The organism is Pseudomonas sp. BNK-30 (assembly GCF_047456185.1).
Lineage (GTDB): Bacteria > Pseudomonadota > Gammaproteobacteria > Pseudomonadales > Pseudomonadaceae > Aquipseudomonas > Aquipseudomonas putida_E.
This window is the reverse complement of sequence record NZ_CP179904.1, coordinates 4,144,145-4,199,567: the sequence shown is the minus strand read 5'-3', so window position 1 is coordinate 4,199,567 and position 55,423 is coordinate 4,144,145. Positions and strand designations below refer to the sequence as shown.

Annotated in this window: 56 protein-coding genes (1 of these 56 only partly in view); 29 read left to right on the top strand and 27 right to left on the bottom strand. The window is 62.7% G+C overall.

All coding sequences use genetic code 11. The features are described 5' to 3' along the window. The first annotated feature begins 123 nt into the window (after positions 1–123). From ACMGGN_RS19480 to ACMGGN_RS19470, 3 genes are all read left to right on the top strand, one after another. Positions 124–363, top strand: a complete 240-nt coding sequence (locus tag ACMGGN_RS19480; RefSeq protein ID WP_115273481.1) for a hypothetical protein — start codon at positions 124–126, stop codon at positions 361–363. A 589-nt stretch (positions 364–952) separates the two neighbouring features. Then, on the top strand, positions 953–1,195 hold the full coding sequence (locus tag ACMGGN_RS19475; protein ID WP_115273483.1) for a hypothetical protein: 243 nt from the start codon (positions 953–955) through the stop codon (positions 1,193–1,195). 122 nt (positions 1,196–1,317) lie between these two features. Beyond that, positions 1,318–1,581: a DUF3077 domain-containing protein gene (locus ACMGGN_RS19470; RefSeq protein WP_046785111.1), complete on the top strand. Its 264-nt coding sequence runs from the start codon at positions 1,318–1,320 to the stop codon at positions 1,579–1,581. 238 nt (positions 1,582–1,819) lie between these two features. Here ACMGGN_RS19470 and ACMGGN_RS19465 read toward each other — a convergent pair whose 3' ends face one another. The 9 genes from ACMGGN_RS19465 to ACMGGN_RS19425 all read right to left on the bottom strand — a co-directional run bounded on the left by ACMGGN_RS19465 (position 1,820) and on the right by ACMGGN_RS19425 (position 10,950). Continuing rightward, positions 1,820–2,521, bottom strand: coding sequence for a LexA family transcriptional regulator (locus tag ACMGGN_RS19465; RefSeq protein ID WP_414156227.1), 702 nt, complete (start codon positions 2,519–2,521; stop codon positions 1,820–1,822). Between the two features lie 171 nt (positions 2,522–2,692). Next, complete coding sequence (gene ppa / locus ACMGGN_RS19460) at positions 2,693–3,220, bottom strand: inorganic diphosphatase (protein WP_414156226.1); 528 nt, start codon at positions 3,218–3,220, stop codon at positions 2,693–2,695. Between the two features lie 93 nt (positions 3,221–3,313). Then, positions 3,314–4,129 (bottom strand): zinc-dependent peptidase, encoded by an 816-nt coding sequence (locus ACMGGN_RS19455; RefSeq protein WP_414156225.1) that lies wholly within the window; start codon positions 4,127–4,129, stop codon positions 3,314–3,316. Positions 4,130–4,137: 8 nt separating this feature from the next. Further along, the gene (locus tag ACMGGN_RS19450; protein WP_012312530.1) at positions 4,138–4,785 is read right to left on the bottom strand and encodes a DedA family protein; all 648 of its coding nucleotides are present in this window, start codon (positions 4,783–4,785) and stop codon (positions 4,138–4,140) included. Between the two features lie 191 nt (positions 4,786–4,976). After that, positions 4,977–5,435 (bottom strand): GNAT family N-acetyltransferase, encoded by a 459-nt coding sequence (locus ACMGGN_RS19445; RefSeq protein WP_012312531.1) that lies wholly within the window; start codon positions 5,433–5,435, stop codon positions 4,977–4,979. Between the two features lie 107 nt (positions 5,436–5,542). Further along, complete coding sequence (gene eutC / locus ACMGGN_RS19440; protein WP_414156224.1) at positions 5,543–6,361, bottom strand: ethanolamine ammonia-lyase subunit EutC; 819 nt, start codon at positions 6,359–6,361, stop codon at positions 5,543–5,545. A gap of 8 nt (positions 6,362–6,369) precedes the next feature. Beyond that, the gene (locus ACMGGN_RS19435) at positions 6,370–7,764 is read right to left on the bottom strand and encodes an ethanolamine ammonia-lyase subunit EutB (RefSeq protein ID WP_174140984.1); all 1,395 of its coding nucleotides are present in this window, start codon (positions 7,762–7,764) and stop codon (positions 6,370–6,372) included. Between the two features lie 48 nt (positions 7,765–7,812). Continuing rightward, positions 7,813–9,261, bottom strand: coding sequence for an ethanolamine permease (gene eat, locus ACMGGN_RS19430; protein WP_039604782.1), 1,449 nt, complete (start codon positions 9,259–9,261; stop codon positions 7,813–7,815). Between the two features lie 168 nt (positions 9,262–9,429). Further along, complete coding sequence (locus tag ACMGGN_RS19425) at positions 9,430–10,950, bottom strand: aldehyde dehydrogenase family protein (RefSeq protein WP_414156223.1); 1,521 nt, start codon at positions 10,948–10,950, stop codon at positions 9,430–9,432. A 256-nt stretch (positions 10,951–11,206) separates the two neighbouring features. Here ACMGGN_RS19425 and ACMGGN_RS19420 point away from each other — a divergent pair, with 256 nt between their 5' ends. The 4 genes from ACMGGN_RS19420 to ACMGGN_RS19405 all read left to right on the top strand — a co-directional run bounded on the left by ACMGGN_RS19420 (position 11,207) and on the right by ACMGGN_RS19405 (position 15,518). Continuing rightward, complete coding sequence (locus ACMGGN_RS19420; RefSeq protein WP_414156222.1) at positions 11,207–13,192, top strand: sigma-54-dependent Fis family transcriptional regulator; 1,986 nt, start codon at positions 11,207–11,209, stop codon at positions 13,190–13,192. 66 nt (positions 13,193–13,258) lie between these two features. After that, positions 13,259–14,608: a UDP-N-acetylmuramate:L-alanyl-gamma-D-glutamyl-meso-diaminopimelate ligase gene (gene mpl, locus ACMGGN_RS19415; protein ID WP_119688203.1), complete on the top strand. Its 1,350-nt coding sequence runs from the start codon at positions 13,259–13,261 to the stop codon at positions 14,606–14,608. Next, positions 14,605–15,234, top strand: a complete 630-nt coding sequence (ubiX, locus tag ACMGGN_RS19410) for a flavin prenyltransferase UbiX (protein WP_012312538.1) — start codon at positions 14,605–14,607, stop codon at positions 15,232–15,234. Before mpl ends, ubiX begins: the two co-directional genes overlap by 4 nt. 17 nt (positions 15,235–15,251) lie before the next feature. Next, the gene (locus ACMGGN_RS19405) at positions 15,252–15,518 is read left to right on the top strand and encodes a YceK/YidQ family lipoprotein (RefSeq protein ID WP_012312539.1); all 267 of its coding nucleotides are present in this window, start codon (positions 15,252–15,254) and stop codon (positions 15,516–15,518) included. A gap of 46 nt (positions 15,519–15,564) precedes the next feature. Here the strand turns inward: ACMGGN_RS19405 and ACMGGN_RS19400 are convergent, their stop codons facing one another. From ACMGGN_RS19400 to ACMGGN_RS19390, 3 genes are all read right to left on the bottom strand, one after another. Continuing rightward, the gene (locus ACMGGN_RS19400) at positions 15,565–16,209 is read right to left on the bottom strand and encodes an oxidoreductase (RefSeq protein WP_012312540.1); all 645 of its coding nucleotides are present in this window, start codon (positions 16,207–16,209) and stop codon (positions 15,565–15,567) included. 27 nt (positions 16,210–16,236) lie between these two features. Then, entirely contained in the window at positions 16,237–17,970 is a 1,734-nt protein-coding gene (locus ACMGGN_RS19395; RefSeq protein WP_115273489.1) for a C13 family peptidase, read from the bottom strand. A gap of 95 nt (positions 17,971–18,065) precedes the next feature. Then, positions 18,066–18,521, bottom strand: a complete 456-nt coding sequence (locus tag ACMGGN_RS19390; protein WP_046785122.1) for a MaoC family dehydratase — start codon at positions 18,519–18,521, stop codon at positions 18,066–18,068. Positions 18,522–18,666: 145 nt separating this feature from the next. On the opposite strand from ACMGGN_RS19390, the gene ACMGGN_RS19385 reads away from it, so the two are divergent. The 3 genes from ACMGGN_RS19385 to ACMGGN_RS19375 are packed head-to-tail and all read left to right on the top strand — an operon-like array spanning position 18,667 to position 20,342. Further along, positions 18,667–19,029, top strand: coding sequence for a CidA/LrgA family protein (locus ACMGGN_RS19385; protein ID WP_046785123.1), 363 nt, complete (start codon positions 18,667–18,669; stop codon positions 19,027–19,029). Further along, complete coding sequence (locus ACMGGN_RS19380; protein ID WP_046785124.1) at positions 19,026–19,742, top strand: LrgB family protein; 717 nt, start codon at positions 19,026–19,028, stop codon at positions 19,740–19,742. The genes ACMGGN_RS19385 and ACMGGN_RS19380 overlap by 4 nt, the downstream gene beginning before the upstream one ends. Before the next feature lie 9 nt (positions 19,743–19,751). Then, the gene (locus ACMGGN_RS19375) at positions 19,752–20,342 is read left to right on the top strand and encodes an LON peptidase substrate-binding domain-containing protein (protein ID WP_115273490.1); all 591 of its coding nucleotides are present in this window, start codon (positions 19,752–19,754) and stop codon (positions 20,340–20,342) included. Between the two features lie 64 nt (positions 20,343–20,406). On the opposite strand, the gene ACMGGN_RS19370 is transcribed toward ACMGGN_RS19375, so the two are convergent. Beyond that, positions 20,407–21,723, bottom strand: a complete 1,317-nt coding sequence (locus ACMGGN_RS19370) for a bifunctional DedA family/phosphatase PAP2 family protein (protein WP_115273491.1) — start codon at positions 21,721–21,723, stop codon at positions 20,407–20,409. 3 nt (positions 21,724–21,726) lie between these two features. Then, complete coding sequence (locus ACMGGN_RS19365) at positions 21,727–22,419, bottom strand: DNA-3-methyladenine glycosylase (RefSeq protein WP_046785127.1); 693 nt, start codon at positions 22,417–22,419, stop codon at positions 21,727–21,729. Positions 22,420–22,622: 203 nt separating this feature from the next. Here ACMGGN_RS19365 and ACMGGN_RS19360 point away from each other — a divergent pair, with 203 nt between their 5' ends. The 13 genes from ACMGGN_RS19360 to ACMGGN_RS19300 all read left to right on the top strand — a co-directional run bounded on the left by ACMGGN_RS19360 (position 22,623) and on the right by ACMGGN_RS19300 (position 35,035). Then, the gene (locus tag ACMGGN_RS19360) at positions 22,623–23,894 is read left to right on the top strand and encodes a glutamate-5-semialdehyde dehydrogenase (RefSeq protein WP_046785128.1); all 1,272 of its coding nucleotides are present in this window, start codon (positions 22,623–22,625) and stop codon (positions 23,892–23,894) included. Then, on the top strand, positions 23,863–24,555 hold the full coding sequence (nadD, locus tag ACMGGN_RS19355) for a nicotinate-nucleotide adenylyltransferase (protein WP_046785129.1): 693 nt from the start codon (positions 23,863–23,865) through the stop codon (positions 24,553–24,555). Before ACMGGN_RS19360 ends, nadD begins: the two co-directional genes overlap by 32 nt. Positions 24,556–24,600: 45 nt before the next feature. Next, entirely contained in the window at positions 24,601–25,023 is a 423-nt protein-coding gene (rsfS, locus tag ACMGGN_RS19350) for a ribosome silencing factor (RefSeq protein WP_012312550.1), read from the top strand. A 9-nt stretch (positions 25,024–25,032) separates the two neighbouring features. Then, positions 25,033–25,500, top strand: coding sequence for a 23S rRNA (pseudouridine(1915)-N(3))-methyltransferase RlmH (rlmH, locus tag ACMGGN_RS19345; RefSeq protein WP_008090421.1), 468 nt, complete (start codon positions 25,033–25,035; stop codon positions 25,498–25,500). A gap of 16 nt (positions 25,501–25,516) precedes the next feature. Next, on the top strand, positions 25,517–27,406 hold the full coding sequence (gene mrdA / locus ACMGGN_RS19340; protein WP_125923511.1) for a penicillin-binding protein 2: 1,890 nt from the start codon (positions 25,517–25,519) through the stop codon (positions 27,404–27,406). Between the two features lie 38 nt (positions 27,407–27,444). Beyond that, the gene (rodA, locus tag ACMGGN_RS19335) at positions 27,445–28,548 is read left to right on the top strand and encodes a rod shape-determining protein RodA (protein ID WP_042111868.1); all 1,104 of its coding nucleotides are present in this window, start codon (positions 27,445–27,447) and stop codon (positions 28,546–28,548) included. A gap of 17 nt (positions 28,549–28,565) precedes the next feature. Continuing rightward, entirely contained in the window at positions 28,566–29,576 is a 1,011-nt protein-coding gene (mltB, locus tag ACMGGN_RS19330) for a lytic murein transglycosylase B (protein ID WP_161871564.1), read from the top strand. Further along, positions 29,576–30,574: a septal ring lytic transglycosylase RlpA family protein gene (locus ACMGGN_RS19325; RefSeq protein ID WP_237859206.1), complete on the top strand. Its 999-nt coding sequence runs from the start codon at positions 29,576–29,578 to the stop codon at positions 30,572–30,574. The genes mltB and ACMGGN_RS19325 overlap by 1 nt, the downstream gene beginning before the upstream one ends. A 261-nt stretch (positions 30,575–30,835) precedes the next feature. Continuing rightward, complete coding sequence (locus ACMGGN_RS19320; protein ID WP_046785132.1) at positions 30,836–31,996, top strand: D-alanyl-D-alanine carboxypeptidase family protein; 1,161 nt, start codon at positions 30,836–30,838, stop codon at positions 31,994–31,996. A 72-nt stretch (positions 31,997–32,068) separates the two neighbouring features. Then, a complete protein-coding gene (locus tag ACMGGN_RS19315; RefSeq protein ID WP_012312556.1) occupies positions 32,069–32,344 on the top strand; it encodes a DUF493 domain-containing protein in 276 nt (91 codons plus the stop codon). Further along, positions 32,344–32,991: a lipoyl(octanoyl) transferase LipB gene (lipB, locus tag ACMGGN_RS19310; RefSeq protein WP_012312557.1), complete on the top strand. Its 648-nt coding sequence runs from the start codon at positions 32,344–32,346 to the stop codon at positions 32,989–32,991. The genes ACMGGN_RS19315 and lipB overlap by 1 nt, the downstream gene beginning before the upstream one ends. Before the next feature lie 2 nt (positions 32,992–32,993). Continuing rightward, entirely contained in the window at positions 32,994–34,010 is a 1,017-nt protein-coding gene (gene lipA / locus ACMGGN_RS19305; RefSeq protein ID WP_012312558.1) for a lipoyl synthase, read from the top strand. 86 nt (positions 34,011–34,096) lie between these two features. Next, a complete protein-coding gene (locus tag ACMGGN_RS19300) occupies positions 34,097–35,035 on the top strand; it encodes a S66 peptidase family protein (RefSeq protein WP_414156221.1) in 939 nt (312 codons plus the stop codon). A gap of 105 nt (positions 35,036–35,140) precedes the next feature. Here ACMGGN_RS19300 and ACMGGN_RS19295 read toward each other — a convergent pair whose 3' ends face one another. The 5 genes from ACMGGN_RS19295 to leuS all read right to left on the bottom strand — a co-directional run bounded on the left by ACMGGN_RS19295 (position 35,141) and on the right by leuS (position 41,153). Then, entirely contained in the window at positions 35,141–36,457 is a 1,317-nt protein-coding gene (locus ACMGGN_RS19295) for a lytic murein transglycosylase (protein WP_414156220.1), read from the bottom strand. A gap of 60 nt (positions 36,458–36,517) precedes the next feature. Then, positions 36,518–36,682, bottom strand: a complete 165-nt coding sequence (arfA, locus tag ACMGGN_RS19290) for an alternative ribosome rescue factor ArfA (RefSeq protein ID WP_016489355.1) — start codon at positions 36,680–36,682, stop codon at positions 36,518–36,520. A gap of 122 nt (positions 36,683–36,804) precedes the next feature. Next, complete coding sequence (holA, locus tag ACMGGN_RS19285) at positions 36,805–37,842, bottom strand: DNA polymerase III subunit delta (protein WP_115275467.1); 1,038 nt, start codon at positions 37,840–37,842, stop codon at positions 36,805–36,807. A gap of 37 nt (positions 37,843–37,879) precedes the next feature. Next, the gene (gene lptE / locus ACMGGN_RS19280; RefSeq protein ID WP_012312563.1) at positions 37,880–38,485 is read right to left on the bottom strand and encodes an LPS assembly lipoprotein LptE; all 606 of its coding nucleotides are present in this window, start codon (positions 38,483–38,485) and stop codon (positions 37,880–37,882) included. A gap of 61 nt (positions 38,486–38,546) precedes the next feature. Then, positions 38,547–41,153, bottom strand: a complete 2,607-nt coding sequence (gene leuS, locus ACMGGN_RS19275) for a leucine--tRNA ligase (protein WP_046785135.1) — start codon at positions 41,151–41,153, stop codon at positions 38,547–38,549. 227 nt (positions 41,154–41,380) lie between these two features. Between leuS and ACMGGN_RS19270 the strand changes: the two genes are divergently transcribed. Then, positions 41,381–41,695, top strand: a complete 315-nt coding sequence (locus ACMGGN_RS19270; RefSeq protein WP_012312565.1) for a hypothetical protein — start codon at positions 41,381–41,383, stop codon at positions 41,693–41,695. Between the two features lie 134 nt (positions 41,696–41,829). Beyond that, positions 41,830–42,591, top strand: coding sequence for a YdcF family protein (locus ACMGGN_RS19265; RefSeq protein WP_414156219.1), 762 nt, complete (start codon positions 41,830–41,832; stop codon positions 42,589–42,591). A 143-nt stretch (positions 42,592–42,734) separates the two neighbouring features. Here the strand turns inward: ACMGGN_RS19265 and lnt are convergent, their stop codons facing one another. The 4 genes from lnt to ACMGGN_RS19245 are packed head-to-tail and all read right to left on the bottom strand — an operon-like array spanning position 42,735 to position 46,590. Next, complete coding sequence (lnt, locus tag ACMGGN_RS19260) at positions 42,735–44,252, bottom strand: apolipoprotein N-acyltransferase (protein WP_204919515.1); 1,518 nt, start codon at positions 44,250–44,252, stop codon at positions 42,735–42,737. 8 nt (positions 44,253–44,260) lie between these two features. Beyond that, a complete protein-coding gene (locus ACMGGN_RS19255) occupies positions 44,261–45,100 on the bottom strand; it encodes an HlyC/CorC family transporter (protein ID WP_046785138.1) in 840 nt (279 codons plus the stop codon). Between the two features lie 25 nt (positions 45,101–45,125). Beyond that, positions 45,126–45,599 (bottom strand): rRNA maturation RNase YbeY, encoded by a 474-nt coding sequence (gene ybeY / locus ACMGGN_RS19250; RefSeq protein ID WP_012312569.1) that lies wholly within the window; start codon positions 45,597–45,599, stop codon positions 45,126–45,128. Next, positions 45,592–46,590 (bottom strand): PhoH family protein, encoded by a 999-nt coding sequence (locus ACMGGN_RS19245; RefSeq protein ID WP_039601873.1) that lies wholly within the window; start codon positions 46,588–46,590, stop codon positions 45,592–45,594. The genes ybeY and ACMGGN_RS19245 overlap by 8 nt, the downstream gene beginning before the upstream one ends. A 163-nt stretch (positions 46,591–46,753) precedes the next feature. Here ACMGGN_RS19245 and ACMGGN_RS19240 point away from each other — a divergent pair, with 163 nt between their 5' ends. Then, a complete protein-coding gene (locus ACMGGN_RS19240; protein WP_039601874.1) occupies positions 46,754–47,080 on the top strand; it encodes a DUF1820 family protein in 327 nt (108 codons plus the stop codon). 6 nt (positions 47,081–47,086) lie between these two features. On the opposite strand, the gene ACMGGN_RS19235 is transcribed toward ACMGGN_RS19240, so the two are convergent. The 4 genes from ACMGGN_RS19235 to ACMGGN_RS19220 all read right to left on the bottom strand — a co-directional run bounded on the left by ACMGGN_RS19235 (position 47,087) and on the right by ACMGGN_RS19220 (position 50,555). Further along, complete coding sequence (locus ACMGGN_RS19235) at positions 47,087–47,632, bottom strand: tetratricopeptide repeat protein (protein WP_119688210.1); 546 nt, start codon at positions 47,630–47,632, stop codon at positions 47,087–47,089. A gap of 186 nt (positions 47,633–47,818) precedes the next feature. After that, complete coding sequence (gene hemL / locus ACMGGN_RS19230; protein ID WP_115273497.1) at positions 47,819–49,102, bottom strand: glutamate-1-semialdehyde 2,1-aminomutase; 1,284 nt, start codon at positions 49,100–49,102, stop codon at positions 47,819–47,821. 17 nt (positions 49,103–49,119) lie between these two features. Further along, positions 49,120–49,743 carry a thiamine phosphate synthase gene (thiE, locus tag ACMGGN_RS19225; protein WP_115273498.1) on the bottom strand — a complete coding sequence of 208 codons (624 nt, stop codon included), beginning with the start codon at positions 49,741–49,743 and terminating at the stop codon, positions 49,120–49,122. Between the two features lie 14 nt (positions 49,744–49,757). Further along, on the bottom strand, positions 49,758–50,555 hold the full coding sequence (locus ACMGGN_RS19220; protein WP_115273499.1) for a hydroxymethylpyrimidine/phosphomethylpyrimidine kinase: 798 nt from the start codon (positions 50,553–50,555) through the stop codon (positions 49,758–49,760). Between the two features lie 265 nt (positions 50,556–50,820). On the opposite strand from ACMGGN_RS19220, the gene ACMGGN_RS19215 reads away from it, so the two are divergent. From ACMGGN_RS19215 to amn, 3 genes are all read left to right on the top strand, one after another. Continuing rightward, the gene (locus ACMGGN_RS19215; protein WP_119688211.1) at positions 50,821–52,812 is read left to right on the top strand and encodes a hybrid sensor histidine kinase/response regulator; all 1,992 of its coding nucleotides are present in this window, start codon (positions 50,821–50,823) and stop codon (positions 52,810–52,812) included. A gap of 125 nt (positions 52,813–52,937) precedes the next feature. Continuing rightward, positions 52,938–54,590: an acyl-CoA dehydrogenase family protein gene (locus tag ACMGGN_RS19210; protein WP_115273501.1), complete on the top strand. Its 1,653-nt coding sequence runs from the start codon at positions 52,938–52,940 to the stop codon at positions 54,588–54,590. Positions 54,591–54,658: 68 nt separating this feature from the next. Further along, positions 54,659–55,423, top strand: the 5' portion of a protein-coding gene (amn, locus tag ACMGGN_RS19205; RefSeq protein WP_046785144.1) for an AMP nucleosidase. The gene runs 699 nt beyond the window's last position; the window shows 765 of its 1,464 coding nt (coding positions 1–765); it begins with the start codon at positions 54,659–54,661; the stop codon falls past the right edge of the window.

Genomic DNA, 55,423 nt, shown 5'->3' with positions numbered 1-55,423 from the left:
CGGGAGGTTTTCGAACCTGCCGGTTTTCGTTCTCTGTCCGGTCTTGCAGACCCGTACGTGGCCGCCACCCATCACACTGCAAGTCATGAGTGCGGCTCTAGTGAATCCACAGAGGGCTACGCCATGCTTAAAATTGTCCCCGACCCACCCCATGATAATCGTTCCCTTGAAGACACCCTGATCCAGGCCGCGGACTATGCGCTGTGCGCCACGACTGTGGTGCACCAGGCGCTGCTGCACCCCAAATCCCCGGTATCGATCTTGATGATGACCTCGCTGGATGAAATGGAGGCGCTACGGGTTTTGCTCGAATCGGCGCTGATCCAGGTGCAGATGCCCACAGGCCCTCGGACCTTGCATTAAGGCTTAAATGATCTGCCGCCTGAGCCGGCCCACAGGGCTCAGCAGCGCTGCGGGCATTGTAGGAGCCGGCTTGCCGGCGATGAGGCCAGGCCGGGCAGCGGAAATTTCAAGGAGACCTCGACGCTGACGGCCACCTTCAACGTGAACAACCTGTTCGACCGCGATTACCTGTCGCGGGTGGGGTGGATTTCGACGTTCAACTTCTATGGGCCTTCGCGCAGCATGATGGTTGGTGCACGTTACGATTTCTGACGTATTTCCCAGGAAATATTCAGATTTTTACCGTTGCTTGTAGTCCATTTCTGAAATAGCTTGCTACCGCCTTTTCGGCATTGTGCTGCTTTTCTCTGCGGCCTAGTCTGGCCCCGTCGTTGCCAAATCAGCGACCGGGCCTGCAAGCCCGCAGACGAATCCCAGCGCTATCCGAGGTGCCTAGTGTCGGCAGCTTCGGCCAATGGTGGCTGCGTGCTGGAGATCTTCGGATCTGCCGGTTCTCGTCTGTCCGGTCTTGCAGACCTGCACGTAGCCGCCACCCATCAAATGCAAGTGATGTCGTGGTGGTCCATCAGGACGCAGACGAGATTACATCATGCTTAAAATTGTCCCCGACCCACCCCATGATAATCATTCCCTTGAAGACACCCTGATCCAGGCCGCGGACTATGCGCTGTGCGCCACGACCGTGGTGCACCAGGCACTGCTGCTGCACCCCAAGTCCCCGGTATCGATCTTGATGATGACCTCGCTGCATGAAATGGAGGCGCTACGGGTTTTGCTCGAATCGGCGCTGATCCAGGTGCAGATGCCCACAGGCCCTCGGACCTTGCATTAAGGCTTAAATGATCTGCCGCCTGAGCCGGCCCACAGGGTTCAGCAGCGCTGCGGGCATTGTAGGAGCCGGCTTGCCGGCGATGAGGCCAGGCCGGGCAGCGGAAATTTCAAGGAGTTTGAGCAATGACCACTCACACGACCAAATTCACTGTCGGCAAGACCACCTTCTTCCAGGGTGAAGACCACAGCCACCCACTGTTCCGCATCGAAGCCGGCATTCCATGCCAGGATGCCCGCGAACAAGCGTCGGAGTTGATGGGTTATGTGCGGGAGCTGACCATAATTGGCCTGATGGATGAGAAACCCATGATGATCTGGGCTTCGCATTACCTCAGTGCCATGGCCAAGGCGCTGATGGATGATGCCGAGTTGGGCATGATGCATTAACAGCAGGCATTAAAAAGCCGGCTTGTGGCCGGCTTCTCGGGGACGCTTCCGGCTAATTTATGGTAAGCCGCAACCGCCTTAACTGTGTGGCCATCAAGGGCCTGAAAGAGATGGCGAACGTTCGTGTGAAACGTTGCCGAGCCCTCTGGACTGCGGCTTGCGCCGGTCGGGGCTGAATGTGGCGCGTAGCATACAAGGGCCTGCCCAGGATGCCCAGCAAAAAATGGCACAGGGTGTTTCATTCGGGGCGTTGCTGAGAAAAATGCGACCAGTGGAAAACCCAGCCGAGTATCTTCAAGTGCTGTGCCTGGCGCTGGGCAGGGGTGAAGCGTTCCACGGTGTAGTTGCGCCGGTCATGGCTGTGCAGGCACAGGGTGCCCTTGTGGCCGAGGCTGAGGCTGTTCACCCTGAGTGCGCCATTGTGCAGCAGGGCATAGGTTTCACCGTCCTTGACCCGGGTCTGGCTGACGTCAATGGCCAGTATCGCGTCGCGTGGCACCCACGGCGCCATGTTTTGGCTTGGCATGGCCAGGCAGACGACATTTTCTGTTGCCACGCCTAAGGCCTGCAGCGCTTCAACCGGGAGTTGCAGGTATTTGCCGTCGAGAGTTACCAGCTTGCCGTCGTGCACTTGCTGAAACGGCACTTGCAAGAGCCGGGTGGCCCGGGTCGATAGCGAGGTGGGCGAATTGTCCGAGGCGGGCGGCAGGGTGCAGGTGCGCAGGATCGAGCTGGGGTGTTTGGGGCCTTCGCCACAGCGTAGCCAGCGGCGGTGAACGCAGAACAGGTCGGCCAGTTCGTCCAGGCGAGCCAGGGGAACGCCGCGTTTGAACCAGTTGTTGACGTGCTGGGGCGTCACACCGCGCTGGGCGGCGAAGTCGGAAGAGGTCAGGCCACACTCGTGGAGGAGGGCCTTGAGGCGGTCACCGGAGGTTTTCATGCAGCCGAGTGTAGCGGCGCGGTGCCAGTAGGGATATGAACCGGGTGTTGACGTGATGTGTACGAAAAACGCCTAACGGTAGGACGCTGGATTAGGACTGCGTAGGATTTTTTACCATTGCAGCGCGCACACAAAAAAGCCCCGCCGAAGCGGGGCTTGGTGCAACCGGTATCAGCCCTTGTAGGCAGCGACCGATTTGATGATCGCGGCGCGGGCGGCGTCGGCGCCTTCCCAGCCTTCGATCTTGACCCACTTGCCCTTCTCGAGATCTTTGTAGTTCGCGAAGAAGTGTTCGATCTGCTGGATCAGCAGTGCTGGCAGGTCAGTGTATTCCTTCACGTCAACGTACAGCTGCGACAGCTTGTCGTGCGGAACAGCGATGACCTTGGCGTCGCCGCCGCCGTCGTCGGTCATGTTCAGAACGCCGACCGGGCGGGCGCGGATGACCGAACCTGGGGCGACCGGGTAAGGCGTAACCACCAGCACGTCCAGCGGATCACCGTCGTCGGCCAGGGTGTTCGGGATGAAGCCGTAGTTGGCCGGGTAGAACATCGGGGTAGCCATGAAGCGGTCGACGAACAGGGTATCGCTGTCCTTGTCGATTTCGTACTTGATCGGCGCGTGGTTGGCCGGGATCTCGATGGCGACGTAGATGTCGTTCGGCAGGTCTTTGCCAGCCGGAATCTTGCTGTAGCTCATTGGGCAGTGCCCCCGTGTTTGATCAAAAAAGTGGCGGCGATTATAGGCACATTCGGCCTGGGCATGCCACGCCCGACCTGATGCGCGGGCGCATCAGACGTGGCTTTCGCGGTAGTCAGGGTGTTCGGCCTGCAACCGCGTCAGGCGCGCCAGAGGGTCCTGGCGGTAGAACAGTGACAGTTGCCGGTACACCTGTGGATAAGCCTGCTGCAAGAGGTCGGGCGCGCTGAAGAAGTACTCGCTGGTGACGGCAAAGAATTCTGCCGGGTTTTCGGCCGCATAAGGGTCGATGGCCGTTTGCGTTTCAGGGTCGGCGTCCAGCTGGCGGTTGAGGTCGTCATACGCCTGCTGCATGGCCGTGGCCCAGTCTTCAACCTGCATGTCGCTGTGCAGCGGTGGCAGGCCATTGGCATCGCCATTGAGCATGTCGAGCTTGTGCGCCAGCTCGTGGATCACCAGGTTGTAGGCTTCCCAGCCGCCGCTGGCCAGCACCCCGGCCCAGGCCATGATCACCGGGCCCTGCTGCCAGGCCTCACCGCTGTGTTCACCATCCCAGACATGCTCCACGCCACTGGCGTCGCGATGGCGCTGCGGGCTCTTGAAGTCGTCCGGGTAGAGGATGATCTCGTGAAAACCCTGGTACCAGTTGAGTTCCCCCAGGTGCAACAGCGGTAGCTGGGCCTGGGCGGCGAGGAACAGGCGTTGCTGGTCATCCAGCTCGACGCCGGGCAGGGTGGTCAGGTGCTTGTCGAGCAGGAACAGGATGCAGGCATCACGTAGCCGACGGTCTTCGTCGTCGCTGATGCCGTCGAGCATCGGCAGGCGTTCACGGATCACCTGCCATTGCTGTGGATCGACCGGGTAGCGCGCCAGCGTGCGCTTGCGCCGCCAGGCGCTGAAGGACCACATGGCGTTTGTCAGTGTGCCTTGGCGGTGCGGCCCAGGCGGCCGCGCAGCAGGCCCAGGACCATGGGTACCAGCGACAGGAAGATGATGCCGACCACCATCAGCGAAAGGTGCTGCTTGATGAATGGCACGTTGCCGAAGAAGTAGCCGAGGGTCACCAGGCCACCTACCCACAGCAGCGAGCCTGCAACGCTGAAGGCCAGGAAGCGCGGGTAATGCATGTGGGCGATGCCCGCGACGAACGGCGCGAAGGTGCGCAGGATCGGCAGGAAGCGCGCCAGGGTCACGGTTTTGCCACCATGGCGTTCATAGAATTCATGGGTGCGCTGCAGGTAGTCGCGGCGGAAGATTTTCGAATCGGGTTTGTTGAAAAGCCGTTCACCTGCCGTTCGCCCGATCACGTAATTGGTGCTGTCACCCATGATTGCCGCAGCCATCAGCAGGCCGGCCAGCAGCACCGGGTCCATGCCGCCACCTGCGGCCACGGCGCCGGCGATGAACAGCAGTGAATCACCCGGCAGGAAGGGCATTACCACCAGGCCGGTCTCGCAGAAAATCACGGTGAACAGGATGGCGTAGATCCAGGGGCCGTAATTGGTGACCAGCAGATCAAGGTAGGCATCGAGATGCAGGATGAGGTCCAGCGGGTTGAAATCCATGTACAGCACCTGTGTTCTTGACCCGCAGCTACGGGCGAGCGGACTTGCGGTAGGGTAAATTTTCAGACATGCCAGGAGCAGGCATTATACGGCCAAGTCGCGAGGATGCCCGGAGAGTTTGTAGCGGGGGGTTACTGAGGGTGCAGGTACCGGCCCGATCGCCGGCCAGCCGGCGCCCGGGCCAGTACTGATCAGTCTTGGCTGATCGGCAAGATGTAGCTTTCGAACTCGGTATCCTTGCGAAAACCGATGGATTCATAGGTCCTCTGCGCCACCTCGTTGTTGGCGCTGGTCGAAACCCGCATGCGCACGGCCTGGGTATCCTTGGCCATTTTCTTGGCTTCACGGATCAGGTGGTCAGCCACCAGCATGCGACGTGAGTCTTCGGCCACATAGATGTCATTGAGAATCCATACCCGCTTGAGCGACAGCGACGAGAAGCTCGGGTAGAGCTGGCAGAAGCCCAGCAGTTTGGCGTCGTCATCGTCCGGCAGTGCCAGGTAAATGACCGACTCGTCGCGTTTGAGGCGCGTTTCCAGGAATTTGCGCGAGCTGTCCGGGTATGGCAGTTGCCCATAGAACTCGCGGTATCGGACGAACAGCGGGGTGAGCAGGTCGAGGTGTTCCAGGGTTGCCTTGATAATGCGCATGTGCGGCCCTCAGAGTCCATTTGGGAAACAGCGGAATGCCAGCAGCTTTCAATCGCATGCTGCCCAATGCCGGCCAGAAGCGCAATCCGCCGTCCGTGACATGTTCTTTACCCTTCACCGAGTAGGAAATTGCCCTTTTGATTAGAGGTGTTTTCACTGTCGATGGTATGGACCTCCGCTTCGTCCTTGAGGTTCACGCCAGACAGCTGTCGGCGACAGGCCTCGCGCATCAGGTATAGCAGGCGATGCGCGGCCATGCCGTAGCTCAGGCCTTCCAGGCGCACGTTGGAGATGCAGTTGCGGTAAGCGTCGGTCAGGCCCACCTTCGGCGCGTAGGTGAAGTACAAGCCCAAGCTGTCGGGTGAACTGAGCCCGGGGCGCTCGCCGATCAGCATTACGGTCATGCGCGCCCCCAGCAGTTGGCCCACTTCGTCGGCCACGGCTACCCGGCCTTGCTCCACCAACACCACCGGTGCGCTGGTCCAGCCATCGGCAGCGGCCTGTTCCTCGAAACGGGCCAGGAACGGCAAGGTATGGCGATGCACGGCCAGGGCCGAGAGGCCGTCGGCCACCACGATGGCAAGGTCGCAGCCGCCAGGGTTGGTCTGGGCGTGCTGGCGCAATTGCTCCACCGAGCGCTCGTTCAGGCGCCGGCCCAGGTCCGGGCGTTGCAGGTACTGGTTGCGGTCGCTGGCGGCGCTGTGCAGTACCAGGCTGTCACGCCCGCGTTCCTTCAATTGTTCGCTCAGTGCCGTGTGGTCGAATGCCAGGTGCACGGCATCGCGGGCCTGGGCGTGGGCGAACTGGAAGTCCAGCTGGGCGCTGGTTGGCAGGCTGATGCCGCTGCGGCCAAGGGCGATACGCGCCGGCGTCAGGTTGCGCAGGGCCAGCCAAGGATTTTCGGGGGTGGGTATCTGACGGTCCATGGTCACCTCTATGCCAGCTGTGCCAAGGCCTGGCGGAACGCCGGCGGCAGGTTGTCGCCGAAGCGTACCCGGCCATCGGCCTGGGTGAATATACCGGTGCGCTGCAACCAAGCCTCGAACTCAGGCCCGGGTTTGAGGCCCAGTGTCTGGCGCGCATAAAGCGCGTCATGGAACGAGGTAGTCTGGTAGTTGAGCATGATGTCGTCGGAGCCGGGGATGCCCATGATGAAGTTGATCCCGGCCACACCCAGCAGGGTCAGTAGGGTGTCCATGTCGTCCTGATCGGCCTCGGCGTGGTTGGTGTAGCAGATGTCGCACCCCATCGGCACGCCCAGCAGCTTGCCGCAGAAGTGGTCCTCAAGGCCGGCACGGATGATCTGCTTGCCGTTGTACAGGTACTCGGGGCCGATGAAGCCGACCACGGTGTTGACCAGAAACGGCTTGAAATGGCGGGCCACGGCATAGGCGCGAGTTTCGCAGGTTTGCTGGTCGACGCCGTGGTGAGCGTTGGCCGACAGGGCGCTGCCCTGGCCGGTTTCGAAATACATGAGGTTCTGCCCCAGCGTGCCGCGCTTGAGCGACAACCCGGCCTCGTAACCTTCCTGCAGCACGTTGAGGTTGATGCCAAAGCCGGCGTTGGCCGCCTCGGTGCCGGCAATCGACTGGAACACCAGGTCCAGCGGCACGCCGCGGTTGATTGCCTCGATCGAGGTGGTGACGTGGGTCAGTACACAGGCCTGGGTGGGAATGTCATAGCGCTGGATGATGGCGTCGAGCATTTCCAGCATGGCGCAGATCGAGGCGATGCTGTCGGTGGCAGGGTTGATGCCGATCATGGCGTCGCCGTTACCGTACAGCAGGCCATCGAGAATGCTGGCGGCAATCCCGGCCGGCTCGTCAGTGGGGTGGTTGGGCTGCAAGCGGGTCGACAGGCGCCCGCGCAAGCCCATGGTGCCGCGAAAACGGGTGACTACACGGATCTTCTGCGCCACCAGTACCAGGTCCTGTACGCGCATGACCTTCGATACAGCAGCGGCCATTTCCGGGGTCAGGCCAGGCGCCAGGGCGCGCATGCTGTCCTCGTCGGCTTCGTCACTGAGCAGCCAGTCACGCAGGCCGCCGACGGTGAGGTGGCTGACCGGGGCGAAGGCCTGGGCGTCGTGAGTGTCGATGATCAGGCGGGTAACTTCGTCCTGCTCGTACGGGATGAGCGCTTCGCTGAGGAAGTGGCTGAGCGGAATATTGGCCAGTGCCATCTGCGCCGCCACCCGTTCACCGTCGTTGGCGGCAGCAACGCCAGCCAGGTAATCCCCGGAACGTGCGGGGCTGGCTTTGGCCATCACGTCCTTGAGGCTGTCGAAGCGGTAGACCAGGTGGCCTACCGTGTGTACGAAACTTGCCATACAGAATCTCCAGAGTGCCGCGGGCGTGCCCGCGGCAGGTGTCGGCAATCAGTGCAGGGCCTCTTCGGCCTTCTGGATCGCGGCGAATTCCTCTTCCGGTGTACCCGCAACCAAGTGGTGGCGGCTGTAGAACGCAAAGTAGGCAATCAGTACTGCATAGATCACTGCGGCGCCAATCACCACCCGTGGGTCGACCAAAAAGCCTGCGACCACGGCGATGCATGCCAGCACCAGGGCTACGCCCGAGGTGAAGATGCCACCAGGGGTGCGATAGGGGCGTTCCATCTTGGGCCGGCGGATGCGCAGGGTGATGTGCGCGGCCATCATCAGTACATAAGACAGCGTCGCACCGAACACCGCAACCAGGATCAGCAGGTCGCCCTGGCCGGTCAGTGACAGGCCGAAACCGATGATGCCAGGGATGATCAGGGCCAGTACCGGGGCCTTGCTCTTGTTGGTTTCGGACAGCTTGCGCGGCAGGTAGCCGGCGCGGGAAAGGGCGAAGATCTGCCGCGAATAGGCATAGATGATCGAGAAGAAGCTGGCAATCAGACCGGCCAGGCCAACCAGGTTGACGAAGCCGCCCATCCAGGTGGAACCGCCATACGCCTTGGAAAGTGCTTCTACCAGTGGGTTACCGGAGGCTTTGAGCGCTTCGGAGCCCGCACCACCCGGGCCTACCACGAGGATCAGCAGGGCAAACGCCAGCAACACCAGCATTGCGCCAATCAGGCCGCGTGGCAGGTCACGTTTCGGGTTCTTGGTTTCCTCGGCCGCCAGCGGCACGCCTTCTACCGCCAGGAAGAACCAGATCGCGTAGGGTATTGCCGCCCACACGCCAACATAACCGAACGGCAGGAAGCTGCTGGCGCCGACCGCGTCGGTCTGGGCGATGTCGAACAGGTTCGCCGCATCAAAATGGGGCACCATGCCCACAAGGAAGACAGCCAGGGCGATGGCGGCGACGGCGGTGATGATGAACATCAGCTTCAGGGCTTCACCGACCCCGAAGATGTGGATGCCGATAAAGACGATGTAGAACGCCAGGTAGATCATCCAGCCGCCAATGCCGAACAGGGACTGGCAGTAGGCACCGATGAACACCGCGATGGCTGCCGGAGCGATGGCGTACTCGATGAGGATCGCCGTGCCTGTCAGAAAGCCGCCCCACGGCCCGAAGGCGCTGCGGGCAAAGCCATAGCCGCCCCCGGCGGTAGGGATCATCGAGGACAGTTCGGCCAGCGAAAAGCACATGCACAGGTACATGGTGGCCATCAGCAGGGTGGCAAGGAACATGCCGCCCCAGCCACCTTGGGCGAGGCCGAAGTTCCAGCCGGCATAGTCGCCGGAGATCACGTAGGCGACGCCCAGGCCCACCAGCAGGACCCAGCCGGCGGCGCCTTTTTTCAGTTCACGTTGCTGGAAATAGTCCGAACCGACCTTTTCGAAATCGACGGAAGCGCCTGCCGGTGCGCCGGAGGATTGATCGCTTGGCATAGTTTCACCTGTTCTTTTTCTTGGTGGCCGGAAGGGTTCCGGCCGATGGTGATGGGTACTGCAGGAAGCGAGCCATGCAAGCTACAAGCCGCAAGCTACAAGCCTGAAGAAAAAGCAGGTCGGCGTTCTATCCGCTTTTTCTTGCAGCTTGCAGCTTGCCGCTGCCGCTTAGAAGAAGCCCAGCGGGTTGATGTCGTAGCTCACCAGCAGGTTCTTGGTCTGCTGATAATGGTCGAGCATCATCTTGTGGGTTTCACGGCCCACGCCGGACTTTTTGTACCCGCCGAACGCGGCGTGCGCCGGGTACAGGTGGTAACAGTTGGTCCATACGCGGCCAGCCTTGATGCCGCGGCCCATGCGGTAGGCGCGGTTGATGTCGCGGGTCCATACACCGGCGCCAAGGCCGAACTCGGTGTCGTTGGCGATGGCCAGTGCCTCGGCTTCGTCCTTGAAGGTGGTGACGCTGACCACCGGGCCGAAGATTTCTTCCTGGAACACGCGCATCTTGTTGTTGCCTTTGAGCAGCGTCGGCTGGATGTAGTAACCGGTCGCCAACGCGCCTTCCAGCTTCTCCACCTTGCCACCGGTCAGCAGTTCGGCGCCTTCATCCTGGGCGATCTGCAGGTACGACAGAATTTTTTCGAACTGCTGTTGCGAAGCCTGGGCGCCGACCATGGTGTCGGTGTCGAGCGGGTCGCCGCGCTTGATCTGCAGCACCTTCTTCATCACCACTTCCATGAACTGCGGGTAGATCGACTCTTGCACCAACGCCCGCGACGGGCAGGTGCATACCTCGCCTTGGTTGAAGAACGCCAGCACCATGCCTTCGGCAGCCTTGTCGATGAAGCTCGGCTCGGCCTGCATGATGTCTTCGAAGTAGACGTTGGGTGATTTGCCGCCCAGTTCGACGGTAGACGGGATGATGTTCTCGGCGGCGCATTTCATGATGTGCGAGCCGACCGGGGTAGAGCCGGTAAAGGCGATCTTGGCGATGCGCTTGCTGGTGGCCAGTGCTTCGCCGGCCTCGCGGCCATAGCCCTGGACTACGTTGAGCACGCCGGGCGGCAGCAGGTCGCCAATCAGCTCTACCAGCACGGTGATGCCCAGCGGGGTCTGCTCGGCCGGTTTGAGCACCACGCAGTTGCCAGCGGCCAGGGCCGGCGCCAGTTTCCAGGCGGCCATCAGGATCGGGAAGTTCCACGGGATGATCTGCCCGACCACGCCCAGTGGCTCATGGATGTGATAGGCCACGGTATTTTCGTTGATCTCGGCGGCACCGCCCTCTTGGGCGCGTATGCAGCCGGCGAAGTAGCGGAAGTGATCGACCGCCAGCGGGATGTCGGCGTTGAGGGTTTCGCGGACCGGCTTGCCGTTGTCCCAGGTTTCGGCGATGGCCAGCACTTCCAGGTTCTGCTCGATGCGGTCGGCGATCTTCAGCAGCACGTTGGAGCGTTCCTGCACCGAGGTGCGGCCCCAGGCATCGGCGGCTGCGTGGGCGGCGTCGAGCGCCTTGTCGATGTCTTCGGCAGTGGAGCGGGGGAATTCAGCGATCAGCTTGCCATTCACCGGGGAGGTGTTGTCGAAATACTGCCCCTTGACCGGAGCTACGAATTCACCACCGATGTAGTTGCCGTAGCGGCTCTTGAAGGAAACCTTCGCGCCTTCGGTACCGGGATGTGCATAACGCATGGTGTGTCTCCTGGTTAATTGTGTTTGTTGAGGAGTTGGAAAGCGTAGAGCAAAGGTTGGGCCAGCGTGGGGAGGGCCATTGGAATCAAGGGTTTGCGCAGTTTCTGGATGAGCCTGCAGAGGGGGTTGTCCCAGAAGTGGCACGGCCTGGGTGACACTTTGTACCGTTTGCGACACGCTTGATTGCGGTGCATTGCAAAGCCCGGGCGGGTGGAGGATGCTGGCAGGACGCTCTATCTGCGGAGAACAAAAACCAATGCAGAGCCACCACCTCAGTCGGCATGCCCAGCAAGTGCATACCGTTGCCCACGGCGAAGCCGGCGGTGCCGGTAGCGACCCGTCGATTGCCCGATCCTGGCTGCGATGCCTGGAGGACTATCATCTTGATCCCGAGGTGCTTGCGGCGCCGGTCGTGCTGGAACACGGCCGCCTGCTCGAAAGCCGTGAGCGCCTGAACCAGGTGCTGAAAATCGCCGACAATGAAATGAACAGCCTGCACCAGCAGCTATCAGGTGCCGGGCACGCGGTACTGCTGACCGATGCGCGCGGTGTCATCCTCAATTGTGTCACCGCACCCAGCGAACGGCGCATTTTCGAGCGTGCAGGGTTGTGGTTGGGCGCTGACTGGAGCGAGGCGCGCGAAGGCACCAACGGCATCGGCACCTGCCTGGTCGAGCGCCAGGCGCTGACCATCCATCAGAACGAACACTTTCGCGGGCGGCACACCGGGCTGACCTGTTCGGCCAGCCCTGTTTTCGACCCGCATGGCGAGCTGCTGGCAGTGCTCGATGTGTCATCGGCGAGGCCGGATGTCTCGCGTCAGAGCCAGTTTCATACCATGGCGCTGGTCAACCTTTCGGCAAAGATGATCGAGAGCTGTTACTTCCTGCGCCACTTCGAGCAGCAATGGTTGCTGCGCTTCCATCTGCAGGCCGAGTCGGTGGGGTTGTTCAGCGAAGGGCTGCTGGCGTTCGACGCCGATGGCCGTGTCTGCGCGGCCAACCAGAGCGCCCTCAACCTGTTGGGCACCGTCCGTGGCGGGGTACTGGGCAAGCCGCTGGAAATGTTTTTTGCCTGTAACCATGATGAGCTCTTCAGCCGCGCCATGCCCAATGGCAGCACGGCCTGGCCGCTGTATACGCGTGATGGTCGCCAGGTATTTGCCAGCTTGCGCGGGCAGGCGAAGGCACCGGTGTGGGCGGTGCCGGCGGGTTTGCCCGAAGCCCGGCCAGAGGCTGCCCCCGGCATTTGTCTGATGGACCCGGCGCTGCAGGGTGATTTCCGGCGTGCGCTGCGGGTGTTCGAGCGTGATGTGCCACTGCTCGTGTCGGGCGAGACCGGTTGTGGCAAGGAAGCCTTCGCCCAGGCAGTGCACCACGCTAGCCAGCGGCGCGGCAAGCCGTTCGTGGCAGTCAACTGCGCCTCGATTCCCGAAAGCCTGATAGAGAGCGAGTTGTTCGGTTACCGCGGCGGCAGTTTTACCGGGGCGCGCAAGGAAGGCATGCGCGGCAAGCTGCTGCAGGCCGATGGCGGCACATTGTTGCTCGACGAGATCGGTGACATGCCGCTGGCGCTGCAGACCCGTCTGCTACGGGTGCTGGAGGAACGTCAGGTGGTGCCGATCGGTGGTGAGCCGCAAGCGGTCGATGTGCGGATCGTCAGTGCTACCCACCGCGACCTGCTTGAGCGGGTGGAGCAGGGCACATTCCGCGAGGACCTCTATTACCGGCTCAATGGCTTGGAAGTGGCAATGCCGGCGGTGCGCGAGCGAAGTGACAAGGCTCAGTTGCTGGATTTTCTGTTGCGACAGGAGGCGCAAGGCCAGGCCATCGAAATCGAGCCAAGCGCCCGCCAGGCGCTGCTGGATTTTGCCTGGCCGGGCAATGTGCGCCAGATGCGCAACGTGCTGCGTACGCTGGTGGCATTGTGTGAGGATTGTCATGTCGCGTTTGCGGATCTGCCCGCAATCGTGCGCAACACCTCCAGCCCTGTAGGAGCGGCCTTGTGTCGCGAAAGGGCCGCCGAGCGGCCCCAGGATTTCGATAGCGCTGCCCAGTTTGCGGGGGCCGCTTCGCAGCCCTTTCGCGACACAAGGCCGCTCCTACAGGCGGAGGGCCAGGCCCTGTTATCGGTACTGGAGGCAAACCGCTGGCACCTGACCCGTGTCGCCGAGCACTTGGGTATCAGCCGCAATACCTTGTATCGCAAACTGCGCAAACACGGCATCGCCAGGGGCGTCTGAGCGAAACAGCGAGTGCGATTTCCCGCGCCCTGGGCTACCCTGCCTCGAAGTTTTGCGAGGTCGACCATGCATATTCATATTCTCGGTATTTGCGGCACTTTCATGGGTTCGCTGGCGGTGCTGGCCAAAGAACTCGGCCACCGTGTGACCGGTTCGGACGCCAACGTCTACCCACCGATGAGCACCCAGCTCCAGGCCCAGGGCATCGAGCTGACCCAAGGCTATGACCCGGCCCAGCTGGACCCGGCGCCGGACCTGGTGGTGATCGGCAACGCCATGTCGCGGGGCAACCCGGCGGTGGAGCATGTGCTCAACAAAGGCCTGCCTTATGTATCCGGCCCCCAGTGGCTGGCCGACCATGTGCTGCAGGGGCGTTGGGTGCTGGCCGTGGCCGGTACCCACGGCAAGACCACCACCAGCAGCATGCTGGCCTGGGTCCTGGAGCATGCCGGCATGAGCCCCGGCTTCCTGATCGGTGGCGTGCCGCAGAACTTCTCGGTGTCGGCACGCTTGGGCGATACGCCGTTCTTCGTGGTGGAGGCCGACGAATACGACAGCGCGTTCTTCGACAAACGTTCGAAGTTCGTGCACTACCGTCCGCGCACTGCGATTCTCAATAACCTTGAGTTCGACCACGCGGACATCTTCCCGGATCTGGCCTCCATCGAGCGCCAGTTCCATCACTTGGTGCGCACCATTCCGAGCGAAGGCCTGGTGATCCATCCGACCACCGAACAGGCGCTGGAGCGGGTAATCGGCATGGGTTGCTGGACGCCAGTGCAGACCACCGGCGAGGGTGGCCAATGGCAGGCGCGCTTGCTCAGTGCCGACGGCTCGCGCTTCGAAGTGCTGTTCGAGGGGCAAGCGCAAGGCGTTGTGGACTGGGCCCTGACCGGCCAGCACAACGTTGCCAACGCGTTGGCAACGTTGGCCGCTGCCCGTCACGTGGGGGTGGTGCCTGCCATGGGTATTGAAGGCCTGAGCGCGTTCAAGAGCGTCAAGCGGCGCATGGAGAAGGTCGCAGAAGTTCAGGGCGTGACTATCTACGACGACTTCGCTCACCATCCGACGGCTATCGCCACCACCCTCGACGGCCTGCGCAAGCGGGTGGGCGAGGCACCGGTGATCGCCATCATCGAGCCTCGTTCCAACTCCATGAAGCTGGGCGCGCACCGTGACGGCCTGCCGGAAAGCGTCAACGATGCCGACCAGGTAGTCTGGTATGCGCCAGCCAACCTGGGCTGGGACCTGGCGGCGACTGCGGCGCAGTGCAAGGTGCCGAGCGTGGTCGCCGACAGCCTCGAAGCGATCATCGAGCGGGTCAAGGGCCAGGCGCGGCCGGGCACACACGTGGTGATCATGAGCAATGGCGGCTTTGGCGGCCTGCATGGCAAGCTGGCCGAGGCCCTGAAGTGAGCGGGCCGGAACGCATCACCCTGGCCATGACCGGCGCCTCCGGCGCGCAGTATGGCTTGCGTCTGCTCGATTGCCTGGTGCGCGAAGACCGTGAGGTGCATTTTCTCATCTCCAAGGCCGCGCAATTGGTGATGTCCACCGAGACCGACGTGCTGCTGCCGCCCAAGCCTCAGGCCATGCAGGCCTTTCTTACCGAGTACACCGGCGCTGCCGATGGGCAGATCCGCGTGTATGGCAAGGAGGACTGGATGTCGCCGGTGGCCTCGGGCTCCGGCGCACCGGCGGCCATGGTGGTGGTGCCGTGCTCCACCGGCACCTTGTCGGCCATCGCCACCGGGGCCTGCAATAACCTGATCGAACGTGCCGCCGACGTGACCCTCAAGGAGCGTCGCCAGCTGATCCTGGTGCCGCGCGAGGCGCCATTCTCGACCATCCATCTGGAGAACATGCTCAAGCTCTCGCAGATGGGCGCGGTTATCTTGCCGGCGGCCCCAGGCTTCTATCACCAGCCGCAGACCATCGATGACCTGGTCGACTTCGTCGTGGCGCGTGTTCTCAACCTGCTGAACATCCCGCAGGACATGTTGCCGCGTTGGGGGGAGCATCATCTTGGGGCGGATGATTGAAGCGCACTTTACCTGCAATGCTGGCCGTCCTGCTGCTTGACGGCTGTGCCACGGTGCGCACGCTTGATGCCAACAAACCGGGCGCGCCGGTGGTGTATGCCGGCACCCGGCTGGACTTGTACGTGATCAATGGCGGGTGCTGCCCCAAGGACCATTTCGGGGCTCAGGCGCCTACATATCCACGGCTGGACCTGCCTGGGAGCATGCTGCTCGACACCCTGCTGTTGCCATTATCGTTGCTGACGGCTGCCGGGATCGGCTTCCAGGCCACTGGCGGTCTGTAACGGCCTCACCGCCGGCTCGCCGGCGACAGGGCCGTTCAGGCGGGCGCTATTTCTTGCCTAATCTACGCAGCTCATCCGACTCGACAACCCTAATCCCGTCCTCTTCCTCCAGCGCCAGGCGCCATAGCGCCCGCGCCAATGTGCAGGCTTCGATGCCCCGATACTTGCCCGGCATCAACCGCGCAAACGGGGAAGCCAGCCGTTCGCCCAAGCGCGGCGCAATGCGCTCACCCAGCAGCAGCGAAGGCCTGACAATCGTCAGTTGCGGCCAATCCTGCGCCTTGAGCGCCTCTTCCATTTCGCCCTTGACCCGGTTGTAGAAGATCGACGACTTGGGATCGGCGCCGATGGCGCTGACCACCAGCAGGTGGCGCGCACCCATCTCCCGTGCACGCTTGCTGAAGGCCACCACCATGTCCAGGTCGACGGCGCGGAACGCCTGCTCGGAGCCGGCCTGCTTCAAGGTAGTGCCCAGGCAGCAGTAAGCGATGTCCACGCGCCCGGCCAGTTGCGGTAGGAACACCGCAGGGTCACCGACCGGGTTTTCCAGGTGTGGGTGTTCGGCCAGGGGGCGGCGGGTGGGTGCCAGAACGCGGCTGATGGTGGGCTCGTTGAGCAGGCGGTCAAGCAGGTGTTCACCCGTCAGGCCCGTGGCTCCGGCAAGCAGGACATGCTGAGGCGTCAAGTACATGATGTCTCTCCTGTGTTACACACAAGTCTAGTGCGGGGCTGGCCTTTTTTCCTGCCCCTGCGAAGTCGCTTGTGCGGCATTACGTAAGGCTTTTTCAGCTTGCTGCTGGCGCAAGCGTTGCCAATGTGCCAGTACGGTTGATGGTGCCCAGATCTGTGGCTCGGAGGCTTCGAAACCTTCCCTCTTCTCACGTTCGGCAACACTGCTGCGCGCCAGTTCGAACGCTTGTTCGAGGTCGTCGGTCTGGTTCAGCGCTTGGGCAAACAGAGCCTCGCCGAAATAGGTGAAATCGGCCTCTTCCGAGCAGCCGAATGACACCCTGTCCGCCCGTGCGGCAGTCATGATGATTGTCCGCTCATCTTTGAGCGGGGCGATGTAACCCCCTGAATAGCAGGCGGAGATGACGATCACCTTGTCGCGCTCTTTGAGCGGCGCCAAGGCGCTGGCCAGTTCGTCGGCGGACAGGTCGGCAAGCTGCAGGCGTGGTTGGTCGAATACCAACTGGTGGTCCTGGCTGCCATGGCTGGTCAGGTAGATGAACACCAAGTCCTGCGGGCCGGTGCGCTCAGCCAGTGTGCGGGCGGCGCGGGTAAGGTTCTCGCGGGTTGCCATGGGCCGTGTGGACATCTGGTCGCGGTGGTTGACCAGCGTGATCTGGCCGTGGGCACCGAAGCGCACCTTCAAAAGATTGCTGACGTAGTCGGCCTCGCGCAGAAATACACTCTGCTGGCCGTCACCGGCGACCACCAGGCTATACAGCTCAATGGGCGGCGCGGAGCGCGGTACGCGCGCCAGCGCCTCATCCAGTAGCTTGCCCTGATTGAGCAGGGCCAGTTCCAGCGGGTCGGGGAGCAGTTTGCCGTTGTGGTCGCGAACGCGCACACCATTGACCCAGTAACCGCTTTGCACCTTGCCGCTGGCCAGGGTCAGTTTACCCTGGCCCTGGTAGGCGTCGTTTTCGAAGCCGCCGACGTAGCGGCTGCCATCGGGCAATTGCAGGCTGCCCTGGCCGGCCAGGCGCCAGTCGACGAAGCTGCCCTTGTAGTGGCTGCCATCGCTGCCCAGCATTTCCCCCTCGCCAAGCAGCGAGCCGTCCTTGAACTCGCCGATCCAGACATCGCCTTCGGCGTTTTCATAGCGGCCACGACCTTCCAGGCGGTTGTCCTTGAACTCGCCGATATATTGCTCGCCATCGACGCTGTCGTAGGTGCCGCTGCCCTGCAACAGACCGTCGACGAAGCGGCCACTGAACTGATTGCCGCTGGCATCGCTGCGTACGCCGGCACCATTGGGCTTGCCGCTGGCAAACAAGCCCTGGTAACGGCTGCCGTCCGCCAGTTCGAGCTCACCCGCGCCATGGTACTGATCGTCCTTGAACTGGCCGCGGTAGGTCTGGTCCGCCTGCTTGAGCGTACCTTCGCCGTCGCGACGGCCGTGGCTGAAGGTGCCTGCATAGTGGCTGCCGGGGGTGGTCAGGTCGCCCACGCCCTGAAACAGGCCGGCGGCGAACTGGCCGCGATAGACCTCGCCATTGCTGCCATGCCACTCGCCCTGGCCATGCCATTGGCCATCCTTGAAGCCGCCGGCGTACCAGCTGCCGTTGGGATAGTCGATGCGCCCTTCGCCTTGCAGCAAGCCGTCAACCACCTGGCCCCTGTAGCGACCGCCGTCGGGCAGGCGCGCATCCGGTGGCAACAGCGATTCGCCATCGCCACAGGCAGCGAGCATCAGGGTCAGGGTGAGAGGCAACAGAGCACGCATGGCCGAATCCGGGCAAAAGTTATGCCGAGTATGCCGCACAATGGGGCGGATGAGACAGCCATGGCAGGGGCCGCGTGGCGACCCCCAAAAAAAGATCAGACGAAGCAGAGCGAAAGCGGCTCGGCGATATAGGCCGGCTTCTCTTCGCCTTCGATCTCCAGTGTCGCGGTAGCCTTGAGCAACCACTGCCCAGGTTTCTTCTCGGTCACCTCACCCAGATCCACCTTCAGGCGCACCTTGCTGCCGACTTTCACCGGCTGAATGAAACGCACACTGTCGAGCCCGTAATTGACCACCATCTTCAGGCCTTCAGGCAGCACCAGTATGTCTTCCATCAGCTTTGGAATCAGCGACAAGGTCAGGAAGCCATGGGCAATGGTGCAGCCAAAGGGTGTCTTGGCCGCTTTGTCAGGGTCGACATGGATGAATTGAAAATCGCCCGTGGCCTCAGCGAACAGGTTGATGCGTTGCTGGTCGATCTTCAGCCAGTCGGAACGTCCCAGTTCCTTTCCAACGTACTGCGAAAGCTCGGTAACCGGTACATAGGGCATCGCGACTCTCCAGGTTGTCATTTGGTACGAGTGTGCAAGATCAGCACGGCGAACAATTACAGTCAAGTTGCCAGCATCAGGGCGAATATCCGCCCATAGCCTTGCGCGTGCTTATAATGGCCGGCATGGCCGAAAGGAGATCCTTATGCTGTTGCGTGGTTTGACCTGGCTGGTGCTGTTCCAGCTGCTGGGTACGGCGCTCAATCATCTGTTGGTGCCGATACTGCCCGGGCCGATCATCGGCCTTTTGCTTTTGTTGTCGTTCCTCATGGCCCGCGGTGAGGTCGGCAAGCCGTTGAACGAGGCGGCGAGCAGTCTGTTGCGTTACCTGCCGCTACTGTTGGTGCCGCCAGCAGTGGGTGTGATGGTGTATGCCAAGGATATCGCTGCAGACTTTTGGGCCATCGCCGGCGCGCTTCTGATCTCCTGCCTGGCCACCTTGGTCTTTGTCGGTGTATTGATGCAGAAACTCATGCATCGCCAGGGCAAGCGCGGGGAGCAGCCATGATCCTCGATTGGCAGGGCGCGCTCGATGCGGTTGTCCACCATCCGCTGTTTGGCATTGGTATTACGCTGGGTGCCTATCAGGTGGTGCTGGCAGCTTACGAGAAAACCCGCTGGATCTTCCTGCAGCCGGTACTGGTGTCGATGGTCATGGTGATCGGTGTGTTGCTGGTCTGTGGTATCGACTACCGTGAGTACCGCAAGAGCACCGAGATCATGAACATCCTGCTGGGGCCGGCCACGGTGGCCTTGGCCGTGCCGCTCTACCTCAACCTGCGGCGTATCCGGCAGCTGTTCTGGCCGACATTTACTACGCTGGTAATCGGAGGCCTGTTCGCCACGCTCTGCTGCCTGTTGCTGGGCTGGTGGTTCGGCGCCGAACACATGATCCTGATGACCATGGCGCCGAAGTCGGTGACCTCACCGATTGCCATGCTTGTGGCCGAGCAAATTGGTGGTGTGGCGGCCCTGGCGGCGGTCTTCGTGTTGATCACCGGGGTGATCGGGGCCATTTTCGGCCCTGCGCTGTTGAGCCGTTTTGGTGTGCATAGCCCCGAGGCGCGCGGCATGTCCCTGGGCGTGACCGCGCATGCCGTGGGTACCTCGGTGGCCTTGCAGGAAAGTGACGAGTGCGGCGCGTTTGCCGCACTGGCAATGAGCCTGATGGGGGTGGCCACGGCGGTGTTCCTGCCGTTGGCGGTCAGCCTGGTGGCTTGAGGAGTTGTGATGACGCTACCGCTGTTTCCCCTCAATACTGTGTTGTTTCCCGGTTGCCTGCTGGATTTGCAGATATTCGAAGCCCGCTACCTGGACATGATTGGCCGCTGCATGAAGCAGGGCACAGGCTTTGGTGTGGTGTGCATCGTCGAAGGCGAGCAGGTCGGCAAGGCGCCGCCTGTGGTTGCATCGATCGGGTGCGAGGCGCTGATCCGTGATTTTGTCCAGCAGGACAACGGCTTGCTGGGTATCCGTGTGGAAGGTGTGCGGCGCTTCGAGCTGGGTCAGACCGAGGTGCAGAAAGACCAGTTGCTGCTGGGCGATGTGCATTGGCTGGCGGAGCAGGCGGACAGCCCGCTGACCGATCAGGACGATGACCTGCTGGCCCTGCTGGTGGCGTTGGGTGAGCACCCGATGGTCGAGGCGCTGGACATGCCCCGTGACGTCGCGGGGCGCCAGGCACTGGCCAACCAGCTGGCTTATCTGCTGCCGTTCATGGAAGAGGACAAGCTGGACTTGCTGGCGATCGACTCGCCGTCACAGCGGCTGGCAGAAATCCAGAGGCTGCTGGAGCGGATTCAGGGCGAGTTGTTTGCCTGATAGAGGGTGGTTGCCTTTATGGCCCTATCGCCGGCTTGCCGGCGATAGGGCTGTACAGGCAGCGTCAATATTGGTAACGCTCCAGGGCCAGCGGCAAGGCATACAGGGCAAAGAAAGCCAGCAACGCGATACACGCCGGTAATACCAGCCACCATACGCGTTGTGGCAATGCATTGAGCGGCTGGCGATATTGCACCAGCGTCAGGCTGAGCGCGCAGACGCAGCAGGCCAGCAAGGCTCCGGCCAGGATGTCGGTCGGCCAATGCGCTCCCAGGTACACGCGCGACAGGGCAATCGCCAACGCCGGAATGCACCCCAGCATCACCCAAGTCAGGCGCATGCGTGGCGGCTGGCCACGCCCGGCCAGCACCGCCATCACCAGGAAGAACGCAAACGAGGCCGAGCTATGCCCGCTGGGCATGCTGTAACTGGTCAAGGGGTCGGTCAGCACCTCCGGTCGCGCCCGGGCGAACAGCCATTTCAGCGAGCCATTGGCAATTGCCGTACCCATCAAGGCGCCACCGGCGAACAGTGCATGCCGCCATTGTCGGGCGAGCAGCAGCAGGCCGGTGAGCAGCCCGCCCAGGAACAGTTGGGTGCGGAAATCGCCCAGGCGGGTTACCAGTACCATGGTGCCGTCCAAGGCTTGGCTGCGATGCTCCTGCACCAGGGTCATCACGCCCTGGTCGAACTCGTGAAAATACGGCCATCCCAGAAACACCCCGGCCAATGCCAGAAAGCTCAAGCCAGCGATCAGCCGCGTCCCGTGGCGCTGGTCGCGTACGCTGCTGTTCAGGCTCAGCCCGATCAGCACCGCCAGGGCGCCGGCGATGATGCCTGCATCCAGCCAGAACCCTTCCGGCAAGGGCAGGCGCATGGCCGCCCCGGTAGCCCAGCCCGGCAACAGGTAGGCGACCGACCAGCCGGCACCGGCCAGCACGCTGACCGCAATGAAACGCGGCAACGGCATGTCGAACATGCCCGCGACCATCGGCAGCATCGGCCGCAGCGGGCCGATGAAACGGCCAACCAGCAAGCTGGCGATGCCGTAGCGCTGAAAGTAGGTTTCAGCGCTGCCGATCCATTCCGGATGGTGGCGCAACAGGGGTAGGCGGCGGATGTTCTGGTGGAAGTACTTGCCTATCGTGTAAGACAGGGCGTCACCGAGCAGGCCACCGAGGAACCCCAGCAGCAATGTTTCGCCCAGGCTGAAGGTGCCGCTGCCGGCCAATACCGCGACGGCAAACAGCAGTACCGTACCAGGTACGATGATGCCGGCGATGGCCAGGCATTCGATGCAGGCCACCAGAAAAATTGCCACGCCAAGCCACTGCGGGTTGGCGCTGAGCCAGCCGGTCAGGCTGTCGAGCCATTGGCCCATGTTTCAGCTTCCTTGTTTGAGAATGAAAAAGTCTTGCCCTTCGACTTGCCCCCGGCGCAGCGGGTTCCGGGTGCAGAAGCGGGCGTATTCGGCGTCGATGAAACGGTACGGCAGGTGCTCATCGCGGCCATGGGGGATACCCAGGCGTGCGGCCTGGACCACTTTGGGCACGGTGATGGCACAATCCTCGACGTACAGGCGTTCAGGGTCGAAGCGCTGGCCATCCCACTGCGCTACCTTCAAGCCCAAGGCCCGGCAGAGCAGGGTCTGGCCGGCGCACAGGCGTTCGGCTGGGCGCAGCTTGCCGCTGGCGTCGGGGTTGTTCAACTGCATTTGCGCCAGGCTGTTGGCACCGGAAAGGGCGTCCACCCAGGGGTAGGCCGACTTTATGAGCACTGCATTGCCTGGGCCGTGTGCGCTGAAGTTGAGCGAGTCACCTCCGCGGGCGTAATACATGTAGATATGCCCGCCATCGAGAAACAGCGCCCTGCGCTTTTCTGTGTAGCCAAGCGAGGCATGGCTGCCCTTGTCAGTCAGGTAATAGGCCTCGGTTTCGATGATCCGTGCGGCCAGCCACAGGTCGCCATGCCGATGGCGGATGACCTTGCCCAGCAGGGCTTTGGCCAGGGTCTGGGCGTCTCGGTCGAAGAAGCTGTCGGGCAAGGCGCGGGCAGGGCAGGGGGTCGTGTCTGGCATGCTGGCGGTTCGTCGTGGTCAGGCGCGGATGATAGCAACGATTGGCTTAATCGAGGCTGAACCAAGACAGTTCGATAAGGCCGGTTACATCTTTCCTACAGATTCTTGTCTGCCATTTTCTACCATCCGCCACCCGCCGCTGGGCGTATACCTGCGCGGCAGTTATAATCAGCCGATTTCCCCTTCGCCAAGACACCGAACCCATGACTGAGTCCGTTCTTGACTACATGACCCGTTTGGGTCGCGCCGCTCGCCAGGCCTCCCGGGTGATCGCCCGCGCCAGCACTGCGCAGAAGAACCGCGCCCTGCAGGCTGCTGCCGATGCACTGGACGCCGCGCGTGCCGAGCTTACCGCAGCCAACGAACAGGACCTGGCCGCCGGCCGTGCCAACGGTCTGGAGCCTGCCCTGCTCGACCGCCTGGCCCTGACCCCAGCGCGTATCGACGGCATGATCACCGGCCTGCGCCAGGTGGCCAGCCTGGCAGACCCGGTCGGCGCCATCCGCGACATGAGCTATCGCCCGTCGGGTATTCAGGTCGGCAAGATGCGCGTGCCGCTGGGGGTGATCGGGATCATCTACGAATCGCGCCCGAACGTGACCATCGATGCCGCCAGCCTTTGCCTGAAGTCAGGCAACGCCACCATCCTGCGCGGCGGCTCCGAGGCCATTCACTCCAACCGCGCCATCGCCACGTGCATTCAGCGTGGCCTTGCCGAGGCCGGCCTGCCGGCTGCCGTGGTTCAGGTGGTCGAGACCACCGACCGTGAGGCGGTTGGCGCGCTGATCAGCATGCCTGAGTTTGTCGATGTCATCGTCCCGCGGGGCGGCCGTGGCCTGATCGAACGCATCAGCCGCGATGCCCGTGTGCCGGTCATCAAGCACCTGGACGGCATCTGTCACGTCTATGTTGCCGAGCACGCGGACCTGGACAAGGCCTGGCGCGTTGCTTTCAACGCCAAGACTTACCGTTACGGTATTTGCGGTGCGATGGAAACCCTGCTGGTCGACCAACGTGTGGCTGAAGGTTTCCTGCCGGAAATGGCCCGCCGTTTCCAGGAAAAGGGCGTCGAACTGCGCGGGTGCGAGCGTACCCGTGCGCTGATCGAGGCCAAGCCGGCCAGCGAAGACGATTGGCACACCGAGTACCTCGACGCCATCCTGTCGATTCGTGTGGTCGATGGCCTGGACCAGGCCATCGAGCACATCAACCACTATGGCTCGCATCACACCGATTCGATCATTACCGAACACCAGGGCCAGGCCCGTCAGTTCATGGCCGAGGTGGACTCGGCATCGGTGATGCTCAACACCCCGACCTGCTTCGCCGACGGCTTCGAGTATGGCCTGGGCGCGGAAATCGGTATTTCCACCGACAAGCTGCACGCCCGCGGCCCGGTCGGCCTGGAAGGCCTGACCTGCGAGAAGTACGTAGTGATCGGCGATGGCCAACTGCGCGGCCAGGAGTCCTGCTGAGTTGAGCAAGGCCCAGGCAGTCCGGCGCATCGGCATTCTTGGCGGTACTTTCGACCCCGTGCACATCGGCCACCTGCGCAGCGCGCTTGAGGTCGCCGAGTTCATGGGGCTGGAAGAGATGCGCCTGTTGCCCAATGCCCGGCCGCCACACCGCGACACCCCGCAGGTGGCGGCCGAAGATCGCCTGGCGATGGTGCGTGGGGCCGTGCAAGGCGTCGAACGCCTGAGTGTGGATGCCCGCGAGCTTGAGCGCGACAAACCGTCCTACACCATCGATACGCTGGAGTCGGTCCGCGCCGAACTGGGCGCTGCTGACCAGCTGTTTCTGGTGTTGGGCTGGGATGCCTTCTGCGGCTTGCCTGGCTGGCACCGCTGGGAAGAACTGCTGCAACACTGTCACATCCTGGTGCTGCAACGCCCGGATGCCGACGTTGAACCCCCTGACGAGCTGCGCAACCTGTTGGCCGCGCGCTCCGAGAGCGATCCCACCGCCATGTCCGGCCCGGCGGGTAGTATTTCGTTCGTCTGGCAGACACCGCTTGCGGTGTCGGCTACACAGATCCGACAGCTGCTGGCCAGCGGCAGGTCGGTGAGGTTCCTGGTGCCGGACGCCGTACTGGCCTACATCGAGGCGCATGAACTGTATCGTGCGCCTAACTGACGGTGCCCTGTGGGCGCCTCATCCAACGAGTTGAACGAGTTTTATATGAGCAAGCAGAAAATCAATGGCGAAGAACTGGTCAAGCTGACCATCAGCGCGCTGGAAGACGTCAAGGCCCAGGATATCCAGGTCATCGACGTTCGCGAGAAGCACAGCCTGACCGACTACATGATCATTGCCACCGGTACCTCCAATCGCCAGATCAACGCGATGCTGGAAAAGGTCCGTGAAGCGGTCAAGAAAGAGGGTGCGCAGCCGCTGGGCGAAGAAGGCAAGGGCGACAGCGACTGGGTACTGCTGGACCTGAACGACGTCATCGTGCACATGATGACCGCCGCTGCCCGCCAGTTCTACGACCTGGAACGCCTGTGGCTGGGTGCCGAGCAGAGCCGCGCCGCCGATGCCAAGCACCACAGCCCGGAAAACGCCAGCGACTACTTCACCGACAAGCTCAAAGACCGGGAATAAGGAAGCGTCGTGCGTCTGCGCCTGATCGCGGTCGGCTCGCGCATGCCCAAGTGGGTCGAGGAAGGCTGGCATGAATATGCCAAGCGCCTGCCCCAGGAGCTGTCGCTGGAGCTGGTGGAAATTCCGCTGAACACCCGTGGCAAGAATGCCGACGTCGCCCGCCTGATTCGTCAGGAGGGTGAGGCCATGCTGAGCAAGGTTCAGCCCGGGGAACGCATCGTCACCCTCGAGGTCCATGGCAAGCCCTGGAGTACCGAGCAATTGGCGACCGAGCTGGACCGCTGGCGGCTGGATTCGCGCACGGTGAATTTGATGGTGGGCGGCCCGGAAGGGCTGGCGCCTGAGGTTTGTGCGCGCGCCGAGCAACGCTGGTCGCTGTCGCCGCTGACCCTGCCGCACCCGTTGGTAAGGATACTCATCGGCGAGCAGATCTACCGCGCCTGGACCGTGTTGTCCGGGCACCCTTACCACAAATGAGCCTGTAAGCAGTCCGATGTCGCAGCCGATCCGCCTCAAGGACCACGAGAAAGACGCCCGCCTGGTGCGTAACCGCGTCGTGGTCGGCGCCGTCGCGATCATGCTGCTTGTCTGCGTGTTGATCGCACGCCTGTACTACCTGCAGATCATCCAGTACGACTACCACTCCACGTTGTCAGAGAACAATCGGGTGCACGTGCAGCCGATCCCGCCGACGCGCGGGCTGATCTTCGACCGCAATGGGGTGATCATCGCCGATAACCGGCCGAGCTTCAGCCTGTCCATGACCCGTGAACGTGCGGGTAACTGGCAGGAAGTGCTGGACAATATCGTGGAAGTGCTGGAGCTGACGCCGGACGATCGTGCACTTTTCGAAAAACGCATGAGGCAGGGGCGAAGGCCGTTCGAGCCAGTGCCGATCCTGTTCGAGCTGAACGAAGAGCAGATCGCCCGCGTGGCGGTCAACCAGTTCCGTTTGCCTGGCGTCGAAGTGGTCGCCCAGTTGGTGCGGCATTACCCGCAAGGTGCGCATTTCGCCCATTCGGTAGGGTATGTCGGGCGGATCAACGAGAAAGAGCTCAAAAGCCTAGATCCTGTGAACTACAGCGGCACCCACCATATCGGCAAGACCGGCATCGAGCGCTTCTACGAAGCCGACCTGCATGGCCAGGTCGGTTACGAGGAAGTCGAGACCAACGCTCGCGGGCGCGTGCTGCGGGTCCTCAAGCGTACCGACCCGAAACCTGGCAAGGACATCGTGCTGAGCCTGGACATCAAGTTGCAGGAAGCTGCCGAAGCGGCCCTGGGTGGGCGCCGCGGTGCGGTGGTAGCGCTCGACCCGCGCAACGGCGAAGTGCTGGCGATGGTCAGCCAGCCGAGTTTCGACCCCAACCTGTTCGTCACCGGCATCAGTTTCAAGGCCTACGCCGAGTTGCGCGACTCGATCGACCGGCCGCTGTTCAACCGCGTGCTGCGCGGCTTGTACCCGCCGGGTTCGACCATCAAGCCGGCGGTTGCCATCGCCGGCCTCGACAGTGGTGTGGTCAACGCCGGCAGTCGCGTGTTCGACCCGGGGTATTACCAACTGCCCAACTACGATCACAAATACCGTAACTGGAACCGCAGTGGTGATGGCTGGGTCGACCTGGATACCGCAATCATGCGTTCCAATGACACCTATTTCTACGATCTTGCCCACAAGATGGGTATCGATCGGCTGTCCACCTACATGAACAAGTTCGGCATCGGCCAGAAAGTTGCCCTGGACATGTTCGAGGAGTCGGCCGGGCTGATGCCGTCGCGTGAATGGAAGCGCGCCACCCGCCGCCAAGCCTGGTTCCCCGGTGAAACCCTGATTCTGGGCATCGGCCAGGGCTACATGCAGGCAACACCGCTGCAACTGGCCCAGGCCACAGCGCTGATCGCCAACAAAGGCGTTTGGAACCGTCCGCACCTGGCCAAGACCATCGAAGGCCAGCCGCCCGTGGACCCGAACCCGATGGAAAACATCATCCTGCGTGACAAGTCCGACTGGGCCAAGGTCACCCACGGCATGGAGCAGGTGATGCACAACGCCCGTGGTACTGCACGCAAGGCTGCGGCCGGTGCCCAGTACCGCATTGCCGGCAAGAGCGGTACCGCGCAGGTGGTAGCGATCAAGCAGGGCGAGAAATACGACCGCAACAAAATTCAGGAGCGCCACCGCGACCATGCGTTGTTCGTCGCCTTCGCCCCGGCCGACGATCCGAAGATCGTGGTTTCGGTGATGGTCGAGAACGGCGAGTCCGGCTCCGGTGTAGCCGCACCCGTGGTGCGGCAGATCATGGACGCCTGGCTGCTCGACGAGAACGGTCGGCTCAAGCCCGAGTTCGCTCCTGCCACTGTCGCCCAGGAAACGGCCCCGTGAAGAACAATTTCGATCGCATGCTCTCCAGCGAGGACGTGATGCGTCGACGCGCCAGCTTCCTGCAGCGCATCCACATCGACGGCCCCTTGCTGGTCATCCTGCTGACCCTCGCCGCCGGCAGTCTGTTCGTGCTCTATTCTGCCAGCGGCAAGAACTGGGATTTGCTACTTAAGCAGGCCACTTCATTCGGTATCGGGCTGGTGTCGATGTTCGTCATCGCTCAGCTTGAACCCCGCTTCATGGCGCGCTGGGTGCCTCTTGCCTATCTCACTGGGGTGCTGCTGCTGGTCGTGGTGGACGTCATGGGCCATAACGCCATGGGTGCCACGCGCTGGATCAACATACCCGGGGTAATACGCTTCCAGCCCTCGGAGTTCATGAAGATCATCATGCCGGCGACCATCGCCTGGTACCTGTCCAAACGCACCTTGCCGCCTCATTTGAAACACGTGGCCATCAGCCTGGTGCTGATTGGCGTGCCGTTCATCCTCATCGTCCGCCAGCCGGACCTGGGTACGGCGTTGCTGATCCTTGCCTCCGGCGCCTTCGTGCTGTTCATGGGCGGCCTGCGCTGGCGCTGGATCCTCAGCGTGCTGACGGCGGCCGTGCCTGTGGCGGTGGCCATGTGGTTCTTCGTCATGCACGACTACCAGAAACAGCGTGTGCTGACGTTCCTCGACCCTGAAAGCGACCCGCTGGGCACCGGCTGGAACATCATCCAGTCCAAAGCGGCCATTGGCTCGGGTGGCGTGTTCGGCAAGGGCTGGCTGCTGGGCACCCAGTCGCACCTGGACTTCCTTCCCGAGAGCCACACCGACTTCATCATCGCAGTGCTCGGCGAGGAATTCGGCCTGGTCGGCATCTGCCTGCTGCTGATCGTCTACCTCTTGCTGATCGGTCGTGGGCTGATGATCACGGCTCAGGCGCAGACCTTGTTCGGCAAGCTGCTTGCGGGCAGCCTGACCATGACCTTCTTTGTATATGTATTCGTCAATATCGGTATGGTCAGCGGCCTATTGCCCGTGGTGGGCGTGCCGCTGCCCTTCATTAGTTATGGCGGAACTTCGTTGGTGACGCTGCTGTCAGCGTTTGGCGTTCTCATGTCGATCCATACGCACCGTAAATGGATCGCACAGGTTTGAAAAAGGTGAAGAATTTCATGCAAGCAGTGCGTAACTGGGCTGCCCGTTTTGCGCCGTGGTTCGGCGCGGTGGGCCTGTTCGCCGCTGTCCAGCAGGCGCATGCCGGCGATTATGACGGCTCGCCTCAGGTGGCCGAATTCGTCGGTGAGATGAGCCGCGACTATGGCTTTGCCAGCGAGCAGTTGATGGGCGTGTTCCGCGAGGTTCAGCGCAAGCAATCGATCCTGGACGCCATATCGCGGCCGGCCGAGCGGGTAAAACCGTGGAAGGATTACCGACCGATGTTCATCACCGACGCGCGCATCGCCCGCGGTGTGGACTTCTGGCGCCAGCATGAAGCGGTGCTGGCCCGGGCGGAGCAGGAGTACGGCGTACCGGCGCAGTACATCGTCGCGATCATCGGCGTGGAAACCTTTTTTGGCCGCAACACTGGCAACTACCGTGTGATCGATGCCTTGTCGACCCTGGGCTTCGATTACCCGCCGCGCGCCGAGTTCTTCCGCAAGGAGCTGCGTGAATACCTGCTGCTGTCGCGCGAAGAACAGCTCGACCCGCTGACCCTCAAAGGTTCATACGCCGGTGCCATGGGCCTGCCGCAGTTCATGCCGAGCAGCTTTCGCAACTACGCGGTGGACTTCGATGGCGATGGCCACATCAATATCTGGAACAACCCTGACGATGCCATCGGCAGTGTCGCCAGCTACTTCAAAGAGCACGGCTGGGTGGCTGGGCAGGGCGTGGTCAGTCGTGCCCAGGTCAGTGGTGCGCGGGCAGACGACGGCCTGACCACGGGCATCGAGCCGGTGAAAACGGTCGCAGAGTTGCAGGCGCTTGGCTGGTCGAGTCATGATGCGTTGCGCGGTGATCTGCCAGTCACCGCCTTCCGTCTGGAAGGCGCAAACGGGCCTGAATACTGGTTGGGCCTGAAGAATTTCTACGCGATCACTCGCTACAACCGCAGCGTGATGTATGCCATGGCGGTGCATCAGCTTTCGGAACAGCTGGTCCAAGCACGGGGCGTCAAGTAATGCGCGCAATGATTTCTGCCAATACCTTCAAGTTGCTGGCCTGCATGGCCGTCGGCATGCTGCTGGTCAGTTGCTCCTCCAGCCGGCCGGCCCCCCAGAAAAGCGGCAATACCGTTCGTGCGCAGCCTGGCCTGGATATCAACCGTGCCCACAAGGACGGTGCGCCGTGGTGGGACGTGGATGTGAACAAGATCCCGGACGCGACGCCGACCGTGCACACTGGCAACTACAAGGCCAACCCTTACACGGTGCTGGGCAAGACCTACTACCCCATACAGGACTCGCGCAACTACCGTGCCGAAGGCACCGCCTCCTGGTACGGCACCAAGTTCCACGGGCAGAACACCGCCAACGGTGAGCTGTACGACCTGTATGGCATGAGCGCAGCGCACAAGACCCTGCCGCTGCCGGCCTACGTGCGGGTGACCAACCTCGCCAACGGGCGCAGTGTGATCCTGCGGGTCAATGACCGTGGCCCGTTCTACTCCGACCGCATCATCGACCTGTCCTATGCCGCAGCCAAGAAGCTCGGCTATGCCGAGAGCGGCACCGCGCACGTGCGGGTCGAAGGTATCGATCCCCAGCAATGGTGGGCTCAGCGTGGCCAGCAGCCGCCGTTGATGCTCAAGGAGCCTAAGGCCACCCAGCCTCAGGCGATTGCGGCCAGCACCGGGCGTGTCGAGCAATGGTCGCCGCCGGCGCAGCAACACGCAGCGCCCGTAGTGCCAGTGCAAGTGGGTGGCAACAATGTGCCGGCAGGCAACGGTGGCAGCTTCCTGCAGGTGGGCGCGTTTGCCAACCCCGACGCCGCCGAGCTGTTGCGTTCGAAGCTGAGCACCATGGTCAGCGCACCGGTGTTTATCAGCTCCATCGTGCGTAACCAGCAGACCCTGCACCGCGTGCGCCTGGGGCCGATCAGCAGCCAGGGCGAAATCCAGCAGGCGCAGGACAGCATTCGCCTGGCGAACCTTGGCCAGGCCAAGCTGGTCACAGACTGACGGCAGCGGCAAGCGGCAAGCTTCAAGAAGAAGCCAAGGTGCGCGTCGCCTTGTCTTGCAGCTTGAGGCTTGAGCCTCTAGCTGTCTGTTTTGTCATGAATTGACGGGCGCGGCCATGTACAATGTCCGCTTTTGCCCGCAGCGACATAAAGCCGCACTTCCTGGGCTCGGCCCTGAGCCGCAAAAACTAGACTGACTGGCGCTGGGCACACGATGTGGCCCAGGGAACATCTCAGACCATTAGCGATTTTCGAGAGACGGATGAACATCACCAACCTTGCCAAACGACTTTGCCTGCCCGTACTGCTGATGATCACGCCTGCTGCCTTTGCGGCAGAGCAGATGATGCCGGCACCACCGCAACTGGCAGCCAAGTCCTACGTACTCATGGACGCGTCCAGCGGCAATGTGCTGGTCGAGAACAATGGTGACGAGCGTCTGCCGCCGGCCAGCCTGACCAAGCTGATGACCGCCTACATCGCCACCCTGGACATCCGCCGTGGCCAGATCGGCGAGAACGATCCGGTCACCGTCAGCGAGAATGCCTGGCGCACCGGTGGTTCGCGCATGTTCATCAAGGTCGGTAGCCAGGTCACCGTCAGTGACCTGCTGCATGGCATCATCATCCAGTCGGGCAACGATGCATCGGTCGCCTTGGCCGAGCACATCGCTGGCAGCGAAGATGCCTTTGCCGACATGATGAACAAGACTGCCGCCGACCTGGGTCTGTCCAACAGCCACTTCATGAACCCGACCGGTCTGCCGCACCCGGACCACTACTCCTCGGCCCATGACATGGCTACCCTGGCGCGCGCGATCATCAACGTCGACCCGGCCCACTACGCCATCTACTCGCAGAAAGAGTTCTTCTGGAACAACATCAAGCAGCCAAACCGCAACCTGCTGCTGTGGCGTGACAAGACGGTCGATGGCCTGAAGACCGGCCACACCGAAGAAGCCGGCTACTGCATGGTGGCCTCGGCTGTACGCGACGGCCAGCGCTTGATCGCGGTGGTGTTCGGCACCAACAGCGAGCAGTCCCGTGCTGCCGAAACCCAGAAGCTGCTGACCTATGGCTTCCGCTTCTTCGAAACCCAGACCTTCTATCAGAAGGGCACCGAACTGACCCAGGCCCCGGTCTGGAAAGGCGCCACCAGCATTGTCAAAGCCGGCCTGGCCGACGACCTGACCCTGACCATGCCCAAAGGCCAGATGAAGCGCCTCCAGGCGTCGATGACCATGAACCCGCAGCTCACCGCACCGATCGCCAAAGGTGACGTGATCGGTAAAGTGGAAGTCAAACTGGACGAGAACGTGGTTCACAGCGCCGACCTGATCGCCCTCGATGGCGTAGAGGAAGGTGGTTTCATCCGTCGTATGTGGGATAGCATCCGTCTATTCTTCTACGGGTTGTTCAACTGATACGTGACCTGCACGCCCCCGTAATCCTGCGGGGGCGTTGTTGTTGCCACGGCTTACGAGGCCGTTTCCGCCATGAGCGAACCTGACGTCAAGTCGCACAAGATCGAATTCCCCTGCGCCGATTACCCGATCAAGGTCATCGGCGATACCGTTGTCGGCTTCAAGGACATGGTGATCGAGGTCCTGAGCAAGCATGCCAAGGTCGACCTCGCCACTTTGGCCGAGCGCCAGAGCAAGGAAGGCAAGTACACCACGGTGCAGTTGCACATCGTTGCCGAGAGCGAAAATCAGCTGCACGATATAAACAGCGCCCTGCGTGCCACCGGCATCGTGAAAATGGTGCTCTGATGTCCCTTTGTCTCGGTTTTCGCGAGCTTGGCCTGCAGCCCTATGAACCGGTGCTGGAAGCCATGCGTCGCTTCACCGAGCAGCGTAGCCCGGACAGCCAGGATGAAATCTGGCTGGTAGAGCACCCCGCGGTTTTCACCCAGGGCCAGGCCGGCAAGGCCGAGCACCTGCTGGTACCGGGCGATATTCCGGTGGTGCAGACCGATCGGGGTGGCCAGGTGACCTACCACGGCCCCGGGCAACTGGTTGCCTACCTGCTGCTGGACGTGCGCCGCCTTGGCTTTGGTGTGCGCGAACTGGTCAGCCGCATCGAACAGACGCTGATCGAGCTGCTTGCCAGTTACGGTGTCAGCGCTGCGGCCAAGCCCGATGCGCCGGGTGTCTATGTCGATGGAGCGAAAATCGCCTCCCTCGGCCTGCGAATCCGCAATGGCCGTTCTTTTCACGGCCTTGCTCTGAACGTGGACATGGACCTTGCGCCATTCCGCCGAATCAACCCCTGCGGGTATGCGGGGCTGGCCATGACCCAGCTGCGTGACCTGGCAGGCCCGATCGAACTCGACGAGGTCAGGACAAGGCTGCGCGGACAGCTGGTCAAGCACCTCGACTATGCTGAGCAGACGACCCTGACGGGCGGAATCGACTGAATATGACAACTGTGCAAGAAGCCGTGCCGAACCTGATACCTACCCAGGATGCCACCCCGCGCCCAGCGCCGAAGAAGGTGGAAGCTGGGGTCAAGCTGCGTGGTGCCGACAAGGTGGCGCGCATTCCGGTGAAGATCATCCCTACCGATGAGCTGCCCAAGAAACCCGACTGGATCCGCGTGCGCATCCCGGTTTCCCCTGAGGTAGACCGCATCAAGCAACTGCTGCGCAAGCACAAGCTGCACAGCGTGTGCGAAGAAGCTTCCTGCCCGAACCTGGGTGAGTGCTTCTCCGGTGGTACCGCCACCTTCATGATCATGGGCGACATCTGCACCCGTCGCTGCCCGTTCTGCGATGTCGGCCACGGCCGGCCGAAACCGCTGGATGTGGACGAGCCGAAAAACCTGGCTGTTGCCATCGCCGATCTGCGCCTGAAGTACGTAGTGATCACCTCGGTGGACCGCGACGACCTGCGCGACGGTGGTGCCCAGCACTTCGCCGACTGCATCCGCGAGATCCGCGCGCTGTCGCCGGGCGTACAGCTGGAAACCCTGGTGCCGGATTACCGTGGCCGGATGGATGTGGCCCTGGAGATTACCGCGCAAGAGCCACCGGATGTTTTCAACCACAATCTTGAAACCGTACCGCGCCTGTACAAGGCCGCACGTCCCGGTTCGGACTACGACTGGTCGCTGGACCTGCTGCAGAAGTTCAAGCAGATGGTGCCGCACGTACCGACCAAGTCTGGCCTGATGCTCGGCCTGGGCGAGACGGACGAAGAAGTGATCGAAGTGATGCACCGCATGCGTGAGCATGACATCGACATGCTCACCCTCGGGCAGTACCTGCAGCCTTCGCGCAGCCACCTGCCAGTGCAGCGTTTCGTGCACCCCGACACCTTCGCCTGGTTTGCCGAGGAAGGCTACAAGATGGGCTTCAAGAACGTCGCATCGGGCCCGTTGGTGCGTTCGTCCTACCATGCCGACCAGCAGGCTCACGAAGCCAAGATCAAGCTCTGATCCTGGTTTGAGCCGTACATGCCGATGCACGCCGAAAGGCGGCATCGGCTTTTTTGTTTTTGTGCCCAGCGCTGCAAGGAGTTGCGATGAATTGCGCCGAAACGTTTGAACACCGCCTGCCCGCCGCGCTGCCGGACAATGCCTGCTTTGCCATTGTCGCTCCGGCGGGGCCGGCAAGGCTGGATGCGCAAAAGGCTGGCCAGTGGTTTGCCGAGCGCGGTTATCGCTGCCGTATCTACCCTGGAGTGGGGCATGCCGAAGGCTATCTGGCGGGCTCCGATCAGCAACGGTTACAGGATCTGCACGATGCCTTCGCTGACCCGACCATCGACGCAGTCCTGTGCATGCGCGGTGGCTATGGCAGCATGCGCCTGCTCGATCAGCTCGACTTCGACCTGATCCGGCGCAACCCCAAGCCGCTGATCGGCTACAGCGACATCACTGCGCTGCACACGGCTATCTATCGTCATAGCGGCTTGATCAGCTTTCATGGAGCGATGCTCAACGCTGACCTGCTGGGTGCCAAGCTCGCACCGACCGAGTCGTCGCTGATGGCGCAGTTGAGTGGGGCGTTAGGGGAGGGTGATGCCATCGTGCACCCGGCTGAATTCGTCTTGAATTGCGTGGTGCCTGGTGTTGCCAGGGGGCGTTTGCTGGGCGGCAACCTGTCGATTCTGGGGGCGACCCTGGGAACACTGGCGCAGATCGATACGAAGGGCTGCATCCTGTTCATCGAGGACGTCAACGAGCCGCTTTACCGGGTGGACCGGCTGCTGACCCAGTTGCGTCTGGCAGGCAAGTTGGCGGGGGTGAAGGGGGTGCTGGTGGGGGATTTTGCCGGTATCACCGTGGCGGCGTTGACGCCCCTGTTGCTGGACATCTTCGCGCCGTTGGGTGTGCCAGTGCTGTCCGGGTGGCGCAGCGGGCATTGTGACCCGAACGTGTGTTTGCCGCTGGGTGCAGAGGTGGTGCTGGACAGCGAGGCGCGGAGCCTGGTATTGGCGCAGGATTTGTTCAAGGGGTGAGATTGTCGGGGCCGCTTTGCGGCCCTTTCGCGACGCAAGGCCGCTCCTACAGGGGGATGAGCGATTTCTCGTGTCGCGATGGGGCGCAAGGCGCCCCCGGCATTATCACCGTTGACGCAGGCTATCGAGCAACTTGTGCGTCGGGTACCCATCTGCTGGCCACCCAAAACCCTGCTGCGCATTGCGAATGGCCTTACGGGTATTGGCACCGATGATGCCATCGGGGTTGCCCGCATCATGCCCGTTGGCGTTGAGCAGGTTCTGCAGCTCCATGCGCTCGCTGCGGCTCAGCGGCAAGTCTTCTTTGGGCCAGCTGCCTGCGATGAAGCCCCAGCCCGAAAAACGATCGCCCAGCAAGCTCACGGCCAGTGCATAGGACGATGAGTTGTTGTACTTGAGAATGGCGCGGAAGTTGTCCAGCACCAGGAATGCTGGGCCACGGGCGCCGGCCGGCAGCAGCAGGGCTGCGGAAAGTTCGTTGCTGCCCATCGGCAGTTTGGTGCCCGCCGGCAGTTTCACACCCAATTGCAACCACTCACTGACGGGCTTGCGCAGCGCGCCATCGGCCAGCCAGAAGTCGAAGCCTGCAGGTACCTGAACCTCGAAACCCCATGGTTGCCCGCGCTTCCAGCCGGAGCTTTGCAGGTAATGCGCAGTCGATGCCAAGGCATCCGGAGTGCTGTTCCAGATATCGCGGCGGCCGTCACCGTCGAAGTCCACTGCATGGGTGTTGTAGGTGGTGGGAATGAACTGGGTCTGGCCCATGGCGCCGGCCCAGGAACCACGCATGGCCTCTGGCTGGATGTCACCATGCTGGATGATCTGCAGCGCGGCAATCAGCTGATCCTGGGCAAACTGCGGGCGGCGGCCTTCATACGCCAGGGTCGCGAGTGAGCGAATTACCGACTTGCTGCCTTGGAACTGGCCAAAGTTGCTCTCCATGCCCCAGACCGAGACCAGGACCTGACGGTCTACACCATAGCGCTGTTCGAGGCGGGCCAGCAGCTCGGCATTCTGCTCAAGCAGTTTCTTGCCGTTTCGCACTCGCAGCGGCGACAGTGCTCCCTCCAGGTATTCCCACACCGGGCGGGTGAATTCGGGCTGGCTGCGGTCTGCCTTGATCACATCCATGTCCGGCGTCACGCCAATGAACGCGCGGTCGAAAGTGCTTGCCGAGATACCAGCCTGCAGCGCTTGCTGGCGGAAGCCGGCCTGCCATTGGGCAAATGTTTGCAGCGGCTGAATTTCAGTGCTGACGTCGGGCGTGGCGCTGGGCAGAGTCACTATCGGCGCGGGCTGGGCGGGGGCCAGCGGCAGGGCGTCGGCGGCGGTGGGCTTTTCCGCGCAGGCGACGAGCAGGATTAAGCTGGAGGCCGCGAGCAGCTGGCGGGATTTCCAGCGAGGGGTAAGACTGAAGGGCATGCACAGATCCAGAATTTCAGGTCAGGTGCCGACCATATCATGCCTGCGCTTTCGATGCTTTCATGCGGCCAAAAAGTAAGAAGCCTCCCAATCTCTCGATTGGAAGGCTTCGCGGCGGTAGCTGCCTTTGCCCTTGTCCGGTCGCTCCTGGCGGCAGCGGAACAAGGGTTGGGCGACGATGGATTTGGCCTTGTTGGGGCCGTGCTTCTTCGGCTTTTTGCTCATGGCGGGATTCCCGGGTCGGGTGGGTTTCGGGGCGGACTCTAGGCCTGTAGAGAGGCCGGGGCCAATTGATTGTGTCAATGGTTTGAAATACCGGGGCTGCAAACAGGCTCCCAGTATTTGAGTCACTCAGGCGGTAGAGCCAACCGCTGCCCGGCCATGAGCAATGACAAGCGTGACAGCCCGGTCCATGGTGACCCCACGGCTTGCCCCTTGATCTGCGCATCGATGCGCTGGGCATCCTGCAGCAGCTGCGCCCAGCGCTGCGCCGACAGGCGCTGCAGGGCTTTGCTGACCAGCGGCCGGCGCTTGTCCCATACCGGTGGGCGGGCCTGGCTGAAGGCCTTGTCCAAGGGCACACCCTGGCTGAACTGCTGCGAAAGCCCCGCCAGCAGACGCAGTTCGCGCGCCAGGGCCCACAGAATCACAGGTGGCTCCACGCCTTCACCGCGCAGGCCTTCGAGCATGCGCAGGGCATGCGCAGCTTCGCCATTGAGAATGGCATCGACCAGGCCGAAGACATCGAAGCGCGCGCTGTCGGCAACGGCCGCCTGCACCGTGTCTACGGTGATCTGGCTGCCGTCGGCGAGCAGCTTGAGCTTTTCGATTTCCTGGGCAGCAGCCAGCAGGTTGCCTTCGACACGTGCGGCAATGAGGTCGACCGCATCACGCTGGGCCGAAAGGCCGGCCTGTGCCAAACGCTGGTTGATCCATTGCGGCAACTGCTGGGCATCCACCGGCCAGATCTGGATGAACTGGCAGTGGCTGCCCTCGATCAGGGCCTTGCCCCACTTGGTCTTCTGCGCACTGCCATCGAGTTTGGGCAGGCTGACCAGCAGCAGGGTATCCTCGGCAGGGTTGGCGCAGTATTCCATCAGCGCCGCTGCGCCTTTGTCACCAGGCTTGCCCGAGGGCAGGCGCAGTTCCAGCAGCCGGCGTTGGGCGAACAGGGACAGGCTGGCGCCCGCCTGCAGCAGGGTGCCCCAGTCGAAACTGGCGTCGGCGCTGAACACCTGGCGCTCGTCAAAGCCCTGCTGACGCGCAGCATTGCGTATGGCGTCGGCGGCTTCCTGGCACAGCAGCGGATCGTCGCCACTGACCACATAGACCGGGGCCAGAGCGCCTTGCAGGTGCTTGTTGAGTTGGGCGGGGGCGAGCTTCATCGGAAACAGGCGGGGCACCGGAGTGCCCCGCACGGGCTCAATTGCCCGGAATTTCCAGCGGCGATTGCTGCGGCGTTTCCGCCTGCTGGCTGCGCGCGGCCTCCAGTGCGGCGGCTTCGGCCTTGGCGCGTTCGTCAGCTTCGCGCTGCAACTGGTCCAGCTGAGGCGGCGTCAGCATCTGCAGGCGCACGACCATGGCGTTGACCAGGTCGCGGCGCATTTCTTCGCGGGCAACAGTGGCTTCCTGGTCGGAACCGGTGATGTTGCCGCCGTCGCGTACATAGATTTTGCGCACTTCCAGCTTGTCGCTCATCAGCTCCAGGTTGTTCAGGCCAAGGATGCTGTAGCTGAGCACTGTGGTCAGTTCGTACTCGGCAGATTGGTTGCTGCTGGCGTAGGACGCTGCGCGCTGGGTTTGCTGTTCGTTGGTCAGTACCAGGCGATACGGGGCGCCGGTGTGCACATTGACGCCGCTGCGCTCCAGTACTTCGCGCAGTTGAGTCACGGTCGGGCCGTAGGCATCACGTGCACTGACGTCCATTTCCTTGACGCTGAGCTCGGAGGTGCCGGTGCCGCGCAGCTGGAAACCGCAGGCGCTGAGCATGATGGCCAGGCCCAATACCAGCAGATTGCGTTTGATCATGTTGTTGCTCCCTTGTGGGCCGATACCGCCCACCCGCACTGGCTGCAGGTGGGCGTTGCCATCAGTTGGCGACGATGTTGACCAGCTTGCCTGGCACTACGATGACCTTGCGGATGGTCAGGCCATCGATGAAGCGCAGGACATTTTCGTTGTTGCGGGCGGCGGCTTCGATTTCTTCGCGGCTGGCGGCTGCAGGCATTTCTACCTGGCCACGCAGTTTGCCGTTGACCTGGACCACCAGGGTTACGGTGTCCTGCACCAGAGCGCTTTCATCGACAACTGGCCAGCCAGCATCGATAACCGCTTGCTCATGGCCCAGCGCCTTCCACAGTTCGTGGGAAATGTGCGGGGTGATCGGGGCCAGCAACAAGGTGACGGCCTCCAGGCCCTCTTGCAGCAGCGCACGGTCTTGCTCGGTGCCCTGGGGGGCCTTCTCCAGGACGTTCATCACGGTCATCACCTGGGCGATGGCGGTGTTGAACTTGTGGTACTGGCCCACATCGGTGCTGGCCTGCTTGATCGCGGCGTGAATTGCACGGCGGATGACCTTCTGCTCGTCGTTCAGCGTGGCGAGGTCCAGTTTACCCGGCAGGCCCTGGTTGACGTGGCCCTGGGCCAGGCGCCAGACACGACGCAGGAAGCGGCTTGCACCTTCGACGCCAGAGTCCGACCATTCCAGGCTCATGTCGGGCGGCGAGGCGAACATCATGAACAGGCGGCAGGTGTCGGCGCCGTAGGCTTCGATCATCGACTGTGGGTCGACGCCGTTGTTCTTCGACTTCGACATCTTCTCGGTGCCGCCGATTTCCACCGGCAGGCCGTCGGTCTTCAGGCGTGCGCCAATGATCTTGGCCTTGGCATCGCGCTCGATTTCGACGTCGGCCGGGTTGAACCAGTCCTTGCCACCGTTGCTGGCGACGCGGTAGTAGGTATCGGCGACCACCATGCCCTGGGTCAGCAGGTTCTTGAACGGTTCATTGGAGGTGACCAGGCCTTCGTCACGCATCAGCTTGTGGAAGAAACGCGCGTAAAGCAGGTGCAGAATGGCGTGTTCGATGCCGCCGATGTACTGGTCGACCGGCAACCAGTGGTTGGCCGCTTTCGGATCGACCAGGCCCTTGTCGTAGTTCGGCGAGGCGTAGCGGGCGAAGTACCAGGACGACTCGACGAAGGTGTCCATGGTGTCGGTTTCACGCTTTGCCGCGGCGCCGCATTTCGGGCAGCTGCACTCGTAGAACTCGGGCATGCGCGCCAGTGGCGAACCGGCGCCGTCCGGCACCACGTTCTCTGGCAGGGTGACCGGCAGCTGGTCTTCCGGCACCGGCACGTCGCCGCAGGACGGGCAGTGGATGATCGGGATCGGGCAGCCCCAGTAACGCTGGCGGCTGATGCCCCAGTCGCGCAGGCGGAACTGGGTGCGGGATTTGCCCAGCTCCTTGCGGATCAGGGCTGCCTCGATGGCGTCGAAGGCGCCAGCGAAGTCCAGGCCGTCGAACTCGCCGGAGTTGATCAGCTGGCCGTGCTCGCCGTAGGCCGCCTGCCATTCGCTGCCGACTTCGTCGCCGGCGCTGGTGCGCACCACAGCCTTGACCGGCAGGTTGTACTTGTGGGCGAACTCGAAGTCGCGCTCGTCGTGGGCCGGTACGGCCATTACGGCACCGTCGCCGTAGTGCATCAGCACATAGTTGGCGACCCATACCGGCAGCTTTTCACCGCTCAGGGGGTGCTCGACCAGCAGGGAAGTGGGCATGCCCTTCTTCTCCTGGGTGGCCATGTCGGCCTCGGCAACGCTGCCGCTCTTGCACTCGTCGATGAATGCCTGCAGCGCCGGGTTGCCCTGGGCGGCCTGGGTAGCCAATGGGTGCTCGGCGGCAACGGCAACGTAAGTCGCGCCCATCAGGGTGTCCGGACGGGTGGTAAAGACTTTCAGCGTACCTTCGTGGCCGATGCTCGCCTGATCGTACGGGAACTGTACTTCCATGCCGCGCGACTTGCCGATCCAGTTGCGCTGCATGGTCTTGACCTGCTCAGGCCAGCCCGGCAGCTCGTCGAGGCTTTCTAGCAGCTCGTCGGCGTAGTCGGTGATGCGGAAGTAGTACATGGGGATTTCGCGCTTTTCGATCAGCGCGCCCGAACGCCAGCCGCGGCCGTCGATGACCTGCTCGTTGGCGAGCACGGTCTGGTCGGCCGGGTCCCAGTTCACGGTACCGTTCTTGCGGTAGATGATGCCTTTTTCGAACAGGCGGGTGAACAGCCACTGTTCCCAGCGGTAGTAGTCCGGCTTGCAGGTGGTGACTTCACGTGCCCAGTCGATGGCAAGGCCCAGGCTCTTGAGCTGGGTCTTCATGTAGTCGATGTTTTCGTATGTCCACTTGGCCGGGGCGACGTTGTTTTTCATCGCCGCGTTTTCCGCGGGCATGCCGAAAGCGTCCCAGCCCATCGGTTGCAGGACGTTCTTGCCCAGCATGCGCTGGTAGCGGGCAATCACGTCGCCGATGGTGTAGTTGCGCACGTGGCCCATGTGTAGCTTGCCGCTCGGGTACGGGAACATCGATAGGCAATAGTAGGTGTCTTTGCCTGGCTGTTCGGTAACAGCGAACGACTGTTGCTCGTCCCAGAAATGCTGGGCGGCGGCTTCGATATCACGGGGCGTGTATTGTTCGTGCATGGCTACTTTTGGCTGAGAGAGAAGAGACCTTGTTCCAGGCAGCGGAACCTCGCTGCGTCCGGCACTCCGGTGTCGTGAGAGTGAACGCCGTAGCATACAGTAGCGCCGCGCATCGTGGGAAACCCTGATTGCGAATGGCCGCTGGTCGCTGCACCGGGCTGCTTTTCGAAGCGGCGCTAAGCTCAGGTGTGGGGGGAGATATTCTTTATCTTCAATGAGGTGAACGGATGGGAGAGACGCAGCTACCCGCAATCAAACCGGAGCTTTACGAACGCCTGATCGACCGTCTTGGCCTGGCCCTGGAAGTCGCCAGAACGTCGGTACGATTGCGCGACGAGATGCCAGCCGAGCTGGAGTTGCGTGGCCTGAGCCATGCAGAGTTCGAAGTGATCAAGGCTTACCTGGACTCGGTCCCGGAACGCCGTAATGCCTGCGCCGGTAGTTACCCGCATGCGGAACCGACATCGGCGAAGATCATTTGGCTCAAGGACAAGAAACGCCCCGCCACGACGGCGACACCCAGGACGCTGCCACATCGCTAGCCGTTCAGGGCGCCCGGCGCAGGCCATCGCGCCCCGGTAATTCAACAAACACTTCACCCGATCGGCGCCGGCAGCGCACTTGTTGACCGGCGCCGATCCTCATAGGCTGCACGCCTGCCAAGGAGGTGTAGCCGATGCCGATTCGATTTTTTATCAAACAATGGTTGATGCCGCCGGGCATCCTGTTCCTGCTGTTGCTGGCGGCCTGGTGGCTGCGCGCCCGGCGGCCGCGGCTGGCGGCGCTGTGCTTTGTGCTGGGGCTGGGTGGGTTGTGGTTGATGAGCCTGCCGCTGGTGGTGCAGCACGGTGCGCGCCTGCTGGAAACCGAGCCCCCGCTGGCATCCGGCGATTGGGCCAGCCTGGCGCGCAGGGCGGATGCCATCGTCGTGCTCGGCGCAGGGCGTGAGCGCGGTGATCCGGCCTGGGGCGGTGAGGACCAGCCCTCGGCAACGGCGCTTGAGCGTATGCGCTTTGCCGCGCGACTGGCCAAGGCTTCGGGCTTGCCGGTGCTGACCAGTGGCGGTTTGCACTACGGTACCCCGCCGAGCGAGGCGCAGCTGATGGCGGATCGGCTGCGTGAAGATTTCGCTGTCGAGGTCAAATGGAAGGAAGAGGCCAGCCGGACCACCTGGGAAAATGCCCAATTCAGCGCGCAATTACTCAAGCCACTGGGTATTGGGCGTGTGGTGCTGGTGACCCAGGCCTGGCACATGCAACGTTCGCGCTGGAGCTTCGAGCAGGCCGGGTTTGAAGTGATACCGGCGCCGATGGGGTTCCTTGGGCGTGACCATGCGCGGCCGTTTGCCGGGTTGCTGCCGGAAAGCCGGGCGATGTGGCAGAGCGGGCAATTGCTGAATGAAGCGGTAGGGTTGGCGGGGTATCGGTTGTTCTATTGATTCAAGAGAGCACTCGAGCCCGTGTAGGAGCGGCCTTGTGTCGCGAAAGGACTGCGCAGCAGTCCCAGGATATCTGTGGCGCCGCTGATATCCTGGGGCCGCTTCGCAGCCCATCGCGACACAAGGCCGCTCCTACGGCCTGATCAGACGGTTTTGGCTATGCGCCCCGCCAGCAATGCCCAACCCAGCAGCAAGGCACAGACAATCGCCAGCGGCCACGAGCGCCATTGCAGGTACGGCGTCAGTTGCTGCATCGGGACCACTTCGCCATACAGCACGGCCCGCTGGAACTGCGGAACCTGGGCCGTAATCCGGCCAAACGGGTCGATCAAGGCGGTAACGCCGTTGTTGGTGGCGCGGATCATCCAGCGGCCGGCTTCCAGCGCGCGCATCTGCGCCATCTGCAGGTGCTGCAGCGGGCCGATCGAGGTGCCGAACCAGGTGTCGTTGCTGATGGTCAGCAACAGGTCGCTGCGCGCCGCCAAGCCCGCAGCGAACTCGGGGTAGACCACCTCGTAGCAGATGTACGGGGCGATCTGGTAACCCTTGGCCTGGAGCAGTGGCTGGTCCTCAGGGCCGCGGGCGAAGTCCGACATCGGCAGGTTGAAGAACTCGATCAGGCCGCGAAGCATGTCCTGCAGTGGCACGTACTCGCCGAAGGGCACCAGCTTCTGCTTGAGGTAGGTGCCATCGCCTTCGCCTGTCACGGTCACGCCGTTGTAGTAGCGGCGTTGCTGATGCACCACTTCGCGCACCGGCACGCCAGTGATAAGTGCCGAATGCCGGTCGGCGGCAAAACGCCCCATCACGTCGATGTAGCCTTGGGCCTGGTCCTTGAGGATCGGCACGGCTGTCTCTGGCCAAACCAGCAGATCCACCGGTTTTGAGCTGAAGCTCATGTCGCGGTACAGCGCCAGTTGTGCATCGATGTGCGCCGGGTCCCATTTCAGCTCTTGTTCGACGTTGCCCTGCAGGGCCGCGACCGTCAGTGGGTCGCCAGCAGGCTTGGTCCAGGCGTGGTCTTTGAGGGCTATGCCGACAACCCAGGGGGCCAGCAGCAACAAGGCTCCCACGGCAAGGAACGATGGGCGTGCACGCAGGCGGTGCAGGTTGCACAGCAGCGCCGCGCTCAATGCCAGGGCGAAAGAGATCAGCCACACGCCGCCCAGCGGCGCCAGGCCAGCCAAAGGCCCGTCCAGTTGGCTGTAGCCGGCATAAAGCCAGGGGAAGCCGGTCAGGAACCAGCCACGGAAAGCCTCTTGCAGCAGCCACAGGGCGGCAAAGCACAGCGCATCGGCCAAGGGGGCTTCATTGCGGCGCAGCCAGCGCGCCCACAGCCAGGTGGGCAGGGCAAAGAACCAGGCAAGGGCGGCGAAGAACGCCACCAGCAGCACGATCGCCAGCAGCGGCGAGGCGCCGCCGTAGGTGTTCATGCTGACGTAGATCCACCAGGTGCCGGCCCCGTACAGGCCAAACCCGAACCACCAGCCGCGCCACATGGCCTGGCGCGGGGTGAGCTCGCGCAGGCCGAGGTAGAGCACCGCGATGGACAACAGGGCCAGCGGCCAGATGTCGAATGGCGCCAGGGCCAGAAGGGTAGAGGCGCCGGCCGCCAAGGCCAGCAGGTTACCGGGCCAGCCGGGGCGGGTGATCCAACGCATGTTTGTCCTTAGCGGGTGATCGGGGTCAGGCGCAGCAAGTGTATCCGCCGGCTGTCGGCATTGAGAATACGGAACTTGTAGGGCCCGATCTCAGTGGTCTCGTTGCGCTTGGGCAGGTGGCCGAAAGCGCTCATCACCAGGCCGCCAACCGTGTCGAACTCATCATCGGAGAACTCGCTGTCGAAGAACTCGTTGAAGTTCTCGATCGGCGTGAGCGCCTTGACCAGGAAGTCGCCGCTGGGCAGTGGCTTGATATAGCTGTCTTCCTCGACATCATGCTCGTCTTCGATGTCGCCGACGATCTGTTCGAGCACGTCCTCGATGGTGACCAGGCCCGCCACGCCGCCGTACTCGTCGATGACGATGGCCATGTGGTTGTGGTTGGCGCGGAACTCGCGCAGCAGCACGTTCAGGCGCTTGGACTCGGGCACGAACGTGGCCGGGCGCAGCAGGTCCCTGATGTTGAAGCTGTCGCCGTTCTCTTTGAGGATCAGCGGCAGCAGGTCCTTGGCCAGCAGGATCCCGAGCACATCGTCATGGCTTTCGCCGATCACCGGGTAACGCGAGTGCGCGGCGTCGATGACGGCCGGCAGGAATTCGCGAGGCGACTGGGTAGCCTTGATGCTGATCATCTGCGAACGCGGCACCATGATGTCGCGTACCTGCAGGTCGGCGACCTGGATGGCGCCTTCGACGATGGTCAGCGCTTCGCTGTCGAGCAGCTTGTTCTGATGGGCTTCGCGCAGCAGCTCGAGGAGCTCCTGGCGGTTTTTCGGCTCATGGGCAAAAGCCTGGGTCAGTTTACCCAGCCAGGACTTCTGCCCGTTGCTCGATCGATCTTCGCTCATGGCGTTTCTCGTGATCCTTGCAGTATCAGTGTGTGATTGAATCGTTTTCATCATCGGCATACGGGTCGGGGTGACCCAGTTCTGCCAGCAATTCCCGTTCCAGCGCTTCCATTTCCTCGGCCTCATCGTCTTCGATGTGGTCGTAGCCAAGCAGGTGCAGGCAGCCGTGGATGACCAGGTGCGCCCAATGCGCTTGCAGCGATTTGCCCTGTTCGGCAGCCTCGCGCTCGACCACCGGCACGCAGATCACCAGGTCGCCCAGCAGCGGGATATCGAGCAGTTCATCGGGCACATCGGCCGGGAACGACAGCACGTTGGTCGCGTAGTCTTTGTGCCGGTAGGTGTGGTTGAGCTCGCGGCCTTCGGCTTCGTCGACCAGACGGATGGTCATTTCCGAGTCGGCGCTGCGCTGGCGCAAGGCCAGTTCGCACCAGGCGCGCAAAGCGGCATCGTCAGGGGTGGCGGCATCCGTGGCGCGCTGCAGGTCAAGTTCAAGCATCTTTGCCGGGCGCCTCGGGCTTGGCCTGGCGGGCATCGAAGCGGTCATAGGCCTCGACAATGCGCTGCACCAGTGGGTGACGAACCACATCTTTGGGTTGGAAGTGGGTAAAACTGATACCCGGAACGTCCTTGAGCACCTCGATCACATGAGCCAGGCCCGACTTGGTGCCACGTGGCAGGTCGACCTGGGTGATGTCGCCGGTGATCACCGCAGTGGAGCCGAAGCCGATGCGGGTCAGGAACATTTTCATCTGCTCGAGCGTGGTGTTCTGGCTCTCGTCGAGGATGATGAAACTGTTGTTCAAGGTACGGCCGCGCATGTAGGCCAGCGGGGCGATCTCGATCACCTGGCGCTCGATCAGCTTGGCCACGTGCTCGAAGCCGAGCATCTCGTACAGGGCGTCGTACAGCGGGCGCAGGTACGGGTCGATCTTCTGGGCCAGGTCGCCAGGCAGGAAGCCAAGCTTTTCGCCGGCCTCGACCGCCGGGCGCACCAGCAGGATGCGGCGCACCTGCTCGCGCTCCAGGGCATCGACGGCGCAGGCCACGGCCAGGTAAGTCTTGCCGGTACCGGCCGGGCCTACGCCGAAGTTGATGTCGTTGGCCAGGATTTCCTTGACGTAGCGCTGCTGGTTGACGCCGCGTGGGCGAATGTTGCCCTTGCGCGTGCGCAGGGAAACGCTGACCTCGTTGACTGCCGGGTTTTCGATGTTCTCGACGGTCGATTCCTGCAGGTACAGGTGCACGGTTTCCGGCGACAGCTCGGTGGCCTTGGCCTCGCGATAGAGGCGGCGCAGCAGTTGCTCGGCAGCAGAGGTGGTCTTGGGTTCGCCGATCAGCTCGAATTGATTGCCGCGGTTGCGGATTTCGATAGCCAGGCGTTGTTCGATCAGGCGCAAGTGCTCGTCGAACTGGCCGCACAGGTTGGCGAAGCGGTGGGCCTCGAAGGGTTCGAGGATGAAACGATGAGGTTGTATGGGTGCGTTCAAGGTCGTTTTTAGCCGCTCGACGGCAATAATGGTGAACTCAAGAATAACCCTTGAAGGGCAGGGGCGAAAGCACTGAAACGTTCAACGGTATCGGCGGCACAGATCAACGGGCCTGTCTGTTATGATGCGCGCCTTTTCTTACGCATGTGTTATCCCGGCAAACATGAGCAAACGCGAACCCGCCATCTATAAAGTGATCTTCCTCAATCAGGGGCAGGTCTTCGAGATGTATGCCAAACAGATCTATCAGAGCGACCTGTGGGGCTTCCTGGAAATCGAGGAATTCGTTTTTGGGGAGCGCACCCAGATCGTGGTCGACCCGAGCGAAGAGAAGCTCAAGAACCAGTTCGAAGGTGTGATCCGCAGCTTCGTGCCGATGCACTCGATCGTGCGTATCGACGAGGTCGAGCGCCTGGGCACGGCCAAGATCAGCGAAGCCAAGGGAAGTGGCAATGTGATGCCGTTCCCTATGCCGATGCCAGAGAAGTAAAGCGAGTCAGGGGAGCGGCGAGAACGGCGTGCGCCCTTCGGCGCTTTGCAGTTCCAGCAGGTATTTGCGGAAAATCTGGCCGAGCACCTGGGTGGCATGCTCCAGTTCATCGCGGGGCATCTGCTCGGTGACTTCGTCGGCCATGTCCAGCGCATCTTCGGCACCGTTGACCGCCGCCATTTTCAGCAGGATATAGGCCTGTACGTTGTTGGCCTCGACCCCTTCACCATGAAAGAACATGCCGCCAAGGCGATACTGGGCTTGTGCATGGCCCTGCAGCGAGGCTTTTTCGAACCAGTCCAAGGCCATTTTCAGGTCTTTGGGGGTTTGCGCGTAGTAGTACTCACCCAGTTCGTACTGCGCCTGGGCGTCCCCGGTCGCCGCCATCTGCTCGCAAGCCTTGAGGGCGTTTTGCTGGTCCTCTGGCTGGACATTGAGCGTGCAGCGCCCCGTTGCAGGAATCAGCAACGAGTTACCGCCCTCCGCCAGTGCCAGCAGGGGCTGAAGAAGCAACAGGCAGCCCAGGGCAAGGGCGCGGCCGGTGCGGTTCATGGGGATCGACTTACCTCTGCAAAGCTACGGCCAATGTCTCTGGTGGCACATTATGGGATAAGCAGCGCCAACCTTACAAAGTTTTACTCGAATTTATGTACCGGTGGGAAAAGTTACTGGTGATGGACGGGCATTTATCGCCAGAGCTCTTCGCGGGTTTACCCGGCGAAGAGCTCTGACCGCGCTTTACTTCAGTGCGGCAAATGCCCGCTCAGCCGCATCCAGGGTGATCTGCAGCTCCTTGTCACCGTGTGCGATCGAGGTAAAGCCGGCCTCGAACGCGCTAGGTGCCAGGTAGACGCCACCGTCGAGCATCAGGTGGAAGAAGCGCTTGAAGCGCTCGGCATCGCTGGCCATCACGTCATCGAAGGTGACGATATCGTCGGCGCCGCTGAAGTACAGGCCGAACATGGCACCTGCCTGGGTTGTCACGAACGGCACGCCAGCGGCATCTGCGCGCTGCTGCAGGCCGTCGAGCATGCGGCTGGTGAAGCCGCTCAGCTCGTCGTGGAAGCCCGGGCGGCTGATCAGCTTCAGCGTGGTCAGGCCTGCGGCCATGGCCAGCGGGTTACCCGACAGGGTACCGGCCTGATACACAGGGCCCAGCGGGGCGATGCAGCCCATGATCTCGCGCTTGCCGCCGAAACAGCCGACCGGCATGCCGCCGCCGACGATCTTGCCGAAGGTCGACAGGTCCGGCGTGATGCCGTAGTAGCCTTGGGCGCCGCCCAGCGAGACGCGAAAGCCCGTCATCACTTCGTCGAAGATCAACACTACGCCGTGCTTGTCGCACTGCTCGCGCAGGCCTTCGAGGAAACCAGGCGCTGGCGGTACGCAATTCATGTTGCCGGCCACTGGCTCGACGATGATGCAGGCTACGGTCTGGCCGACTTCGGCCAGGGTCTTCTCGACTGCAGCGATGTCGTTGAACGGCAGGGTCAGGGTGTGCTTGGCGAAGTCCGCCGGCACGCCTGCCGAGCTTGGCACGCCCTGGGTCAGCAAACCGGAGCCGGCCTTGACCAGCAAGCTGTCGGAGTGGCCGTGGTAGCAGCCTTCGAACTTGATGATGGCGTCGCGGCCGGTGTAACCCCGGGCCAGGCGGATCGCGCTCATGGTGGCTTCGGTGCCGGAGCTGACCATGCGTACCATTTCCATGGACGGCACCAGCGAGCAGACAAGGTCTGCCATCTCGGTTTCCATGGCGGTCGGCGCGCCGTAGGACAAGCCGTGCTGCAACTGGTTGCGCACCGCGTCGAGCACCTGTGGGTGGCCGTGGCCGAGGATCATCGGGCCCCACGAACCCACATAGTCAACATAGCGCTTGTCGTCTTCGTCGACGACATAGGCGCCTTCGGCATGCTTGAAGAACAGCGGGGTGCCGCCGACGCTCTTGAAGGCGCGGACCGGCGAGTTGACGCCACCTGGGATGTGCTTCTGGGCTTGGGCGAACAGGGATTCGGAACGGGACATGGGATCTTCTCTTGAAATCAGGAAGCGAACAGGGCGTTGAAGGCGCGGGCGCGGCGGGTGACTTCCTGCGCGCTGTCGGCACCGAACAGGCCATGGATCACCGCCAGCAGGTCGGCACCGTGGGCGACCAGCGGAGCGGCGTTGTCGAGGGTGATGCCGCCGATCACGGCGAGCGGCAGTTTGACCTGGGCCCGGGCCTGCGCCAGCAGGCCAACATCGGCAGCGGGTGCACCGGGCTTGGTCACGGAATTGAAGAAACGGCCAAAGGCGACATAACTGGCGCCTTCGCTGGCGGCCTGGGCGGCCAGGTCGAGGCTGGCGTGGCAGGTCGAGCCAATGATGGCCTGGCGGCCCAGCAGCGCACGCGCCGGGGTCAATGGGCCGTCGGTCTGCCCCAGATGCACACCGACGCCCAGGCGCGCAGCCAGTTCGGCGTCGTCGTTGATGACCAGCTCGGTGCCGTAGCGCTCGCAGAGCTTGAGAAGCGCTTGGGCTTCGCGCAGTCGACGGGCGGCATCATCGCTTTTATCGCGGTACTGCAGCAGGCGCACGCCGCCTTCCAGTGCCGCCTCGACATGGGACAGGAAACGGCCGGCGAGCAGCTGGCTGTCGGTGATTGCATACAGACCGCGTAGCTTCATCAGAAAGCCTCGTATCAGGAGCAGAAGTCCAGGGGCAGGCGGCGCGGGACGAACTGGCCCTTGCCCAGCTGCTCGGCGTCACGCAGGGTGCGCCAGGTGTAGTCGAGTGCACTGCGCACGGCGCTTTGCAGGGCTTCGCCCAAGGCCAGGCGGCCGGCCAACGTGCTGGCCAGGGTACAACCCGAGCCGTGGTAGCTGCCAGGCAGGCGCTGGCAGGTCCAGGTATGATGCTGGCCATCGCGGCTGTACAGACGGTTGTGGATTTCGTCTTCGTCGCCGTGGCCACCGGTGATCAGCAGGTGTTTGCAGAACGGCAACAATTTTTCGGCACACTCGTCTGCCGTACCTTCGGGCAGTTCGGCAAGAATGCGGGCCTCGGGCAGGTTAGGGGTGGCGATGGCGGCCAGCGGCAACAGGCGCTCGCGCAGGGCATAGCCGACCTCGTCCTTGCCCAGCCGGCCACCGCCACCGGCGCGCAGCACCGGGTCGCAGACCACCGGCAGGTGCGGGTGGGCACTGAGCAGTTCGGCGACGGTATCGACCATTTCGATCGAGCCGAGCATGCCCAGCTTGACCGCGGCTACCGTGGAGTCGGCCAGTACGGCATTGGCCTGGGCCAGCACCCACTCGCGGTCGAGCACGCGGAAGTCGGAAACATTGACGGTATCCTGCACGGTCAGGGCGGTCACCGCAGGTGCGGCGTGACAGCCTTGGGCGATCAGGGCTTCGATATCTGCCTGCAAGCCGGCACCGCCACTTGGGTCGTGGCCGGATAGACAGAGGACAACGGGGCGGGAGCTGTAGGTATTCATGGTCGGCGAGCTTACCACCAAACCCTTTTGTACGGATCGTCCTACAAACGGGTTTTGTTGATCGATGGGTCAGCTTTATGCTTTTCACTGGCCTGAAAGCACTGATCTAGAGCCTTTTAAGCTTAAATCAAGATGGCCCGTTGCCAGCCTTCAAAGCTATGCTAGAGTGCTCGGATAACTCGATAAACGGGCTTTACCGGAATTCGTCGTCTCATAGGGATAGGGGGCCATTGCGACGTGTCCGGGCACGCCATGCTGGGGCCGTATGCGCTATTTGCTGATTTTGCTTCTGGGCTGCTTGCCCGTGCTGGCCACTGCGGTCGATTTCGACGACACCACCCGGTACCTTTCGCTGGGCAGCACCATGCAGGTCTATGAAGACCGCGAGGGCAGCGCCAGCATCGCCCAGGTTACCGCGCCCACCTTCGCCAAGCGTTTTCGCCTGCACCGTGAACAAGTGCTGAATGCCGGCTATTCGACTTCGGTGTTCTGGCTCAAGGTCGATTTGCGCTACCTGGCCTCGGCCAACCCCGCACCGCGCCAATGGTTGCTGGAGCTGGCGTACCCGCCGCTGGATCACCTCGAGCTCTATCTGCCGGGCGCCGATGGTACCTACCGCCTGGCACAGCGTACCGGCGATGCCTTGCCCTACGACAGCCGGCAGATCCGCCAGAACAACTACCTGTTCGAACTGCCGCTGCAGCCCAATCAGGCGACCACCGTCTACCTGCGCCTGCACAGCCAGGGCTCGGTGCAGGCGCCGTTGGCGCTGTGGTCTGCCGAGGCCTACATGGAAGAGCAGCCCACGCGCCTGTATGTACTGGGGATGATCTACGGGGTGTTGCTGGTGATGCTGGTGTACAACCTGTTCATCTTCCTCAGCGTTCGGGACGTCAGTTACCTCTACTACATCCTCTATATTGCCTCGTTCGGCCTCTACCAGGTGTCGGTCAACGGCGCAGGGGTGGCGTACTTCTGGCCGAACAGCCCCTGGTGGGCGAATGCCGCCACGCCCTTGTTCATCGGTGCGGCCGGCTTGTTCGGCTGCCAGTTCGCCCGCCACTTCCTGCGCCTGGGCACGATCAGCCGAGGGTTCGATCGGCTGCTGCAACTGTTGATGCTCGGGGCAGTGCTGGTGATGCTGCTGGCGGTGAGCATGCCCTATGGCATTGCCTTGCGCATGGCCACTGTGCTGGCCCTGCTGTTCACCGTCAGCATTTTCACTGCGGGGCTATACGCCTGGGTGCGCGGTCTGCGCGTGGCTCGCTGGTTCATCATTGCCTGGACGGCGTTCCTGCTGGGCGGGCTGGTCAATACCCTGATGGTGCTGGGGTACCTGCCCAATGTGTTCCTGACCATGTATGCCAGCCAGCTCGGTGCGGCGCTGGAAGTGGCGTTGTTGTCCCTGGCCCTGGCCGACCGTATCAACAGCATGCGCGAACAGCAGGCGCAGACCCTGCGTGATACCGGGCGGACACTGGAACAACTGAACCAGCAGCTGGCCAGGAGCAACCACCTCAAGGATGAATTCCTCGCCACGATCACCCATGAACTGCGCACCCCGATGAACGGTGTTATCGGCTCGCTGGAGCTGATGCACACGTTGCCGCTGAGCGCCGAGATGGCCCAGTACCACCGCACGGCGGTGGGCTCTGCGCAGAACATGATGGACATGGTCGACGATATTCTTACCCTCACCGAGCTGCAGGCAGGTCGCCTGCGCGCGCAGCCGGTGCCGTTCAGCTTGCGCCGCACGCTTCAGGACCTGCGTGCCGGCTACGCTGGAACGGCCCTTGGCAAAGGGCTTTACCTGAGCCTGGACATTCCCGCAGAGCTGCCGGACGAACTGCTTGGCGATGCGCATAAGTTGACGCGCTGCCTGGGTTGCCTGGTGGACAATGGCCTGAAGTTCACCCACCAGGGCGGCGTGATGGTTCAGGTGCGCGGCCGTCGGCTTGGGCCCGACAGCCTGGCGCTGACCTTCACCGTCAGTGACAGCGGCATCGGCTTCGATGACCTGGACCAGGCGATCCTGTATCAGCGCTTCTTCCAGGTCGATGGCTCGATGACCCGGCGCTACGGTGGCCTGGGCATCGGCCTGTCGATCTGCCGGCAGTTGGGCGAGGTGCTGGGGGGCACGTTGATGCATGAGTCTACGCGGGGGTTGGGCAGCCGTTTCGAGTTGACGCTGAATGTGGCGATAGCGCAGGTGCAGGTAACGGCGGGCAGGGCGGCTTCGGGGGTTACCCGGTTCTGAAGGCTGCCGGGCGCATGCCACGATGGTGTGCGTTGCCACCTGTTTAGTCATTATTGGCACTTTGACTGGCCCACAGGGAGTGCTTCACTGGGACTTTCATGCATACCCGGCCCCAGGAGCTCCCGATGAACCTGCACCAGTACGCTGAAACCCACGAAGTCACCAATCAGCCACCGTCCCTCGACGGCGCCAACCTGTACCGCCTGGACCTGCCACTGCAGGAGTGGTCGCGGCGTTTCGGTGCCGGCTGGGCCGAATCGCGGATCGATGCCTACGGTGCCTTGGCCGGTGGGCCCCTGATGGCCGCAGGCTTTCTGGCCAACGCGCACAAACCAGCGTTCAGCAGCCATGACCGTTACGGGCACCGCATCGACCTGGTGGAGTTCCACCCCGCCTACCACGAGCTGATGCGTACGGCCGTCGAACACGGCCTGCCGTCGTTGCCCTGGGCCGAGCCGCGCCCCGGCGCCCATGTAGCCCGGGCATCGATGACCTACCTGCACAGCCAGGCAGAAGCCGGTACCGGTTGCCCGCTGACCATGACCTTTGCCGCTGTCCCCGCACTCAGGCTGCAGCCTGAGCTGGCCGAGTACTGGTTGCCGAAGATTCTTGCCCGCGAGTACGACCCCCGCAACGTCGGCGATCAGCACAAGGCAGGCGTGACCATCGGCATGGCCATGACAGAAAAGCAGGGCGGTACCGATGTACGCGCCAACACCACCCGCGCCTATCCTGTCGGCAGCCCGGGGCCGGGCCAGGCCTACGAGCTGGTTGGGCATAAATGGTTCTGTTCGGCGCCGATGTGCGACGCCTTCCTGACACTGGCGCAGACCGACAAAGGCTTGAGCTGTTTCCTGTTGCCACGCCATCGCCCGGATGACAGCCGTAACCAGTTCTACATCCAGCGCCTGAAGAACAAGCTCGGCAACAGCTCCAATGCTTCCAGCGAAGTGGAGCTGCGTGGCGCTCTGGCCTGGATGGTCGGCGAGGAGGGGCGGGGAGTGCCAACCATCATCGAGATGGTGGCCATGACCCGCTTCGACTGCATGGTCGGCTCAAGCGCCCTGATGCGCCAGGCCTTGACCCAGGCTACCCACCACTGCGCGCACCGCAAGGTCGGCGGCCGGGTGCTGAGCGAGCAGCCGCTGATGCAGAACGTGCTGGCCGATCTGGCACTGGAAAGCGAAGCGGCCCTGGCCTTGAGCCTGCGCATGGGGCAAGCGCTAGAGCAACTCGATGATCCGCAGCAGGCGCACTTCGCCCGGTTGGTCACGGCGGTGGGCAAGTACTGGATCTGCAAGCGCGCGCCCGCGATGATCAACGAAGCTGCCGAATGCCTGGGCGGCGCCGGTTATGTCGAGGACAGCATCCTGCCGCGCTTGTACCGCGAAGCACCGGTCAATTCCACTTGGGAGGGGTCGGGCAACGTCCAGTGCCTGGACGTACTGCGTGCCTTGTCCAAGGAGCCGGGTGTGCTCGACGCGCTGTTCGCTGAACTGGGCGATGGCCATGGCGATCCACGGCTGGCGGCGCACATCGGCAATCTCAAGGGCGCGTTCGCCGACACGGGCGACATTCAGTATCGTGCCCGGCAGCTGACCGAGGACATCGCCCTGGCCCTGCAGGCCAAGCTGTTGCTGGAAGCGGGCAACACCTCAGTCAGCGATGCCTTCATCGGCAGCCGGCTGGCCGGCGGCGGTCGCGTTTACGGGGCATTGCCGCGCGGCGCCGATGTCCAGGCGCTGGTGGCACGGGCCACGCCGGTCTGGCCCGGCTGACAGGGGGTGTTTTTACCGGCGAAGGCAGGCAAGATGGCTGACATGCATGTCCAGACAGGAAGCACAGTGTGAGCCAAGCCTTTGTAGTCGTTGATACCCCCGAACAGGCCGTCGACCGTCTGGCGGCCTTGCATGAACAGGCCACCGGGGCCCTCAGCCAGGCCCTCAAGCGTTACCTGAAGGACCGCACCGAGCCGGACGCCGACGAGCGCGCCGTTTACCGCTACCCGGCCTTGCGCCTGACCTATTACAGCCACGGCGAAGTCGCCGCCACCACCCGTGCCTATGCCAAGGTACAGGTGGCGGGCACCTACAGCGTCACAGTCACCCAGCCTGCGGCATTTAGGGGTTATCTGCTCGAGCAGTTGCGCCCCTTGATGCACGACTACACCGTGACCGTCGAGGTAGGCGTCAGCGAGCAGAACATCCCGTACCCTTACGTGGTCGACCAGGGCGATGAACTGGCGGGCAGCGGCATCACTGCCGCCGAGCTGGCGCGGGTATTCCCCAGTACCGACCTGTCCGCCGCCACCGACAACATCGCCGACGGGCTGTGTGACTGGGGCAGTGCCGAAACCCTCCCGCTGGCGCTGTTCGACGCCGCCCGCGTGGACTTCTCGCTGCGCCGCCTGGTGCATTACACCGGCAGCGACTGGCGCCATGTGCAGCCTTGGATCCTGCTGACCAACTACCACCGTTATGTCGACCAGTTCATCAGCCATGGCCTTGAACAGCTGCGTGACGACCCGCGTTTCGTGCGCATGGTGCTGCCGGGCAACGTGGCGATCGAAAAAGGCATGGACCATGGTGAGGCCCAGGCCCTGGTGGCCAGC

Bases quoted from the DNA above. Each gene is read 5' to 3' on its own strand.
- ACMGGN_RS19480 (WP_115273481.1), top strand. From the start codon at position 124: ATGCTTAAAATTGTCCCCGACCCACCCCATGATAATCGTTCCCTTGAA.
- ACMGGN_RS19475 (WP_115273483.1), top strand. From the start codon at position 953: ATGCTTAAAATTGTCCCCGACCCACCCCATGATAATCATTCCCTTGAA.
- ACMGGN_RS19470 (WP_046785111.1), top strand. From the start codon at position 1,318: ATGACCACTCACACGACCAAATTCACTGTCGGCAAGACCACCTTCTTC.
- ACMGGN_RS19465 (WP_414156227.1), bottom strand. From the start codon at position 2,521: ATGAAAACCTCCGGTGACCGCCTCAAGGCCCTCCTCCACGAGTGTGGC.
- ppa (WP_414156226.1), bottom strand. From the start codon at position 3,220: ATGAGCTACAGCAAGATTCCGGCTGGCAAAGACCTGCCGAACGACATC.
- ACMGGN_RS19455 (WP_414156225.1), bottom strand. From the start codon at position 4,129: ATGTGGTCCTTCAGCGCCTGGCGGCGCAAGCGCACGCTGGCGCGCTAC.
- ACMGGN_RS19450 (WP_012312530.1), bottom strand. From the start codon at position 4,785: ATGGATTTCAACCCGCTGGACCTCATCCTGCATCTCGATGCCTACCTT.
- ACMGGN_RS19445 (WP_012312531.1), bottom strand. From the start codon at position 5,435: ATGCGCATTATCAAGGCAACCCTGGAACACCTCGACCTGCTCACCCCG.
- eutC (WP_414156224.1), bottom strand. From the start codon at position 6,361: ATGGACCGTCAGATACCCACCCCCGAAAATCCTTGGCTGGCCCTGCGC.
- ACMGGN_RS19435 (WP_174140984.1), bottom strand. From the start codon at position 7,764: ATGGCAAGTTTCGTACACACGGTAGGCCACCTGGTCTACCGCTTCGAC.
- eat (WP_039604782.1), bottom strand. From the start codon at position 9,261: ATGCCAAGCGATCAATCCTCCGGCGCACCGGCAGGCGCTTCCGTCGAT.
- ACMGGN_RS19425 (WP_414156223.1), bottom strand. From the start codon at position 10,950: ATGCGTTATGCACATCCCGGTACCGAAGGCGCGAAGGTTTCCTTCAAG.
- ACMGGN_RS19420 (WP_414156222.1), top strand. From the start codon at position 11,207: ATGCAGAGCCACCACCTCAGTCGGCATGCCCAGCAAGTGCATACCGTT.
- mpl (WP_119688203.1), top strand. From the start codon at position 13,259: ATGCATATTCATATTCTCGGTATTTGCGGCACTTTCATGGGTTCGCTG.
- ACMGGN_RS19405 (WP_012312539.1), top strand. From the start codon at position 15,252: ATGCTGGCCGTCCTGCTGCTTGACGGCTGTGCCACGGTGCGCACGCTT.
- ACMGGN_RS19400 (WP_012312540.1), bottom strand. From the start codon at position 16,209: ATGTACTTGACGCCTCAGCATGTCCTGCTTGCCGGAGCCACGGGCCTG.
- ACMGGN_RS19395 (WP_115273489.1), bottom strand. From the start codon at position 17,970: ATGCGTGCTCTGTTGCCTCTCACCCTGACCCTGATGCTCGCTGCCTGT.
- ACMGGN_RS19390 (WP_046785122.1), bottom strand. From the start codon at position 18,521: ATGCCCTATGTACCGGTTACCGAGCTTTCGCAGTACGTTGGAAAGGAA.
- ACMGGN_RS19385 (WP_046785123.1), top strand. From the start codon at position 18,667: ATGCTGTTGCGTGGTTTGACCTGGCTGGTGCTGTTCCAGCTGCTGGGT.
- ACMGGN_RS19380 (WP_046785124.1), top strand. From the start codon at position 19,026: ATGATCCTCGATTGGCAGGGCGCGCTCGATGCGGTTGTCCACCATCCG.
- ACMGGN_RS19375 (WP_115273490.1), top strand. From the start codon at position 19,752: ATGACGCTACCGCTGTTTCCCCTCAATACTGTGTTGTTTCCCGGTTGC.
- ACMGGN_RS19370 (WP_115273491.1), bottom strand. From the start codon at position 21,723: ATGGGCCAATGGCTCGACAGCCTGACCGGCTGGCTCAGCGCCAACCCG.
- ACMGGN_RS19365 (WP_046785127.1), bottom strand. From the start codon at position 22,419: ATGCCAGACACGACCCCCTGCCCTGCCCGCGCCTTGCCCGACAGCTTC.
- ACMGGN_RS19360 (WP_046785128.1), top strand. From the start codon at position 22,623: ATGACTGAGTCCGTTCTTGACTACATGACCCGTTTGGGTCGCGCCGCT.
- nadD (WP_046785129.1), top strand. From the start codon at position 23,863: ATGGCCAACTGCGCGGCCAGGAGTCCTGCTGAGTTGAGCAAGGCCCAG.
- rsfS (WP_012312550.1), top strand. From the start codon at position 24,601: ATGAGCAAGCAGAAAATCAATGGCGAAGAACTGGTCAAGCTGACCATC.
- mrdA (WP_125923511.1), top strand. From the start codon at position 25,517: ATGTCGCAGCCGATCCGCCTCAAGGACCACGAGAAAGACGCCCGCCTG.
- rodA (WP_042111868.1), top strand. From the start codon at position 27,445: ATGCGTCGACGCGCCAGCTTCCTGCAGCGCATCCACATCGACGGCCCC.
- mltB (WP_161871564.1), top strand. From the start codon at position 28,566: ATGCAAGCAGTGCGTAACTGGGCTGCCCGTTTTGCGCCGTGGTTCGGC.
- ACMGGN_RS19325 (WP_237859206.1), top strand. From the start codon at position 29,576: ATGCGCGCAATGATTTCTGCCAATACCTTCAAGTTGCTGGCCTGCATG.
- ACMGGN_RS19320 (WP_046785132.1), top strand. From the start codon at position 30,836: ATGAACATCACCAACCTTGCCAAACGACTTTGCCTGCCCGTACTGCTG.
- ACMGGN_RS19315 (WP_012312556.1), top strand. From the start codon at position 32,069: ATGAGCGAACCTGACGTCAAGTCGCACAAGATCGAATTCCCCTGCGCC.
- lipB (WP_012312557.1), top strand. From the start codon at position 32,344: ATGTCCCTTTGTCTCGGTTTTCGCGAGCTTGGCCTGCAGCCCTATGAA.
- lipA (WP_012312558.1), top strand. From the start codon at position 32,994: ATGACAACTGTGCAAGAAGCCGTGCCGAACCTGATACCTACCCAGGAT.
- ACMGGN_RS19300 (WP_414156221.1), top strand. From the start codon at position 34,097: ATGAATTGCGCCGAAACGTTTGAACACCGCCTGCCCGCCGCGCTGCCG.
- ACMGGN_RS19295 (WP_414156220.1), bottom strand. From the start codon at position 36,457: ATGCCCTTCAGTCTTACCCCTCGCTGGAAATCCCGCCAGCTGCTCGCG.
- arfA (WP_016489355.1), bottom strand. From the start codon at position 36,682: ATGAGCAAAAAGCCGAAGAAGCACGGCCCCAACAAGGCCAAATCCATC.
- holA (WP_115275467.1), bottom strand. From the start codon at position 37,842: ATGAAGCTCGCCCCCGCCCAACTCAACAAGCACCTGCAAGGCGCTCTG.
- lptE (WP_012312563.1), bottom strand. From the start codon at position 38,485: ATGATCAAACGCAATCTGCTGGTATTGGGCCTGGCCATCATGCTCAGC.
- leuS (WP_046785135.1), bottom strand. From the start codon at position 41,153: ATGCACGAACAATACACGCCCCGTGATATCGAAGCCGCCGCCCAGCAT.
- ACMGGN_RS19270 (WP_012312565.1), top strand. From the start codon at position 41,381: ATGGGAGAGACGCAGCTACCCGCAATCAAACCGGAGCTTTACGAACGC.
- ACMGGN_RS19265 (WP_414156219.1), top strand. From the start codon at position 41,830: ATGCCGATTCGATTTTTTATCAAACAATGGTTGATGCCGCCGGGCATC.
- lnt (WP_204919515.1), bottom strand. From the start codon at position 44,252: ATGCGTTGGATCACCCGCCCCGGCTGGCCCGGTAACCTGCTGGCCTTG.
- ACMGGN_RS19255 (WP_046785138.1), bottom strand. From the start codon at position 45,100: ATGAGCGAAGATCGATCGAGCAACGGGCAGAAGTCCTGGCTGGGTAAA.
- ybeY (WP_012312569.1), bottom strand. From the start codon at position 45,599: ATGCTTGAACTTGACCTGCAGCGCGCCACGGATGCCGCCACCCCTGAC.
- ACMGGN_RS19240 (WP_039601874.1), top strand. From the start codon at position 46,754: ATGAGCAAACGCGAACCCGCCATCTATAAAGTGATCTTCCTCAATCAG.
- ACMGGN_RS19235 (WP_119688210.1), bottom strand. From the start codon at position 47,632: ATGAACCGCACCGGCCGCGCCCTTGCCCTGGGCTGCCTGTTGCTTCTT.
- hemL (WP_115273497.1), bottom strand. From the start codon at position 49,102: ATGTCCCGTTCCGAATCCCTGTTCGCCCAAGCCCAGAAGCACATCCCA.
- thiE (WP_115273498.1), bottom strand. From the start codon at position 49,743: ATGAAGCTACGCGGTCTGTATGCAATCACCGACAGCCAGCTGCTCGCC.
- ACMGGN_RS19220 (WP_115273499.1), bottom strand. From the start codon at position 50,555: ATGAATACCTACAGCTCCCGCCCCGTTGTCCTCTGTCTATCCGGCCAC.
- ACMGGN_RS19215 (WP_119688211.1), top strand. From the start codon at position 50,821: ATGCGCTATTTGCTGATTTTGCTTCTGGGCTGCTTGCCCGTGCTGGCC.
- ACMGGN_RS19210 (WP_115273501.1), top strand. From the start codon at position 52,938: ATGAACCTGCACCAGTACGCTGAAACCCACGAAGTCACCAATCAGCCA.